Below are 43,106 nucleotides of genomic sequence, written 5' to 3' on the forward strand. Positions count from 1 at the left end.
TCATCCTTGAGACTCCCGCTGACGGGCTACTGGTTGCTCAACACACGGTCGAGATCGTCCAGCACCAACGGGCCGGGTAGTACTCACCTGTTACACGGGCATTGCGCGCGGATGCCAGGCCGCGCTTCAGAAACTCGGCCCGGGCGCGCTGTCGATCAATCTCGTGGCGAACGCCATCCTCGATAAAGGCCGACAGTGTCTCTCCTGCGCCAAGGATTTTCTCCACCTGGTCCCGAAAGGCATCGCTGATCCGAAAGGCGAGCGTAGCGAGTGATTGGTAGAGGAAGTCGGCGACCTCTGCGGGCGGGAACGAGCGCTCATGGCCGTGCCTGTCTTCTTTCTCCGTCAGCCCGTCATTGCGAGGCCTCGCAGAGGCCGCGGCAATCTCCCGGATCCGCCCGAGAGCTTGCCCGTCGCATTGGCGTTGCCGGATCGGATCGGAAAGGTGGGTGTCCCCTTCCTCCGCCGATCGGAATGGGCGGTCACGATGGCCCGGAAGACGCAATTGAACCGAACCTGAAGGATGTCTATAGTTGTACGGTACTTCCGTACGTTTGAGGTCGGGCATGGAAACAGTCAGCGTGAACCGGTTTCGCGAGAACCTGAAGGCCTTCGTGGAAGAGGCCGTCACTACGCACACGCCGCTCAAGGTCACGCGCCGAGCGGGTGAGGCCTTTGTGGTGATGAGTGCGGATGACTGGGAGCGGGAGCAGGAAACGCTCTACGTCCTGCAGAACTCCAGCCTGATGCAGCAAATCGCCGATTCGGCCGCTACCCATCGGAAGGGAGAAGGCTACCGTCCCACGGAAGGGGAGATGGATGAGATCACTGGTATTCGAGGGTAATACCTGGGCGGCGTACGAAACGCTCCGTGAGCGCGATCCAAAGCTGCATCGAGCCCTGCGCCGAATCCTCAAGGAAATGCTGCGTGATGACCCGGCCACGGGGACCGGCAAGCCGGAGCCCCTTCGGCATTCGCTCTCGGGCTTCTGGTCCCGACGTCTCTCCGCCAGGGACCGCCTGATCTACCGCTTCGACGATCAAGCCATCTACATCTTCGCCATCGGTGGCCATTACGACAGGCTCTGAACCTCTGACGTCCGCGGGACTTAAACGGGGACAGATTTATTTTCGGCCGCGAGGATGCGGCGGTGATGCAGGAGGAGAGGTATGCCAAGGATGGCGCGAGTGGTGTTGCCGCATATGCCGCACCATGTGGTGCAGCGCGGGCACAATCGGAAGGTCGTGTTTGCGGAGGACGAGGATTACGAGCGGTACCTGGAGGACCTGCGGGAGCTGAGTAGTGCGCTGGACATTCGGGTGTACGCGTACTGCCTGATGACCAACCACGTGCACCTGTTGCTGGGGCCAGGCGAAGAAGTGGCTGCAATGGGCCGCTTGATGAAGGCATTGGCGGCGCGTGCCACGCGGTATCGCAATCGACTGGAAGGGCGCTCCGGTACGTTGTGGGAAGGGCGCTACAAGTCCAGCCCGGTGCAGACAGAGACGTATCTTCTTGCTTGTACGCGCTACATCGAGTTGAACCCCGTACGAGCGCAAATGGCGCCGGCCGCCGGAGCGTACCCCTGGTCCAGCTACCGCCAGCGCATGGGCGAGGCGGAGTGCTGGATCGATCTCGACCCGGCGTATCGCGAGCTCGCGGATGACAACGCCGAACGACGTGTCCGCTATGCGCGGTTCGTGGAGCAGGGCGTCCCGGAGCAGGAGTTGTCGCTGATGCGCGAGGCGTTGCAGCGCGGCCAACTCACCGGCAACCAGCGTTTTGTGGATGAGGTGGAGCAGATCATCGGCTGTCGCGTTGAGCGGCGGCGTCCAGGCCGTCCGCCGTCACGTCAGACATGAGAAAATAAATCTGTCCCCTTTTTGCTGAAAGCGCTTCAGTAGCGACACCGCCTCACCGATGGCGGCTCCAGCATGGGCAGCGGCTGCCGGGTCGCGTTCCGCTAGGAAGGCGACAAGCCGCAGGAGGTCCTCGCGCGCTCGCGCCGTGAAGCGTACCGAGTAATTCATCCTTGAGACTCCCGCTGACGGGCTACTGGTTGCTCAACACACGGTCGAGATCGTCCAGCACCAACGGGCCGGGTAGTACTCACCTGTTACACGGGCATTGCGCGCGGATTCCAGGCCGCGCTCCAGAAACTCGGCCCGGGCGCGCCGTCGATGAAACGTGGGTGTCCTCTTGTTCGCTACCGTGGTCCGGCCCCGTTATGCCGGGATTCCATTACCGCCCTCCGACCCCGTCGCGCGTCCGTTACCGTGGTCCGACCCATCATGGATGACATTGTCTGGTCATCACGGAAACCGCGCAGCGGTTATCCGGGATCCACGCGGCTGGGGGTGTGATCGGTGCCCGAGTGTTTCCCGACCGGGGAGATCCCGGCTCTACGCTTCGCTACGGCCGGGATGACCGGGGTGGGGCGTGTAAACGTAGGCGTCCTCTTTGAGGCCTGATTCCCGAAGCGCCGTCATTGCGAGGCCTCGCAGAGGCCGCGGCAATCCGTCGGAGCGGCCCGAGACTCTACCGGTTGCCTTCGCGGTGCTGGAGCGGGGTCCGATCTCAGAGAAAGAACCCATTTATGGGCCAAAATGCGCCGTGTAAGGCCCTGAATCAGTCCTTCGGATCCGGAAAGTCGCGGTAATTCAGTATGTTGCGGTGGTCCGACCCCTTCCCTGTGGGACTTCCCTGTGGCCGGCAGTATTTCGGCCCGATCCCGAGCAATCCTATCTTCCGTGAAGGATGAACAAGGCCGTTAGAAGCATCACGTTCGCGGCGAGGGAGGCCCATAGGACGATCGCCTTCCAGTCTGGACTGGGTGGGGCTCCGGTTGTTGAGTGCGACGTCTGAGCGGGGCGAGTCCGGCGGGCTTCAGCACTAAATGTGGATGTTCCCCCGGTTCGATCACCCGTCGGTTTCTTGTTACGGGACGTTTTTTTCTCGTGGACATAGTCGCGATCGTAAAGCCCCATGTCTGTCTCCTTTTTTGTGCTACTCCGTTCCTACAACAGATTACGCTACGCGTCGTCAGGACCGGAAGGGGAAGGGAAGGCTGAGATAGCGTCATTGCGAGGCCTCGCAGAGGCCGCGGCAATCCGTCGGACGGGCCCGAGACCCTACCGATCCCCTTTGCGGTGCCGGAGCGGGATCCTCTCTCAGAGCAAGAGCCCATTTATGGGCCGGAATGGGCGGTTTAAAGCCCTGAATTAGCCATTCAAATTCGAAAAGCCTTTCCACGTCAGTCCGTTACCGTGGTCCGACCCCGTTATTGAAGGCTCTTCCGACCCCGGGCCGTCGCGTGGCTTGTTTACTGCAGCCACGGGCCGGCGCGCCACCAGACTTTCCTGTACTCGCCTTTGGTTAGCCAAGTAGCTAGAACTACAAGAGAGCAAATCCCCACCCAGATGAGGATGAAGGTTCGGTCGGTGAATGCTTCAAATCCATCTGGATTCATAGCGCCGTACCCAGTGCTGACAACGACTAGAAGCAGGACGTGGGCAACACCTGGCGCAATACGAAGCTTTCGCGCGATAAAAATGATCAGCCGATTAACTAAGCTATTTGACATTTCCAACCTTACTCAGTGTGTCGTCTTAACAGTGATTAGATTGCGCGCACCGATATTGGATGAAGGTACGCGCTCTACTGGGTCAGGCCTTGCTTTTTTTGCTTGCCCGAACAAAACACCCTCGATTTGATGCCGAACGTCCTGCATCCGACATTCTGGGGAGTCAGACCAGAGACAAGGTCTGACCCCGGTGCTTGTAGGAGTCAACTTCAAACGTCTAACCTTGGCCGGGACTAGCAAGCTGCTCGAATACCACCCACTCGTGGGGGCAGTCCTGGCAGGCGCTGGTGTAGGTTGGGCCGGATTTGGTCACTCGAACCTTGCGTGACTGGCAGGCGGGGCAGGGCACTTTCATTGAGGTGTTGGTGCCGCAAGAGTCGCAGTGCGCGTAGTAGCCGTACTTGCCATACATGCCTGTCAGCTTGTTTTGCTCGCCGCAGTTCTTGCAGGCCAGCGTGGATGCCTGGCTTGGTTTCGTCACCGGCGTGGGCGCGGCCTGGGCCGGTTGGGGCTCTGGCATGCGCGGTCGCTGTGCCTTGGGAGCTGGCTCGGGCGCAGCCGAAGCGGACGGCTCCTGTACCTGCGGGTCCGACTCGGCCACGGCTGACGCCTTTGCACCTTGTCCGAGGTGGCTTTGCAGCAGGAAGTCTCCGATCCCTTCGATCTCCTTCTGGCTGAAGCGCGGCTTGACGGTTACCAATCCCTTCGCCCGCGAGCCGACCAGTTCGCGCACCTTCTCCGCGACGAACTCGCTCTTCACCACTTGATTCGCGATCGGACGAGGCATGTCGTCGCGGTGGAGGATCGCGCTGCTGGATACGGCGCAAAGCGTTCTCCAGTCGCGCCCACCAATCTGCGTTTGGAGGCCCAGCAGTCGGCCGAGGAATTTCTCCACATTCGCTCGCAGGAGATCCTTCACCAGCGCCTCTTGCAGCTCCGCCTGCCGGACCGGCGACGGCATCCCGTACCAGTCGCCGCGGTAGCTGCGCGACCACTCCCCGTGGCCGTTCACCTTTACCTCGCCGTAGATGCTCTTCGACTCAATCACCACGAGCCCGTACGGGTGTATAACCAGGTGGTCGATCTGCGCGCGTTCGCCGTTATGCTCGATACGTAGGTCGTTGATGATCCGAACGGTCTCATCGTCGCCAAATTCGCGCCGCAGGTAGAACGCCACGTCCTGTTCTTGCTGGTGCCCGGCCTTTGAGCGTTCATCCTGACCGCTTGGCCCTTCCTTCTCCTTGAGAATCATCGAAGCTCCTGAACTGAATTGCTGGGACTACGCGACTTGGCGGCGCAGCCTACGTGGGCCAGTAGACGCGCGTCATCGGGACTAGGGCGCGGGTTTCGGAATCCGTATGATCGTAATGCTCCATAAGGGCCGTCACCAGGCCGTCGAGGTCCATCAGCATCAATGGGATCTTCGCGCGGTCGGCCTCGTAGCGGGCCTCCCTGCTGAAGCCACCCGTGCTCACGTACAGGCCCTTATCCTCCCCGTGCCGGCCGCCCAGGAAACTGCGGATCTCCTGAGCCCCCATGGCCGTGTGCGGCCGATGCTTCACTTCCACCACAATGCGGGGTGACTCAAAGCCGAAGCCGTCGGGTGACGCGATCACGTCCACCCCGCGATCCGGCCCGGGGGCGGATTCGCGCGTCTTGTAGCCCATCGCACGAAGCAGCCCTGCCACCAGGCTTTGCATCTCGTATGCGCCCAACCGGCTCACGCGGTCTTTTACGATCTCAACCGCTTCCTCGCGGTAGCGTCGCAACAGGGCGGATTCGTCCTCGCCTTCATCGTCCGTCGGCTCGGCACTCGGCCAAGGTGTCTGCCCCGCGACAAGCGCTTCCAGCTCATCGCGAACGGCGTCCGGCACGCGGAATAGGGTGAGTGTGGATCCCAGCGAATTGCGCGCCGATAAGGACAACCGGTCCCGGTCCAGCTCGGCTTCCCATTTAACAGGACGTACGTTCTCACAGGGCGGTAGAACGTCGGGGTCGTAGGCGTAATCACCGGTCAGCGTACCCAAGTGGTAGATACGCCGGCTGGAATCGTAGGTCAGCACACGATCTCCCACGCTCAGCTCGTCGCGGAACCGAATCAGCTGGCTCGCTGCCCCCTGAAGCCGGCCGTCCGACCAATCCGGAAACCCTTCCCGGTACGCCTCAACCAGCGCCGCCTTGTCCGGAAACTGGCGCAGGTCACCGCGGCTCTCCCAGCCGATCCCGACGAGTCCTTTCTCCAGAAACTCGTCCGCTTGCCGACCGCCGCGGCCCGCGCGGACCATCCACATCTGTTTTGTCATCTCGTGTGACTCGTTATTTCTCGTGTATCAAAAGGCGGCTACCAATTCCGAGTACGCAGGGCACTGGCATCGTCGGGGCAGCAGGTAAGGCCTGATCCCCAGCATCGTGCCCGCCGTTTCCCAGTTACGCCTTCGCGGGGACGGCACATACCTGAGCGACCCCAAGCGCCCGTTTCTGGACCGAAATGAGCAGTCTAAGGCCCTTAAACATCCCTTCATGTGAAGAAAGCCTTGTTAATACGGCTTGTTACCGTGGTCCGACCCAGTTATTGGCAAGTAAGATCTGACCTCCTAGGCACCCTGGATGTCTATCGGCTGCCATGAGGCAAAAGGTATGGTTCGACTCCTCTGGTTCTGTTTTATATGAGCCCAAAACGCGCGTTATAAGGCCTTGACTCAGTCCTCATGATTCTTAAATTGGCATTGACGCAGTCGGGTACCGTAGTCCGCCCCCTATGGTTATGGTCTAACACTAAACTTTATTATTGTCATACGGAACTTCAACAACGATCGGCCTTTCCGATTTCACTACGTTACCAAAAACAACCGCTTGAAGTTTCTTTAGGTTAGGGACCATTTCCGCGCAACTTGAACCAAACACATTTTTCAGAAAGCTAATGCTGGTATCGTCATAACATGCAAAGCTGACAATGGAATTACACTGAGTTAGTACCGTCTTGCTAACATTCGCTGTTCTTTGAGCCAAAATTAGAAGACCGACATTATACTTTCTTCCCTGTAGTGCAATCTGTGAAATTTTTGCAACTAGACTTTTGGAGGCAAAGTCTGACACACCCATTGTTGCCGGTTCAGGCATTATCGTATGCGCCTCTTCTACCGCGACCAGAACTTTCTTGGAGTTATCGCCAAAACCTTCCTTGGCAATGTTCAATAAACATGACATGTAAATTTCAGTGATAAAAATAGAAGCTTGCGAATTCGATATTTCGGGCAACTGAATTAACCCTAGGCTGTTATGGTCATCAGACATAAAGGCTCTAAGTTGAGAATCTACATCGATTCTTATCTGGTCGCTAAATGTTTTCAGTGCCTTTTTCTCATTTCCCGCACCATACTGCCCTGTTTCGACCTCAAAAAGCTTTTGACTTAAATCTACTGAAGTTTGCTCTTGAATTGAAAGATCAGTGGGGTTCAAGTCCGCTAATCGGCCTTTGTATTGTGAAGTAAGGTCAATGCAGATTACTTTGATTCCGCTAGCGACCGAATGCCTTATTATATCAAACGCAAACTCTGTTTTGCCTGAACCCGTTACACCTAAAACGGCGGTATGGAAATTGAAATTCCCAACAAAATCACCAACTACAGGGATATTTGATCTTGGAATGTTACCGAACTGGAAATCGTTAGCGTGTTTGGTTGCGTGATTTAAGTCAATACTGCCCTCAGCTAAGGAGAAAACTGGTGCGTTCATATTTGGAAGCCAGTCAAATTTTTTGAACGCTCCGTCTTTTAAAGTTCCTAACTGAGTTGCATAGGCAATTTGATAACCATGCTTGTCACCATCTAGGTTTTCCTCAATCGTTGTGCCAGCAGAAACCTGATAGTAAACCCTTTCACCATCGACTTTGCACCAGATAAGCATTCCATCTGCACATGAGCTGTCTGCTTGGACTTCAAGCCTAATCCGTCCAATTGATGAATCTTCTGCAACAAAACCAATTAGCTTGGCTTGAGTGGTTTCTCCCAAAAGATTCATTACGGCATCGTTATTTAACTCTTCCTCTGGCTCGTAAATGTGACCATCAGCTAACCCTTTCCTTAGATCTTCAACAGCGCCCAAAAGCATCGCTGTTCCTATTCTTCGTTCGTCATTAAGGTGCGAATATAATGGCAAGATCCATTGCTGGCTTTTATCCACTCTCTGATAGATTAGCGGCTTACCCATATCCCAATCAGTATTTTGATTTATAGCAAACCTAAAGATTCCGGGGTTATCCAGTCTGAGTAGCTTGCCAATCGGCTGAGTGGATTCTTGAGCTCTAAAGCTCATTGAGGATAGAAATTGAGGAATGTTTAGTGGCCATATGGCCATAAATACACCCCAAAATACTATTAGATAAACAGCTAGTTGGGATTGTATTGAATAAAATGAGTAGATTCCAAACAAAAATACTATGGAGAAAATCAGCCTAGACCGACCCAGAACAATGGCGGGTTTGTACAGTCGGCTATTTACGACCGAGGCAGTGTCGCCAGCACCCCGTCCTCCTGATGTTGCAACGCAAATAGTTGAGATTAAGAAAACGAACAAGCAATAAGAAAAGACAACCCACCATGCCGGTGTAGGTGATACATGATATACGCCAAACATTGTTATGCCGGCCATTAGCGAATTAATCATTGAATCAGCGGGTTTTGTAAAGAAATGCTCCAAGATGGCGGAGCCAAGAACAATTAACAAAAGAGCATTTTGGAAAACTATTGAGTACTGGGGGTCTTGCGGAAGAGGAGATCCAGTAAACTTCCATGAGATAAGCACTGCGCAGAGTAACCCGGCAAGCATGATAAAAACACGCACCATTGGTTTCGTATAATTATCTGTAATTTTCAAATCCATATGATTTTCCTCTAAAGGATGCCCGTAGGGCTTGCCTTTGGCTTATAGCTGTTGGTCGATGGTCATGTCAGGCGCCAATGGTTGTTATCGGTCTCGTGGTGGGCCTGGCCGAGGATTTGGAGGGCGGCGAGGACCTGGGTGATCGACTTTGTTGGTTTGCGCTTGAAGTGGCTGGCCAGGGCGTCTGGGGTTTGGGGGCCGATGGCGAGGAGGCGGCGGACGGCTTCGACCTGGTCGGGCATGGATTTGGGCCAGGTGGGCTTTTTGGCCGGTTCGGTCGTGGTCTCGGCGGCGGCCTCGGGTTTGGCTTCCAGCGTGGCGGTGGTCTGGGTGGCTTCGGGAGCCTGGTAGTCGGGGCGTAGCCAGCGGATGTGGCCTTGGGCTTCTTCGGCGGCGCGTGCGGTGTTGAGTGCGACGAGGCGGCCGAGGAGTTCTTCTTCGGCTTCGGCCTGGTCGGCGGGTTTGTCCGGCAGCGGGGTGGTGGCGCCGGGGCGGCCGACGAGGCGGTCGGCGAGGTCGTTCCAGCCGTAGGCCTCGAAGACGGCGCGGTCCAGGTCGTCGTGCAGTTCGCGCAGGAGGGAAACGAGGCCTTGTTCGTGGATGGTGCGTTCCTTGGCGGTCAGCGGTTCTTCGGCGCGCAGTTTTTCCAGCACGTTGTACATGCCGGTAAGGGTGAGGTCCGTGTGTTCGGCCTGGCGCGCCTTGCGGTGGGCGTCGATGCGTTCGGCGATGTCGCCGATGGTAGCGGCCTGCTGGTCGTCGAGTTCCGGGAAGGGGAAGGTCTCGAAGCAGCGGGTCTTGTTGTAGCGGGGATCATTACCTACGCCCAGCCGACCACCCGCCGCGAGAGACCATACGACGTGAACTCGACTCCCCAGAACCGCCAAAAGGGGCGGCGCATCGCTGGCAATGTTCACAAGCATGTGGTCAGGCAATATGGCAGCTTCAAGGAAGAAAAATAGTCGGTGTTTGGTAGTCTCGACAGTGCTGATGTAACGGGAGAGGCCAACACTGGCACCACGCCACGTAACGCGAGTTTCGCCAAACAACCACCACTTCTCTTTGAGCTTCTTTCTCCGGTTGTTGTCCCGCTCAGGCTTTACGCGCTCGTAAACCCACTGGTAGATTTCCGGAAAGTTTGTGCGTATGGCATCAAGGTCCCTACCATAAAGGTCGATCACAAAGACACCGCGAGGCCTTTGTGTGAGATCCCGCCCATTGCGATATTGCCGTATGACACTCTGAATTCCTGGTTTGTCTGGGTAACCGAGCATGGCGGCTTGCTCTGGCGTGACGATAAATCCGGAACCGGCAAGCATCACGCCATTTGAAGACACCCCTCCATTCGCAGTTAGCTTTCCAGAACCGGCGACGTTGGCGCCGACAGTAAGGTCGGGAAAAAGCTTGCCACGACGAGCGCTGAGCTCAACTGAGCGGCTGTCGTCTCCATCTCTTTGCTCCTTGACAGTTTTTCGTAGTAGTCCCGGTGCGTCACCTGCCATTCCGACAGTCATGGCGATGCGAACCGCCGCGCCATCATTGCTATCCACCCAAGGGTGATCCGGTATCGCAAAAGCGAGCGATAGTGGTTGCTTATTATCACCGAGGTGCGGTTCGATCACCCGCCGGTTGAAGGTCTGGCGCAGGCTGTTGGTGGTAATGAAGCCGAAGCTCTGTGCCTGACCCTTGCGGACGGTCTCGGCGGCGATGTGCCACCAGTACATGACGAAGTCTGTTGATTCTGGGAGTTCGCACCAAACGGCGCGTAGGGCGTCGACGTATCCATTGCCCAGGGCGCGACGCATGGCTTTGTCGCCAATAAACGGCGGGTTGCCGACGATGAAGTCGGCTGGGGGCCATTCGGCGCGGCGCGGGTTGCTGTAGTGGTAGACGGTGGTGCGGCCGCTTTCGTCGGGGATGAGTTCGCCGGTGACGGGGCTTTTCTTGTAGCTGATGCCGTCCCAGATGGTGACGGGTTCGCCGTGCTCGTCGCGCATGGGTTCGCGGGCGTCAAAGTCGATGAGCGCGTCGCGGTTCTCGATGTTGTGGAAGTCGCGCAGGATGGGTTCGGGCAGGTCGAGCCGGCCGTGGATGCGGTAGTGCCATTGCAGGTAGCCGATCCACAGGACGATTTCGGCGATGGCGGCGGCGCGCGGGTTGAGCTCCAGGCCGAGGAACTGGTGCGGGTCCACCGTGAGGCCTTCGGTGTCGAAGGCGGCCTGGCCGCTGCTGAGGTCGCGGATCAGGTTGAGCACTTCCCCTTCGAGGCGCTTCATGTGTTCCAGCGCGACGTAGAGGAAGTTGCCGGAGCCGCAGGCGGGGTCGAGTACGCGTTTTTTGCACAGTTGGTGGTGGAAGCCGTTGAGTTCGGCCAGGGCCTTGTCGCGCTTGCCCTGTTGCAGCCAGGCCTCGGCGGCGACCTGCACGGTGTTCCATTGGCGGCGCAGGGGCTCGATGAGCGTGGGCATGACCAGGCGTTCCACGTAGGCGCGCGGGGTGTAGTGGGCGCCGAGTTTGTGGCGTTCGCGCGGGTCCAGCGCGCGTTCCAGCAGGGTGCCGAAGATGGCGGGTTCGACGAAGCGCCAGTCGGCGCGGCCGGCGTCGATCAGGAGCTGGATCTGGTCGGCGTTGAGCGGGATCGGGTCGATGTCCTGGAACAGGCCGCCGTTGAAGCGTTGCAGCTTGTGCATCAGCTGGCCTTCGTAGCCGCCGGTGTTCATGGTCTCCCACAGGCTGCGCATGGAGTCCGGGAAGTGTTCCGGGTGTTCCTGCAGGCGTTCCAGCAGGTGGGTGAAGCTGGCCTTGGGCAGCAGCTCCACGTCTTCGCTGAACATGGTGAACAGGCAGCGCTTGAGGAAGTGGGCGACGCGTTCGACGGCGTAGCCATCCTGTTCCAGTGAGCGGGCGAGTTTGGCCAGGCGGTCGCTGACCTGGCGGGTGACGCGCGCGGCGTGCTTGCCGGGGTCCAGGGCATCCGGGCTTTGCCACAGGTGGAGCAGGCGGTGCTGGATGTGCGGCTGGCGCAGGTCTTCCAGGCGGATGCGGTGGTGGCCCGGGTCGGGGAACGGGACGTAGGTGCCGCCGGAGCGGGTGAACTCGGCATACAGCTCTATGGAGCGGCCGACATCGGTGACGATGATGAACGGCGGGCGGCCCTCGTCGCCCGGGAGGGCGCGCACGTACTGGTCGGCCTGGTTCTGCGCGGCGAGCATGGCGCGGTCCCAGCCGTCGGTATCCAGCGAGCGGCCGGTTTGCTTGGCCTCCAGGACGAAGCAACCGCGCTTGTAGAGGTCGATGTAGCCGCGGTTCTCGCTGCCGTCCGGGTTGCGGATGGTGACGCGGCGTTCGAAGACGTAGGCGTTGTCGCGGGTGTCGTCGCTGGCCGGGTCGGGGTGGGGAAGCTCCAGCAGCTTGCACAGCTCGGTGAGGAAGAGCTGGTAGTTGGCGCGCTCGGAGCCGCCGGTGTCGCGCCAGCGCTCGATGAACGCCTCGACCTGCTCGGGGGCGGCCAGGGGCGTTGGGGTTTCGTGATCAAAGAACGCGGCGTGGGCCGGGTTGCCCGGGGTGACTTCCATGTGACGAAGGTCCGTTTTCGTTTGGGGGCTACCTTACCGATGCGGGGCGGTGTTGTCGTGTGTGGCTTCGGTTGGAGATCGCCGCGGCCGCGTTGCGGCCTCGCGATGACGGGGTTTGTGGGGTTTGTGGGGTTTGGATGGTGCGGGTGGGGTGGCTTGCGTGGGAGATCCCGGCTCTTCGCTGCGCTGCGGCCGGGATGACGGGGTGGGGGCGATGGCCGGGAGGATATGGGTTGGGGTTTTGTCGGCGCCTGCCCGCGTCCGGCTTTGGCAGGGGCTTCGCGTGCAGGCACGCTCCCACAGGGGTGACCAAGGTTTGTGGCGGTCTGGAAGATGGTGTCATCCCGGAAACCGCAAAGCGGTGATCCGGGATCTCGGGCGTTTGGGGGTTGGGCTGGCGTGGGAGATCCCGGCTCTTCGCTGCGCTACGGCCGGGATGACGGGGTGTGGCGCTGCGGCCGGGATGACCGGGGTGTGGCGCTGCGGCCGGGATGACGGAGTTTGGCGTAGCGGCCGGGATGACGGGGTGGGGCGTTACGGCCGGGATGGCGGGGTTTAACGCTGTGTGGCCGGGATGACGGGGTGGGGCGCAGCGGTGGGGATGACGAGGGTCTGGGGGTGCGTGCTGTAGGAATTCAGCCGTTTGACGGATGGGGTGGTGGAGATGCCGCAATCGCCCGGAGGGCCGGGCTCCTGCAGGGGGTGTTTGGCGAGGCCGGGGAAGACGGTGGGGCGGTAGTCGTGTGGAAGCGGGGAGCGGTCGCGTTGCGGCCTCGCGATGATGGGTTGGGTGCGGGGGGCTACAGCCAGCCGCGGCGGCGGAAGAGGTAGAGCATGACGCCGACGACGGCGAGCATGATGCCGAGCAGGATGGGGTAGCCGTAGTAGGTGTAGAGCTCGGGCATGGACCAGGGGCTGTCGGGGTGTTCGAAGTTCATGCCGTAGATGCCGACGATGAAGGTGAGCGGGATGAAGATGGTGGCGATGATGGTGAGCACGCGCATGACGTCGTTGGAGCGCTGGTTGATGGCGGACATGTAGGCCTCGATCAGGGTGGCCGCCATTTCGCGGTAGGACTCCAGCAGGTCCATGATCTGGATGGTGTGGTCGTAGGCGTCGCGCAGGTACGGGAACAGCTCCGGGGTGAAGGGTTCGAGGTCGTCGCGCATCAGGCGGGCGACCACGTCGCGCGTGGGCCAGAGCTGGCGGCGCAGGACGAGGAGCTCGCGGCGCAGGATGTGGATCTCGTTGAGGGTGTGGCGGTCGGGCTGGTCGAGGACGGTCTCTTCCAGTGTTTCCAGGCGTTCGCTGATGTGTTCCAGCACCGGGAAGGCCTGGTCGATCACGCTATCCATCAGGGCGTAGGCGAGGTATGCGGCGCCTAGCCGGTTGAAGTTGCGGTTGGCGTTGCGCATCCGTTCGCGGACCGGTCCGAAGGGGTCGGCCGCGCCACTGTGGATGCTGATGACGAGGTGGGTGCCCACCACGAACAGGTTGAGCTGGTCGAGTTCGATGTTGCCGTTGTGATGGCGCGGCTGACGCAGGATGGCGACCATTTGCGCGTCGAAGAAGTCCACCTTGGGGCGCTGGCCCTGGTGGCGCACGTCTTCCAGCGCCAGCGGGTGCAGGTCGAAGGCCTCGCCCAGGTCGTGCAACTGGCGCGGGCTGGGGGCCCCCTGCAGGTGCAGCCAGACGAATCCGCCGTCGAGGGCCTGCACGCCTTCGCGCAGGGTGCGCTGTGGGTCGAGCTCGACGAGCTGCTCGCGATGGTAGTGCCAGGCGGAGACGGTGGCGTCCCCCGCGTGCGGGTGTTCGGTGGCGTGGGCGCCGTGACCGGGGGCGGCGCCGGGCTTGAGGTAGGTCTTTTCGAACAGGCGGGTCATCGCGATTCCTGTGCGGATTTTTTGCTCAGTATAGGGTGCTGAAAAGTGGTGCGCGCGGGGTGCAGGTCTGGCAGTCTGGGCGGCGACTGAACGGCTGCGGAAGCGGGCGAGTCCCACGGGGTGAGGAACAAGGAGCGCGGTATGGAACTGAAGACCATGTTGGTGCCGGTGGATGGTTCCGCCAACGCCTGGCGGGCGGTGGAAGTGGCCGCGGATCTGGCGTCCAAGTATCACGCCCGGGTGGTGCTGGTCAGCGTGCTGCTGCAGGGCGAGGTGCCGCCGCATATCCGCCAGCTCTCGGACCTGCCGGACCCGAACGACCCGCCGCTGGCAGCGGGCGGTGCGGCCGTGGGCGCCGCGGTGCCGCCGAAGGTGCTGCGGGATATCGCGAAGAAGCTGATCGAGCAGGCCCACGGATACTTCACCGATCTGGGCGTGACCGACATCGAGCACCACGTGGAAGACGGCTCCCCGGCCAAGGTGATCCTGCAGCAGGCGGAGTATCACGACGTGGACATGGTGGTGATGGGCTCGCGTGGGCTCGGGGGCCTGCAGGGGCTGCTCTCCGGCAGTGTCTCGCACAAGGTGCAGCAGCTGGCGCGCTGTATCGTGGTGACGGTGAACTGAGTCCCGCGCGGGGTTCGCGATGTCGCGGTTGTCGATCGATCTGCACGAGTGCTTCCGCAATGGCCGCCGGATCGACGCCGAGCTGAACGGCGTGATCGAGGCGGCCTGCGACAAGCGCATCAAGACGGTGGAGATCATCCACGGCAAGGGCAGCGGGCAGCTGAAAAAGCGCGTGCTGCGCTTTCTGCAGCAGCCGGAGGTCAAGGCGCGCTATCACCGCCTGGAGAAGGATTCGAAGAACCACGGGCGGCTGTTCGTGCACTTCAAGCACTGATCCGTGGATTCCTTTTTGTAGGAGGCCAGCCTCTGGCCGATTGGGCATGTCCAGCTCCGATCGGCCAGAGGCTGGCCTCCTACAGTTTGGGGTTCTGTCGGCGCCTGCCTGCGTCCGACTTTGGCAGGGGCTTCGCGTGCAAGCACGCTCCCACAGGGGGGCTTCCACAGGGGTGATGGATGTTTCTGGCGGCCGGGAAGCGGTTATCCGGGATCTCGGGCCTTTGGGGGTTGGGCTGGCGTTGGAGATCCCGGCTCTTCGCTGCGCTACGGCCGGGATGACGGGGGTGGCGGCGATGACCGGGAGGATATTGGGTGGGGTTTTGTAGGAGCGTGCTTGCACGCGAATGCCCTTGCCAGAGTCGGACGCGGGCAGGGGCTTCGCGTGCAAGCACGCTCCCACAGGGGGCTTCCACAGGGTGATGGATGTTTCTGGCGGCCGGGAAGGGGTTGTCATCCCGGAAACCGCGAAGCGGTTATCCGGGATCTCGGGCGTTGGGGTTGGGCTGGCGTTGGAGATCCCGGCTCTTCGCTGCGCTGCGGCCGGGATGACGGGGGTGGGGGCCATGGCCGGGAGGATATGGGGTGGGGTTCTGTAGGAGCGTGCTTGCGGGCGAATGCCCTTGCCAGAGTCGGACGCGGGCAGGGGCTTCGCGTGCCTGCACGCTCCCACAGGGGGGCTTCCACAGGGGTGATGGATGTTTCTGGCGGCCGGGAAGGGGCTGTCATCCCGGAAACCGCAAAGCGGTTATCCGGGATCTCGGGCGTTGGGGTTGGGCTGGCGTTGGAGATCCCGGCTCTTCGCTGCGCTACGGCCAGGATGACGGGGGTGGGGGCGATGGCCGGGAGGATATTGGGTGGGGTTCTGTAGGAGCGTGCTTGCGGGCGAATGCTCCTGCCAAAGTCGGACGCGGGCAGGGGCTTCGCGTGCAAGCACGCTCCCACAGTGATGTTCCCACCGGGGGGGGTTACGGCTTCTGGTGGCCTAGCTTGCGGTCGGCGAGTTCGTAGCCGAGGTCGATCATTTCGGCGGCGCGGTGGAAGTCGAATATGCCGCAGGCGTTGACCGGGACTTCGATCAGGTGCTCGGGGTTGTAGGCGGCGATGCGAAAGCGCGCGATCGTGCCCTGCATGGCCTCGATGGAGTGGGAGACGATGTCGATCATGCCCAGCGCGTGGGCTTCCTGCTCACGGCTCAGGCCGGGGTCGGTCTCGCCCAGGCCCAGCTTGTCCTGCCAGTCCTGCAGCCAGGTGCCGACGCGGTCGGGCAGGGCGTCTGTCAGGCGGTGGTTGAGGAACCCGCTGTCGGGTTCCTCCCGGTCCGGGTCGGGCGCCTTGGTGCGCTCGGGGCGGATCAGCTCTTCGCCGACGCGGCCGTTGAGGCTGACGGCCAGGGTGATGTCGGTGTCGTCGTTCAGGGTCGGGGCGATCGGGACCGGGTTCAGCAGGCCGCCGTCCACCAGCAGCCGCCCCTTGTGGCGCACCGGGGTGAACACGGTGGGGATGGCGATGGAAGCGCGGATCGCGTCGAACAGGGGGCCGCTGTTCAGCCAGACCTCGCGTTCGCGCTCGATGTCGGTGGCCACGGCGGTGAACGAGATCGGCAGGTCCTCGATGTCCATGTCGCCGAGCATGTCGCGCAGCTTCTCGATCAGGCGGTCACCACGGATCAGCCCCGCGCCACGGAAGGAGAAGTCCAGCAGCCGCCAGACGTCCTGGCGCCGCAGCGACTTGACCCATGCCTCGTAGGCATCCAGTTGCCCGGCGGCGTAGATGCCCCCGACCACCGCTCCCATGGATGCCCCGGCGATGGAGCGGATCTCGTAGTCCGAGTGTTCCTCCAGCCAGCGGATCACGCCGATCTGCGCCAGGCCGCGGGCGCCGCCGCTGCCGAGGACCAGGGAGATGGACTGGGGCTTTCGCGTCATGGTTGCCGGTGTGCCTGTATGGAGTGTTGGGAAATGGACGGGCGTGCGCTGCGGTTTTCCGTAGCACGCCCATCATCGATTCGCGGAGCTGCCGGATTCGGTTGGCTTCAAGGATATGTTGGGGGTGTGATCGGGTTTTTCCAGCCTGAAGGCCCGGTTCCAGCGAATGGGTCTCACGGTAGGAGCCTGCTTGCAGGCGAATGCCCCTGCCCGCGTCCGACTCTGGCGGGAGCTTCGCCTGCAAGCAGGCTCCTACCGGGGCGGATGGTATGCGGCGATGCGTGCTATTCGGGGGAACGGTTCGGGTTCAGGAGGTGGTCGTGCAGGGCCTGGGCGGACTCGCCGGCCGGCTCTTCCACCCGCAGCTGCCACACGGCGGCGGGGTGATCCGGCGACCATTCGCTGAAGACTACGAGGCCGGCGTACGGGCCGTGCCCGCGGATCGTGCCCAGCGTCAGGCGGCCGTCCGGGTCGCCGTACAAGTGCACTTCGAACTCGGGGGCGGGCGGCGGTAGCTTCCAGTAACCGTCGCGACCGGTCTCGCGGAAGGTGGCGTCGGAAGGCTCGGCGTCGCCGCCGAAGTGGCGCCGCAACAGCGGTACCGACAACCGGTGCGGCAGCCCCAGCACGGTCTCGATGCCGGCGCGGCCGCGGTCCACCGCCTGGGCGGCGGACTCCAGCGGATCCCGCCGGCCCAGCCATTTCTTCAGTAGCTTGCGCATGCGCGGATCATCCGTGTGCCGTCCGCGGTCTGCAAGCGCCGGCCTTCACGTGGTGGCTTGGAGGCTGGCGGTCGGCGGCGTTACCGTGCGGGTAGGTAATGGAAAGGAGTACGTCATGGGTTTTGCACTGTCCGAGATGCAGCTGTCGAGTTCCGCCTTTGGCCCCGGCCAGCCGATCCCCAAACGCCACAGCGGCGAGGGCGAGGACACCTCGCCGGCCTTGCGGTGGCAGGGCGTGCCGCAGGGTACCCGGTCCCTGGCGGTGATCTGCCACGACCCGGATGCGCCGCTGATCCAGCCGGGTACCTACGGCTTCGTGCACTGGGTGCTGTACAACCTGCCGCCGGACCTGGATGGCCTCCCCGAAGCGACCGATCTGGGCGCGACCGGCCAGACGGACTTCGGCCGCACCGGCTACGGTGGCCCGATGCCGCCCGAGGGGCATGGCAAGCATCACTATTTCTTCTGGCTGCTGGCGCTGGACGCCGACCTGCAGCTACCGCCCGGCCTGACCCTGTGGCAGTTCCTGGAACACGCCGAGCCCCACGTAATCGGCATGAATCGACTGGTGGGTACCTACCAGCGGGGCTGACACCTTGCAGGGATTTTTTGTGGGAGCCGGCTTGCCGGCGAAGCCCCTGCCAGAGTCGGACGCGGGCAGGGGCTTCGCGTGCAAGCACGCTCCCACAGGGATGCTCCCACAGGCGTGACTAGGGCTTGCGGCGGTCTGGAAGATGGTGTCATCCCGGAAACCGCAAAGCGGTTATCCGGGATCTCGGGCGTTTGGGGGTTGGGCTGGCGTTGGAGATCCCGGCTCTTCGCTGCGCTGCGGCCGGGATGACGGGGTATGGCGTTGCGGCTGGGGTGACGGGGGTGGGTGGCTGGCGCGGGCGGGGGCTTCGCGTGCAAGCACGCTCCCACAGGGATGCTCCCACAGGTGTGACTAGGGCTTGCGGCGGTTTGGAAGATGGTGTCATCCCGGAAACCGCAAAGCGGTTATCCGGGATCTCGGGCGTTGGGGGGTTGGGCTGGCGTTGGAGATCCCGGCTCTTCGCTTCGCTGCGGCCGGGATGACGGGGGTGGCTGGCGCGGGCAGGGGCTTCGCGTGCAGGCACGCTCCCACAGGGGTGCTTCCACAGGCGGGGTCAAGGTTTGTGGCGGTCTGGAAGATGGCGTCATCCCGGAAACCGCAACGCGGTTATCCGGGATCTCGGGCGTTGGGGGTTGGGCTGGCGTTGGAGATCCCGGCTCTTCGCTTCGCTACGGCCGGGATGACGGGGTATGGCGCTGCGGCTGGGATGACGGGGTATGGCGCTGCGGCTGGGATGACGGGGGTGGATGGCTGGCGCGGGCAGGGGCTTCGCGTGCAAGCACGCTCCCACAGGGGCCCCTTTCCCCGCTTCGGGCCGTTCGGTCTTGACCGGGTTGTGCGGCGGGCGCACGATATGTACCACTTTATGTACGTTTCGGGTGACTGGCGATGACGACGCTGACGGCTACCGAGGCCCGCAAGGGTCTGTTCGATCTGATCAAGGGCGTGAACGAACAGCACGCGATCTACCATATCCGGCATCGCAACGGCGATGCGGTGCTGATGTCGGAAGACGAGTACGCCAGCCTGATCGAGACCCTGGAGCTGCTCTCCGAGCCCGGCTTCCGGCAGGAATTCGAGCAGGGCCGCCGCGAGGCGGATGAAGGCGATACGCTGGGATTCGAGGAGGTGTTCGGGGAGAAGCAGTGACCTGGACCATTCGGTTTACCCGTCAAGCCGAGAAGGACTTACGGCGTCTGACGCCGAAGCTGCGTGACAAGGTGAAGCAGATCCTGCGCAACCGGGTGGCGGTCGACCCGTACTGTGGCAAGGCGCTGGTTGGTGATCTGCGCGGGTACTACTCCCTGCGGATCAGCTACAAGGACCGTCTGCTATACACGATTCGGGACGAGCAGTTGCTGGTGATCGTGATCCGGGCGCGTACGTATTACGGCGAATAGCCCTGTAGGAATGTCTTGTGGGAGCCGGCTTGGCGGCGAAGCCCCTGCCAGAGCCGGACGCGGGCAGGGGCTTCGCCGCCAAGCACGCGCCTACGCTGATGCCCCCACAGGGGGCCAAGGCTTGCGGCGGTCTGGAAGACGGCGTCATCCCGGAAACCGCGAAGCGGTTATCCGGGATCTCGGGCGCTGGGGGTGGGCCTGGCGTTGGAGATCCCGGCTCTTCGCTTCGCTACGGCCGGGATGACGGGGGGTGCGGTTGGTGCGGGCAGGGGGTGGCGGCGTTGTTGGCGCCATCCAGTCACAAAAAAGGCCCGGGCCGAGCGAACTCGGTCCGGGCCTTTTGCGTTCCCAGGCGGGTGCCCGGGGCGGCGGGGTGCTTAGTAGCGGTAGCCGAAGGCCTTTTCGAACTTGTCGGCGAACTCTTCGGCGGTGAAGTGGTGGTTCTGGGTGCCGGAGTGCGCGATCTTGATCGAGCCGATCAGCGAGGCGATGCGGCCGGTGGTCTCCCAGTCGTAGCCCTTTTCCAGGCCGAACAGGATGCCGGCGCGGTAGGAGTCGCCACAGCCGGTCGGGTCCTTGATCGCGGCCGGTTCGACCGACGGGATGGTGATCTTCTTGCCGCCGGTGTAGATGTCGGAGCCCTCGCCACCGCGGGTGACGATCATGGCGTCGACCATTTCGGCCAGCTGTTCCAGGCTCAGGCCGGTACGGTCGGCGGTCAGCTGCGCCTCGTAGTCGTTGAACGCGGCGTAGGTGGCGTTCTCCATGAAGCGCTTCAGGTCGTCGCCGTCGAACATCGGCAGGCCCTGGCCCGGGTCGAACATGAACGGGATGCCGGCGTCGGCGAACTGCTGGGCGTGCTCGATCATGCCGTCACGGCCGTCCGGGGAGACGATGCCGACCTTGATGCCGTTGGCGTCGGTGACCTTCTGCTGGTGCGAGAAGCCCATCGCGCCCGGGTGGAAGGCGGTGATCTGGTTGTCGTCCTGGTCGGTGGTGATGAAGGCCTGACCGGTGTAGGTGTCCTTCAGCTCCTTGACGAACGTGCGCGAGATGGCGTGCTTGTCCATCCAGTCGGCGTACGGGGTGAAGTCGCCGCCCACGGTGGCCATGACGGTCGGGTCCGCGCCCAGCAGCTTCATGTTGTAGGCGATGTTGCCGGCGCAGCCGCCGAACTCGCGGCGCATGTCCGGGACGAGGAAGGACACATTCAGCATGTGCACCTTGTCCGGGAGGATGTGGTTCTTGAAGCGATCGGGGAACACCATGATGGTGTCGTAGGCCATGGACCCACAGATCAGTGCGGACATTGTTGCTCCTTAGCGTTGGCTGAAATCGTTGTCGTGCGTGGCCTTGAAGGCAGCACAGGACGTCCCGTGGCGCGCGCTGAAAGCGTTGATTGCGCGCCGATGTCGGGTCGTGCGATGTGCATAGGGTAAGTATTTGGGCGCAAAACAACAAATCGGGGGTGTCGGGGGGTTGGGGTCTCGCGGCCATTTCATCGTCTGTCATCCCGGCCGAAGCGAAGCGTAGAGCCGGGATCTACGATGTCAGAGGTGCCGCCTTGGGAGATCCCGGATCACCGCTGCGCGGTGTCCGGGATGACGAGTAGTGGAGACGCTCCGGCCGGAACCAACGGACCCCCCTTCGGTGTCAGCCTTGGGAGATTGCCACGTCGCCTTCGGCTCCTCGCAATGACGAATTTCTTCCCGCGTGTTCGATCCCGTCATTGCGAGGAGCGTAGCGACGAAGCAATCTCCGAAAGCTGGCAATGCGTCCACGCTCCGGATGCGGTGGTTCCGGACGGAGATTACTCGCTTCGCTCTCCCTGCGGGCCGGCCTGCGGCCGTTCAATGGGCTGCGCGCTTTTGTGCCACGGCCCCTCACGGGGCCTCGCAATGACGGAGAAAGGGCCATCGTCATTGCAAGGCCCTGCAGGGGCCGCGGCAATCGGGTGAAGCGGGCGGTGCGGCGGGATCGGTGGTTCTGGGTGGAGATCGCCACGGCGCTGGGCGCCCCGCGATGACGGTGGTGGGGGTCACGTTGTGCCGGGGGCTTTGTGGCAGCATGGAGTCATTCCCGCGAGCGAGGGCGTGACTGATGAATCCGCGTGTATTGATCCCGATCCTGATCATCCTGCTGTTGTTGCTGAGTCTGTGGTCCATGAGCCTGGACGGTGACGGGGGCATCCTGCCCGGCGCGCCCGATACTGGCGCGGCGCCCGCGGTTGAACGCCTGGCCCATGGATCAGGATCGGCCGCGCCCCAACCGGCATGAATACAGCTGCGGCGCCGGCCCCTGATGCGGGGCGCGCCGGGCGCGAGGTGATTTTCCGCGCGGCCGGGGTGACCAAGGTCTACCGCATGGGCGAGGTGACGATCCACGCCCTGCGCGGGGTGGATCTGGAGCTCTACACCGGCGAGCTGGTGGTGATGCTGGGGGCCTCGGGTTCCGGCAAGTCGACCCTGCTGAACATCATGGGCGGACTGGATACCGCGTCCGAGGGCGAGGTGCGTTACCGCGACCAGGATCTGGCGCAGGCCTCCGAGCGCACGCTGACCGCCTTCCGCCGCGATCACGTTGGCTTCGTGTTCCAGTTCTACAACCTGATTGCCAGCCTGACCGCGCGCGAGAACGTGGCCATTGTCACCGAGATCTCGCGCGATCCGATGTCGCCGGAGGAGGCCCTGGCGCTGGTCGGGCTGGAGGACCGCATGGACCACTTTCCCTCGCAGCTCTCCGGCGGCGAGCAGCAGCGCGTGGCCATTGCCCGCGCGATCGCCAAGCAGCCGGCGGTGCTGCTGTGCGACGAGCCGACCGGCGCGCTGGACTCGAAGACCGGGATCCGCGTGCTGGAGGTGCTGCAGCACATCAACGAGCGCCTGGACACGACGGTCGCGATCATCACCCACAACGCGGTGATCGGCGAGATGGCCGATCGCGTGATCCACCTGAGCGACGGCCGCGTGAGCGAGATCCACGAGAACGCCACTCGCCAGCCGCCGTCCGCGTTGCACTGGTAGCGACGGCGGCCCCGCCCCATGCGCGCCCTGAACCGCAAGATCCTGCGCGATCTTGGCCACCTGAAGGGCCAGGCGGCGGCGATCGCGCTGGTCATTGCCAGCGGGGTGATGACGCTGGTGATCGCGGTCACCAGCCTCGACGCCCTGACGCTCACCAAGGAGCGCTTCTACTCCGAATACCAGTTCGCCGACGTATTCGCGGAGATCACGCGCGCGCCGGAGAGTGCGGTGGAGCGTTTCCGCGATGCGCCGGGCATCAACCAGATCGAGACCCGGGTGCAGGCCCCGGTGCGCCTGGAGGTGGCCGGCTTCGACGACCCGATCCGCGGCACCGTGCTCTCCCTGCCGGATGGTGGCGAGCCGCTGCTGAACCGGCTCTACCTGCGCGAGGGGCGCCTGCCGGAGCCCGGGCGCGAGCGCGAGGTGGTGGTCAGCGAGGCCTTCGCCGAGGCGCACGGGCTGGGGGCCGGCGATGCCCTGCGGGCGATCATCGACGGGCGCCTGACCGACCTGCAGATCAGTGGCATCGCCCTGTCACCGGAGTTCGTTTACCAGATCAGCCCCACCGACCTGCTGCCGGACTATCAGCGCTACGGCATCCTGTGGATGAACCGCCGCGCGCTGGCCGCCGCCTACGGGATGGAGGGGGCGTTCAACTCCGTGGCCGTGAGCCTGCAGGCGGGCGCCGACCCGGAGCCCGTGATCGAGGCCATGGACCGAGCGCTGGCCCGCTACGGCGGCCTGGGGGCCTACGGGCGCGAGGACCAGTTCTCGCACCGCTTTCTGTCCGAGGAGCTGACCCAGCTGCGCACGCAGGCGGCGATCCTGCCGACCATCTTCCTGGCGGTCGCGGCCTTCCTGCTGAATGTTGTGGTTGGACGCATCGTTCGCTCTCAGCGCGAGCCCATCGCGGTGCTCAAGGCCTTCGGCTATGGCAATGGTGCGATTGCCGTGCACTACGGCCTGCTGACCGGCGGCATTGTGCTGGTGGGCTGTGCACTGGGGCTCATGTTCGGGGCCTGGGCCGCACAGGGCCTGGCCGGGATCTACGCGGAGTACTTCCGCTTCCCGGAGATGAGCTTCCGCCTGCAGCCCTGGGTGATGGTGCTGGCGGTGGCCGTGGCGATGGGCGCGGCGATGCTCGGCACCTTCCGCGCGGTCTGGCAGGCGGTGCGGATGGCGCCGGCCGAGGCCATGCGCCCGCCGGCACCGGAGCATTTTCGCCGCGGCTGGCTGGAACGCACGGCGGCGTGGCGCGGGCTGGATCAGCCGACCCGCATCATCCTGCGCAACCTCGCGCGCCACCGGCTCAAGTCCGTCCTGTCGGTGATCGGGATCGGCCTGTCCGGTGGACTGTTGCTGATGGGCGCTTACCAGTTGAACGCGGTGGACCAGATGCTGGACACCCAGTACGGCCAGGTGCTGCAGATGGACATCGACCTGCAGTTCACCGACCCGGTGCCGGCGCGGGTGGCCGGGGAGTTGCGCCATGAGCCGGGCGTGCTGGCGGTGGAGACCTTCCGCGCGGTGCCGGTACGCCTGGTCGGGGTGAACCGCGAGGAGCGCGTGCGCCTGCTGGGCCTGGACGCGGAGCCGCGCCTGCGTCAGTTGCCGATGGCCGGCGGGCGCGGCCGGTTGCCGCAGGAGGGCATCCTGCTGACCGACTACCTGGCCGAGCAGCTGGGGCTGCGCGTCGGTGACCCGGTGGAGCTGGAGATCCTGGAGGGGCGCCGGCGCACGGTCTCGGTGCCACTGGCCGGTGTGGTCGAGGAACCCATCGGCGTCGGCGCCTATATGCATCGCCTGGCGCTGAACCGACTGATCGGCGAGGGGCCGGCCGTCACCGGGGCCTGGCTGCTGACCGACCGCGCGCAGGAGGACGCCCTGTTCGCGCGGCTGTCCGATCGCCCGCGCGTGGCCAGCGTGGGCCTGATCGCGGAGGCCGAACGCAACATCCGCGAATACATCGGCGAGACGATCATCGTGTTTGCCATGGTGTTCGTCGCGCTGGCCGTATCCATCGCCTTCGCCGTGACCTACAACAACGCGCGCATCACCTATGCCGAACGCGCCCGCGACCTGGCCACGCTGGAGGTGCTTGGCTACTCGCGCGGTCAGGTCAGCTGGATCCTGCTGGGAGAGATCGCCGTGCTGACGATCGCGGCGATCCCGGTCGCCTGGCTCACCGGCACCGGCTTCGCCTGGCTGCTGAACCAGGCCTTCGCGATGGACCTGTTGCGCGTGCCGTTCGTGATCACGCCCCAGGCCTACGGTTTCGCCGCGCTGGGCATCCTGGTCGCGGCCAGCCTGACCGCGTTCCTCGCCTGGCGCCGCCTGCAGCATCTCGACCGCGTGCAGGCCCTTAAGGCCGCGGAGTAATGGCCACCGCACCACCCAATCACCACGTAGGATGTGATGAGCGAAGCGAATCGCATCGTTTGGAAACCCCGGCGACCCACCGATGCAAGATGGCGGCGAAACCGTATATGCCGGCCATTTGCGCGGCTTTCCGGCGCCGTCTTGATGCGATTCGCTTCGCTCGTCGCATCCTACGTGTGTGGGTTGTATTGCTCGGGGATGACCCCGGGCGCGGGGCAGGAGCCGATGGGGCGTAGCCAACGCTGCAATCGCCGAGAGGGCTCGGATCCTACGAGATTGGGGCCTCCTGGCTGAAGGGGTGTTCGCGGGTCGGGGTGTTTGGGGCGGCGCAATGACCCCGGGCTCAGAGCAGCGACGTAGGATGTGATGAGCGGAGCGAATCGCATCATCTGGAAGCCACGGGAATCCACCGATGCAGGAATGTGGCGAAACCGTGGATACCGGCCATTTGCGCGGCTTTCCGGCGCCGTCTTGATGCGATTCGCTTCGCTCGTCGCATCCTGCGTGTGGGGGGGGCGTATTGCTCGGGGGTGGCCCCGGGCGCGTCGAGGCGGGATTTGCGAGACTGATGGCATGTTGATGAAAAAGCGGATCACGATCGGGCTCGTGGTGCTGGCGGGGGTGGCGGCGCTGGTGTGGGCGTTGCGGCCGCAGCCGGTGCCGGTGTCGCTGACCGAGGTGCAGGCCGGGGCGTTCGAGGAGACGGTGCGCGAGGAGGGTCGTACCCGGCTGCGCGAGACCTATACCGTGTCGGCTCCGATTGCGGGCTACCTGCATCGTGTGGCGCTGGAGGAGGGCGACGCGGTGGCGCTGGGCGACACGTTGTTCCGCCTGGAGCCGTTGCCGACCCCGGCGCTGGACGCGCGCTCGCGCGAGCAGGCACGCGAGAACCTGGCCGCTGCGCGTTCGCGGCTGCAAAGCGCGGAGGCGAACCTGGAGAACCTGCGGGCCGAGGCGCGGTTTGCCGAGTCCGAATATCGCCGCCACCAGGAGCTGTTCGACCGCGGGGCGGTCTCGGCGACCGAGCTGGAGCGTATGGAGACGATGCGCGACCGGGCGCGTTCGGCCGTGCGCGCGGGCGAGTCGGCGGTGGAGGTCGCGCGCAGCGAGATCGAGAGTGCCCGCGTGGTGCTGGATATCGCCAGCGGCCAGATGCCGGAATCCGAGGCGGATACCCTGTCCGTGCGTTCGCCCGCCGAGGGCGTGGTGCTGGAGCGCTACCGCTGCTGCGAGGGTACCATCGGCGCCGGCGAGCCGGTACTGGTCGTCGGCGATCTGGACGACCTGGAGGTGCAGGTGGACCTGCTGTCGATGGATGCGGTGCGCGTGGTGCCGGGCATGCGCGTACGTCTGACCGACTGGGGCCGCGATACGGAACTGGAGGCCACTGTCCGTCGAGTGCAGCCGTTTGGCTTTACCAAGATCTCTGCACTGGGCGTGGATGAGCAACGCGTGCCGGTGATCCTCGACCTGGACGCGGTGGAGGCGCGCATGGCTGGACTGGCGGTGGGCTACCGCGTGGAAGCCGAGTTCCTGCTGTGGGAGGGCGACGACGTGCTGCAGGTGCCGACCAGTGCCCTGTTCCGCGACCGTGGCGAGTGGTCGGTCTTCGTGGTCGCGGACGGGCGTGCCGAGCCGCGCCGGGTCGAGCTCGGCCGCCGCTCCGGATTCACCACCCAGATCCTGGCGGGCCTGGAGGCGGGCGAACGCGTCGTCACCCGCCCGGGCGACCGCGTGCAGGCCGGTACCCGCGTCGTCGAAAACTGACCTGTCCATGGCCGAAACCCCGAATGCCTCGCCCGAGGCACTAGATGACCTGCTGAGTCCGCTGGATGCCGCGCTGTCCGGGTGCGGTGCGGCCGTGCTGGTGGCCGAGCCGGGGGCCGGCAAGACCACGCGTGTGCCTTTGCACCTGGCCGATTCCGTGCCCGAGGGTCGGGTAATCGTGCTCCAGCCGCGCCGCTTGGCCGCGCGTATGGCGGCCACGTTCATGGCCGCGCAGCGCGGCGAGCCGGTTGGGCAGACGGTCGGCTATCGCGTGCGCGACGAGCAGAAGGTCTCGGAGAACACCCGTGTGGAGCTGGTCACCGATGGCCTGTTCCTGCGTCGCATCCAGGCCGACCCGCTGCTGGAGGACGTCGGCGCGGTGGTGTTCGACGAATTCCATCTGCGCCGCCCCGAGGCCGAACTGGCGCTGGCCTTCGCGCTGCAGGTGCGCCGGCTGTTGCGCCCGGAGCTGCGCATCCTGGTGATGTCCGCCACCCTCGATGACGAAGCCGTGGCGCGCCTGCTGGCGGGGCCAGACGCGGACCCCGTGCCGGTGCTGCGGGCCCGCGGGCGGCAATTCCCGGTGGACGTGCGCTACGCGCCACCCGGGAAGGATGCGCCGCTGGCGGATGCCGTGGCGCAGGCGGTGCGCGAGGTGCTGGAGGCGGAGCCGGGTTCGCTGCTGGTCTTTCTGCCCGGCGAGCGCGAGATCCGCGAGGTGGCCGCGCGCCTGGGCGAGAAGATGGACACACCGGTTGGGCCCGCGCGGGTAGCCCCGTTGTTCGGGCGGTTGTCGGCGGAGGAACAGAACCGTGCGGTGCGCCCGGCCCCGGCGGGCGAGCGCAAGGTGGTGCTGGCCACGGACATCGCCGAGACCAGCCTGACCATCGAGGGCGTGCGCGTGGTGATCGACGCGGGGCTGTCCCGCGAGCCGCGCTTCGATGCCGCGACCGGGCTTTCGCGGCTGGTCACGGTGCCGGCCTCGAAGGCCGCGGCCGAGCAGCGCGCTGGCCGCGGCGGGCGGACCGAGCCCGGTGTGGCCATCCGGCTGTGGTCCCGGGCCGACGAGGTGCAGCGCCCGGACTACGCGACGCCGGGGCTGCAACAGGTGGATCTGCTGCCGTTGGCCCTGGAACTGGCGGGCTGGGGCGAGGCCGTGGCCGAACTCGACTGGCTGGAGCCGCCGCCGGCGCACGGCATGGCGGCCGCGCAGGCGATCCTCGCGGAGCTGGGGGCGGTGGACGCGGCGGGCCGGATCACCGATCACGGCCGCGCCCTGCTGCGCCTGCCCACACATCCACGCCTGGCGCACATGCTGCTGCGGGCCCGCGAGCGGGGGCTCTCGCGCCTGGCCTGCGAGCTGGCGGTGGTGGTCGAGGAGCCGGGGATGGCCGGGCCGGTCGCGCCACTGGAACTGGGGGAGCGCCTGGCGCAGGCGCGGCGTACTGGCGGACGCGCCTGGAAGGCCGGACTGCGGCGGCTGGAGCAGGCGTTGACGCGGCTGGAAGCCCGCGCTGGTCAAACGGATTCCGCACCGGACGAGGCGACGGCACTGGGGGTGCTGGCCGCGCTGGCCTGGCCCGAACGCATTGCGCGGCAACGCGGCGGACAGGCCGGGCGTTTTGTAATGGGCAATGGGCGGGGCGCGCTGCTGCCGGAGCGCGAACGCCTGGCGCATGCCGACTACCTGGTCGCGGTGGACTGCACCGACGCCGAGCGCGAGGCGCGCATTCGCTGCGCGGTGGCGCTGGATCTGGCCGCCCTGGAACGCGAGGCGTCGGAGCTGTTCCACCGCGAGACGCGTTGCGACTGGGTGGAGGACGGCGCGCGACTGGAGAACGCGCGCATCCGCCGCATCGGCACGCTGGTGGTCGATCGGCAGATGGTCGCGCTGGACGACCCCGCGGCCACCATCCCGCGCTGGTGCGAGCGGCTGCGCCGCGAGGGGCTGGAGTTGCTGCCGTGGGATGATGCGGCGACTCAGCTGCGGACACGGATCCAACTATTGCATGAGGCGATGCCGGAGGCGGGCTTTCCGGACCTGCGCGATGCGGCGCTGCTGGTGGGCCTCGAGGATTGGCTGGGGCCGTACCTGGCCGGCATCACCCGCCGCCGGGATCTGGCGCGTCTGGACCTGGCGGCGATCCTGCGGGCGCGGCTGGACTGGGGGCATCAGCAACAGCTGGAACGCGAGGCGCCGACACGGATCGAGGTGCCCTCCGGGTCCGCCCACCGGGTCGACTACACCCAGAATCCCCCTGTTCTGGCGGTGAAGCTGCAGGAGCTGTTTGGCCTGGCGGTGACCCCGCGGGTGGCCGGCGGGCGGGTGGCCCTGGTGCTGCATCTGCTCTCGCCGGCGCGGCGCCCGGTGCAGGTGACGCAGGATCTGGAAAGCTTCTGGGAGAACGGCTACCCGGAGGTGCGGCGCGAGCTGAAGGGGCGCTATCCCAAGCATCCCTGGCCGGAGGACCCGTGGAGCGCGCCGGCGACGCGGCATGCGAAGCGGCGTTGAATCGGGCTGGGCCGAGGTATGGGGGATGGGGCGCATGCCGCCGGTCGGCTTTGGCGGGAGCTTCGCCTGCAAGCAGGCTCCCACAAGGGCCACTGCCTCAAGGGAGACACGATTGGTTTGGCCGATAACCGGTGTCTGTCAGACGGTGCGGCGCGCGGCGTTCTCCGGTAGTGTCGCGCTCAAGTCTATTTCGAGGCCCGTGCGAGGAAGCGAACCCCGATGCTGAAGTTCCTGACCGTGATCCTGATCCTGCTGTTCGTCTGGTGGCGGGTGTCGCGCTGGATGGATGTGCGCCGCCGCCGCGCGCGGGGGGAGGATGTGTCCTATCAGGTGGACGTGAAGGGGTTTCGCCCGATCACGGTACTCAGTGTCATCTTCCTGCTGCTGTACGGCGGCTACGTGATCTGGTTTGCCCTGAACGAGTGGTTCGAGCTGTTGTAGGCCGGAGTCCGGCTAGGGAGGCGCTGATTGAATCGCGCGTTCGCGCTCGAGTCGCTTTTGCGTGCGAACAAGGCGCGGTGACTGCCGTGCAGTCATTCTGCACAAGGGAGCCGCAACGCTGTGCGTGCGCCCGTTTTCGTCAACAACGGGCGGCCGAGCCCGCTCTTTCAATCACTTGTCGGGTTGGCGCCCCCTGTTCCCCGATCCTGCGTTGCGTCGCTTGCGGGTAGAACCACTACCCGCTGCACGACGCGCCTTGTCTCGGAGCCTTCTCATTGAAAGGGGGGGCACCAACGCGAACGTGCGATTCAATCAGCGTCTCCCTAGTCGATCCCGAGTTTCTTCAGGCGATAGCGCAACTGGCGAAAGCTGAGGCCGAGCAGGCGCGCGGCGGCCGTGCGGTTGCCGCCGGTCTGCTGCAGGGCGGTGGCGATGGCCTGGCGCTCCTGCGCGGCGAGCTGATCGTCCAGGGCGCTCTCCGCGCCGTCGACGCCGTTCTCGGGTTCGCCGTACTCCGTGCCCGGGGTGGGTTCGGTGCCCAGACCGTTCGCCGGCAGGTCGATGTTGCCGGCGCGGATCAGCGGCCCTTCGCACAACGTCGCGGCGCGCTCCAGGATGTTCTCCAGTTCGCGGACGTTGCCGGGGAAGCCGTGCCCCTGCAGGGCCGCGAGGGCGTCGGGTGCCAGCTCCAGGTCGCCGGTCTGCCACTGCTCGCCGATGCGCCGCAGGATGCGCGTGGCCAGGCGTTCGATGTCGCCGCGGCGCTCGCGCAGCGGCGGCACTTTCAGCTCGATCACGTTCAGGCGGTAGTAGAGGTCCTGGCGAAAGCGGCCCTCGCGCACGGCCTTTTCCAGATCGTGGTGGGTGGCGCTGAGGATGCGTACGTCGACCGGGATCTCGCGGGTGCCGCCGACCGGTTTGATGGCGCGTTCCTGGATGGCGCGCAGCAGCTTCACCTGCATCGGCAGCGGGAGATCGGCGACCTCGTCGAGGAACAGCGTGCCGCCGTCGGCGGACTGGAACAGGCCGGTGTGGTCCTGGGTGGCCCCGGTGAAGGCGCCCTTGCGGTGGCCGAAGAACTCGCTCTCCATCAGTTCGCCGGGGATGGCGCCGCAGTTGACCGGCACGAACGGGCGCTCGGCACGCGGGCCGAGGCGATGGATCTCGCGCGCGACCAGCTCCTTGCCGGACCCGGATTCGCCGGAGATGAACACCGGCGCCTGGCTGCGCGCCAGCTTGTGGATGGTGGCGCGCAGGCGCTGCATGGGCTCGGACTGGCCCAGCAGGGGACTGTCATCGGGGGTGGCCGGGGCCGTGTCGTCACCGGGCTCTTCCGCAGTCGGGGCGCCCGGCTCCAGGCGCAGGGCGGTATCGATCAGCTCGCGCAGCTGTTTCAGGTCCACCGGCTTGCTGACGAAGTCGAAGGCCCCGAGCTTCAGGGCGAGGACGGCGGTGTCTACGCTGCCGTGGGCGGTGATGACGGCCACGGGGAGCTCCGGACGTTCGCTCTGGATGTGGCGGACGAGGTCGAGTCCGTCGCCGTCCGGCAGGCGCATGTCGGTCAGGCACAGGTCAAAGTTGTGCTCGGCGATCAGGGCGCGGGCCGGCTCCAGGCGGTCGGCCGTGGTGGCCTCCAGGCCCATGCGCGCCAGGGTGATCTCGAGCAGTTCGCAGATGTCGGGCTCGTCGTCCACGACCAGCACGTGACGGATACTCATGCGCCTGTTTCCTTTGGCGAATCGTCTTTCTGGGGAACCTGGGGTACCAGCGCGAGTGTGGACATGAATCAGTGTTCCCCGAGGGGGGCGAACAGGATCCGGAAGCAGCCGCCGATGGGTGTGTGGACGTACTCCAGCGACGCCCCGTTGTTTTCGCACAGCATGCGCGAGATGTACAGGCCAAGGCCGGTGCCTCCGGCACGCCCGGAGACGAACGGTTCGAACAGGTCCTTCTCCTGTTCGGCAGAGATGCCCGGCCCGGCGTCGATCACGTCCAGACTGACGACCCGCGCCACCTGGCCGGCGCCACCGCGCAGCACGATGGGCGGGCTGTCGGGCTGATCGTGGCCACCATGGATGCGCGCGTTGCTGCACAGGTTCCACAGGATCTGGTTGAGCTGGGAGGGATCGAACTGGATCTCGGAATCGGCCGGTTCGATGCGGGCGTGCAGGGTCTCCCGCGGCAACTGCAGCGCGCCGCAAAACTCCTCGGCAAAGCGATCCAGGGTCTCCTGAAGGTTCAGCCGCTCACGCCCGCCGCCGTCCCTGCGTGACAGGCTGAGGACGTTGGAGATCAGTTCGTTAACCCGCTTGCTCTGGTTGTGGATGATGTCGAGCAGGCGCTGGTCGTGGGGCTTGAGATCCGGCGATTCGCCGAGCAGCTGCGCGCTGTGGCTGATGGCTCCCAGCGGGTTGCGGATCTCGTGGGCGATGCTGGCGGTCAGGCGGCCCAGGGCCTGCAGCTTGCCGGCCTGGGCCTGGCGCTGGAGTTCGGCGGCGTCCTCCAGGATCAGCAGGCTGCCCTGGTCGCCACGGTCGCCCAGCGGGGCCAGGCGGATGCGCAGGGCCGGCTGGTCGCGGTCACCCGGCAGCTGCTGGGTGGTCGTGGGCATGCCGTTGCGCCGCCAGTCGCGGATCACGCGTGCCACCGAGGGCGACAGGGACGACAGGTGGCGTCCCGGCCGTGGGGGGAGCAGGCGGCGCGCGGCCTCGTTGATGGAGCGGATGTACCCCTCCGGGTCGACCGCGATTACCCCGGCGCTCATGCGCGCGATGATCTGCGCGTTCAGTTCGGCCAGGTTGGCCAGGTCCGCCTCCTGGCGTTCCACCTGGGCGCGGGTCTCGCCGGCCCTGCGGGCGAATTGGCGGGCCAGCAGGCCGGCCGCAAACAGGGTGGCGCCCAGCAGGCCCGCCTGGGTGATGGCGGTATCGGCGGGGTGCAGGAACAGCGCGCTCACGCCTTCGGCCAGCAACAGGGCCAGGGTGGCGATCGCGGCCAGGGTCAGGGCGAAACGTGCGCTGGAGAGCAGCACGGCGGCCACCAGGGCCGGGACCAGCAGCAGGCCAATGCCGGTGCCGACCCCTCCGGAGACGATCAGCAGCGCGATCAGGCCGATGCCGTCGCCGGCGCCGCCGATCAACGCGATGCGGGTGAGGCTGGTGGTGTCCGGGTTTTGGGTGCAGCGCCAGGCGAAGGCGGCGGCGACTAGCGCAAACGCGAGATAGCCGGTGGCGATGACCGCGTAGAACTGGGGGGTGACGAGATGCAGTCCCAACGGGGTATCCGGGAACAGCCCGAGCAGCAGCAGGACCGCCGCGACAAAGACCCGGTAGAGCGCGAACAGCCAGGCGGAACGCCGGGTGTCGGCGTCGATCGGCGTGTTCCCCCCGGACTGGCTATCCATGGGCGAGGGTCAGTCGTCTTCGGTGCGGGAGTCGGCGTCCGAGCGGTTGCGGTCGACCTCGGCGTGCTGCGGCGAGCAGTAGAGGCGGTCGCCGTCACGGTAGGCCTCGGCCTCCGGCACGTGCACGCCGCAGAAGGCGCAGCGGATCACCGCGCCGCCTTCCTTCAGGCGTTCGGGGCGTTCATCCCGGGGGACCTGCTTGCGGTTGCTGGTGGAGCGCACGAGGGTGCGCACCGCGAGGAACACGGCAACGATGGCAACGATCAGTAGCAGCAGGCGCATGGCGTGATTCTAGCAGGATGACGATCGCGGACCACCGGTTCGGGCGGCCCGCGATTCAGGTGGTGTCAGCCGGTGTTGCGCATGCCCGCGGCGATCGCGTTGATCGAGCGCAGCAGGGGCGACAGCCACGGGTTTTCGGCGTCGTCGTCGGCCTCGGCGTCGAACTGGCGGGATTCGCGCAGCAGGTGAATCTGGATGCTGTTGAGCGGGTCCAGGTACGGGTTGCGCCGTTGCAGCGAGCGCGCCAGCAGGGGCGTCTCGTCCATCAGGGCATCCAGCTGTGCAACGCGCAGCACCTCGGTCACGGTGCGGCTGTGTTCCTCGCGCACCAGGACGTAGATGCGTTCGGCCAGTTCCGGGTCGCTGCACAGACGGGCGTACTCCGCCGCGGTGCGCATGTCGGCCTTGGTCAGGGCCATCTGGCAGTTGGACAGCAGCGAGCGGAAGAACGGCCACTCCTGGTACATGCGTTGCAATTGGGCCAGGCGTTCGGGGTCGTCGCCGCGCCACTGTTTCAGCGCGGTGCCGATGCCGTACCAGGCGGGCAGGGTGTGGCGCGCCTGGGCCCAGCCGAAGACCCAGGGGATCGCGCGGATCGAGCTCTTGGAACGGTCGGTCTTGCGCCGGTGCGACGGGCGTGAGCCGATATTCAGGAAGCCGATCTCCTGTACCGGGGTGATCTCGTAGAAGTAATCGAGCACGCGTTCCGTGCGGTCGATCAGCTCGCGGTAGGTATCCTCGCCGGTCTGTGCCAGCTCGTGCATGGTGGTGCGGTATTCGTCCCGGTCCTTGCGCGGCGGGCGGATCAGGCTGCGCGAGGCCAGCATTACGCCGGTCGCACCCATGCCCAGTTCGTACACCGCAGTCTCCACGTTGGAGTACTTATAGGACAGCACCTCGCCCTGCTCGGTGAACTTGATCCGGCCCTGCACGGTGGCCGGGGGCTGGGCGAGGATGGACTCGTGGGTCGGGCCGCCGCCGCGCCCGACGGTGCCGCCGCGGCCGTGGAACAGCTGGCAGCGCACGCCGAAGCGGTCGGTAATGCCGACGATCTTCTTCTGCGCCTCGTAGAGGTTCCAGCTGGAGGCGAGGATGCCGCCGTCCTTGCAGGAGTCGGAGTAGCCGAGCATCACGTCCTGGATGTTGCCGGAGGCGGCCAGCAGTCGCGCATACACCGGGTTGGACAGCAGGCCCTCGAGGACGTCCTCGACATGCAGCAGGTCCTCGATGGTCTCGAACAGCGGCGAGATGCGCAGGTTGCAGAACGGATTGCCTTCGTCATCGTTGCCCGCGAGACCGGCCAGGCGGCCCAGCAGCAGGACCTCCAGCACATGCGAGGCGGCGTGGGTCATGGAGATCACGTAGGTGCCGATGCCGTCCGGGCCGACCTCGCGGCGCATGCTCTGGATCACCTCGAACACACGCAGCGTCTCGCGGGTGCTCTCGCCCAGGGACTTGCGGTCCAGCTTGGGCAGACTCTCGACGGCGATCAGTTCGCTCAGCGTCTGCTGGCGGCCGGTCTCGTCCAGCGCGGCGTAGTCGGTATCCGGTGCCAGCTGGCCGAGCAGTTCCGCGATCGCCTCGGAGTGGACGGTGGATTCCTGGCGTACGTCGAGGTGGTGCAGGTGAAAGCCGAAGGTCTCGACCAGGCGGATCAGGTCGGTCAGCGCGCCGCTGGCAATGTTGCGATCGCCATGGCCAACCAGCGAATCGCGGATCAGCTTGAGGTCGTTCAGGAAGGCGTGGGCATCGGCATAGGCGCTGTTGGTCGGCAGCACGGCGGCCTCGCCGTGGACCCGGCGCACCACGGTGTCCAGGGTCTCGCGCAGGCGGTAGCGCATGATGTAGAGCTTGCGCCGATAGGGCTCGCTCTCGAAGCGGTCGGAGGCGCCCTGGAACACTGCGTTGGCGATGTTGGAGTCGGACTCCAGGCTGTCGAGGAACGCCTGCGACGGCTGGCACATGAAGGACGAATGGGTCAGCACGTTGCGCAGGTGGTTCACCCGCTTGAGGTACTCGCGCAGGACCTGTTCCATCGCCAGGCGGCAGGACAGCTCGGTGACCTCGGGGGTCACGTTCGGGTTGCCGTCGCGGTCACCGCCGATCCAGGAGCCAAAGTGCAGGAAGGCCGGGATGCGTACCGGCAGGCTGCCGTCCGGATTGACGCCGTAGATGCGGCGGATGGCCTTCTCGAGGAAGCGGTAGGACTGCGGGATGGCCTCGAACAGGCTCTCCTCGAAATAGAACAGGCCGTACTTGATCTCGTCCTGGACCTGCGGCTTTTTCACCCGCACCTCGTTGGTGCGCCAGAGGATCTGGATCTGGGTCTCCAGTTCCTCGGTGATCAGGCGGCGTTCCTCTTCGCCCAGCCCCGGCTGGTTCAGCCGGTCGGCGGTTTCGAACACGCGTCGCTGGTTCTCCATCGTGGTCCGGCGGCGGGCCTCGGTGGGGTGGGCGGTGAACACCGGCTGGTAGTGCAGCTCGTTGAGCAGCCGCTCCAGTTCCTCGGCGGTGACGCCTTCGCTATGCAGCTCGCGCAGGGTCTGGTCGAAGGAGCCGGTCCACAGAGGCTCGCCGCTGGAGACCTGGGCGCGGCGCCAGCGGTAGAACAGGTCTTCCTCGGCGATGTTGACCAGGCTGAAGTAGATGCTGAAGGCGCGGATCACGCGCTCGGTCAGCGAGGCGTCGAAGTGCGTGATGTCGGCCATCAGCTGGCGGCGCAGGTCCGTATCCTCGTCCTTGCGCAGGCTGACGAAGCCGCGGCGCAGCTTCTCCACTGCGTCGAACACGGCCTGGCCTTCCAGGTCGTGAATCACGTTGCCCAGGAGTTCCCCGAACAGGCGCACGCGGGCGCGCAGTTCCTTGTCCTTGGGGAGGAATCGGTCGTGTTGATCGCTTCGAGTCATATCGAGCCTGTGCGCGCAGGACGACGATCGCCGCTGCCTGGGCTTGCCGGTTGGGGTTCGGGAGGTCGCGAAAAGGACGCGATTATAGCGCAGATGCTGCCTTCGCACGCCGGCTGCGGCGCGGGAGCTGTTCGCGGTACAGGGCGAGATAGGCATCGGCGCTGGTGGTCCAGCCGAAGTCGCGCGCCATGCCGTTGTGCATCAGCTGTTCCCAGAGGCCGTTGCCGCGGGCAGCGTACAGCGCCAGGGCCCGCTCCAGGGCGGCACCGAGGGCGGCGACGCTGTCCGGGGTGAAGCTGAAACCGGTGGCGGTGCCGCCCTCCAGGTTCTCCGGCGTGGCATCCACGACGGTGTCGGCCAGACCGCCGGTGGCGTGGACCACCGGCGGGGTGCCGTAGCGCAGGCTGTAGAGTTGGTTGAGCCCGCAGGGCTCGAAGCGCGACGGCATCAGGAACAGGTCGGACCCGGCCTCGATTTGATGGGCCAGCGGCTCGTCGTAGCCGATGTGCACGCCGACCTGGCCGGGGTAGGCGCGCGCCAGGGCGCCGGTGGCGTGTTCCAGGTCCTTCTGGCCGGAGCCGACCAGGGCCAACTGGATGCGCCCGGCCTCCAGCAGCGGCGTGCAGGCGGCATGCAGCAGGTCCACACCCTTTTGGTCGACCATGCGGCCGACATGGCCCAGCAGCGGGATGTCCGGGTTGACCTCCAGGCCCATGCGGGTCTGCAGGGCGGCCTTGTTGGTCGCCTTGCCCGCGAGATCATCGGCGCTGTAGCGCGCGGCGATGTGGCGGTCGCGCGCCGGATCCCAGTCGCTGTAGTCGACCCCGTTGAGGATGCCGTGCAGGTCGGCGCTGCGGGCGCGCAATACGCCGTCCAGCCCCATGCCGTGGACCGGTTCCTGGATCTCGCGGGCGTAGGTCGGCGAGACGGTGGTGATCGCGTCGGCGAACACCAGGGCCGACTTCATGAACGAAAGCTGGTCGTGAAACTCGAGGGCCTCCGGGTGCCACAGATCCGCCGGCAGGTTCAGATCCTGCACGGTGCTCGCCGGGAACAGGCCCTGATAGGCCAGGTTATGGATGGTGAACACCGTCCGCGGGCGTTCGATGCCGGTGCGCTCCGGGTCCAGCAATAGCGGCACGAGACCGGTCTGCCAGTCGTTCAGGTGGACCAGCTCCGGCATCCAGTCCAGCCCGGCCTCGTCGCGCGCCAGCGCCACGATGGCGCGGGCGAAACCGGCAAAGCGCTGGGCGTTGTCCGGCCAGTCCAGGCCATTGCTGGCGCTGTAGGGGTTGCCGGCGCGCTGGAAGTATTCCGGCCAGTCGATCAGGTAGACCGGGAGCCGGGTCCCCGGCAGGCGGCCCTCGAGGATCTGCCAGGGGGCGCCGTCCGGGCCCGGGCGCGGGGTGGCGTCCACCAGGTTGCGGCAGGCCTCGGGATAGCCGGGCAGCACCAGGCGGGCATCCTGGCGCCGCCGGCGCAGGGCGGCGGGCAGGCTGGCGCTGACATCGGCGAGCCCCCCGGTCTTGACCAGACCGTAGGCCTCGCTGCTGGCGAACAGGATACGCATGCAAAAAAACCCCAAGTGCGGAACCGGCGACGCCGGATGGATTTCCAACGAGACGTCGAACGTCTCGACCATAATTGTAACGCAGGGGCCGGGACGGCACTCTGGGATAAGGACAACCGAGGAAACAGGATGACGGCAGGAGTGGGTGCGGTGATGGAGAGTGCCTTGCGGGTCGAGGCCCGCCGGCTGGAGGACGAGACGCTGCGCGAGCTGTTCGCGCGCGATCCGGATCGGATACAGCGGGATGTGCAGGAGGTCGCCGGGTTGCGTCTGGACTGGACGCGCCAGCGCCTGGACGGTCCGGCCTGGGATGCCCTGTTCGAGCGTGCCGCGGCCTGCGAGGTGTCGGAGGCGGTGCGCGCGCTGTTTGCCGGCGAGCGGGTCAATACCACCGAGGGGCGCGCGGCCCTGCACACGGCCCTGCGCCTGCCGCGCGATGCGCATTGCGAAGTGGATGGCACGGATGTCGTGCCGCAGGTGCATGCGCAGCTCGAGCGCGTCGAGGCGTTCGTGCGGCAGATCCACGACGGGACCCACCGCGGCTACAGCGGACGCCCGATCCGTCGGGTGGTGAATATCGGCATTGGCGGCTCCGACCTGGGGCCGCGCATGGTCTGCCGGGCGCTGGCGCCGCATGCACAGGCGACGGCTGACGGCGTGCCGCTGACCGTGCAGTTCGTCTCCAACGTGGACGGCGCGGCGCTCTCCGCCGTGCTGCGCGAGGCCGATCCGGAGACCACGCTATTCATTGTTGCGTCGAAGACCTTCGGCACCCAGGAGACCCTGACCAACGCGCGTGCGGCCCGCGCCTGGCTGCTGCGGCATGCCCCGGACGACACGGCCGTTGCGCGCCACTTCGTGGCGGTTTCCACCGCGCGCGATCGGGTCACGGAGTTCGGCATCGACCCGGACAACATGTTCGGCTTCTGGGACTGGGTCGGCGGGCGCTATTCGGTGTGGTCCACCATCGGGCTTCCGGTGGCGCTGCTCCTCGGCATGGACGGCTTCCGGGCCTTTCTTGGCGGGGCGCACGCTATGGACGAGCACGTCCGCCAGACACCGGTCGCCACCAATGCCGCGGTACGTATGGCGCTGGTGGACTTGTGGAACCAGAACCTGCTGGGGGCGCAGTCGCGCGCCGTGCTGCCCTACGACGAACGCCTGTCGCTGCTGCCGCCGTACCTGCAGCAGGCGGAGATGGAGAGCCTGGGCAAGCGCGTGGGGCTGGACGGGCAGGTCGTGACGGACGCAACCGGCGCGGTGGTCTGGGGTGCGGTGGGCACCGATGGCCAGCACGCCTTCTTCCAGTTGCTGCACCAGGGCACGCGCTTCATCCCGGCCGAGTTCATCGGCGTGGCCCGCCCCGAGCACGACCTGCCGGCGCAGCACCCGTTGCTGCTGGCCAACCTGGTGGCGCAGGCCGAGGCCCTGGCGATGGGCAAGGACGAGGCCGCGGTGCGCGCCGAGATGGCGGCCGCCGGGCAGGCGCCGGAGGCGATCGACGCGCTGGCGCCGCACCGGACCTTCCCCGGCAATCGGCCGAGCACGCTGATCCTGCTGGAACGCCTGGATCCGGCTACGCTGGGCGCCCTGATCGCGCTGTTCGAGCACAAGATCTACGTGCTGGCCACGCTGTGGGGGATCAACGCCTTCGATCAGTGGGGGGTGGAGCTGGGCAAGCAGCTGGCCGGTCAGGTGCTCGAGGATCTGGCGCCCGGCGCGACCGCCGCCGAGCACGATCCGGCCACCGTCGCCACGCTCGACTGGCTGCGCCCGCGGCTCCCGCCGCGGGACTGACCCGCGTCCGATCCGGCCCGGCCCGGCTCAGACGGTCAGGGCGTCGTCGGACTCCTCGATGTCGGGGACGTCGGTGGGCAGCGTGATGCGGCGGGTCTCGCCATCCAGCCAGTAGCGGATCTCGGCCTCCTCGCCCTCCGGTGTCGCGGAGATCGCCTCGAGGAAGTCCATCGGGGTGGCGGGCGTGCGCCCGTTCACTTCGAGGATCAGGGCGCCGTGGGTCAGGCCCGCGGCGGCGGCGTGGCCCGCCGCACGGCTGACCAGCACGCCGGATTCGTCCGGCAGTTGCAGGGCTTCGCGCAGGTCGTCGCGGGCCTCCACGACGGTGATGCCCAAGGCGGTAACGACCTCGTCGTTGCCCGGCGGGGTGTAGTCGAAGGGCACCGCGGCCTCGAGGATCTCCGGGGCGACATGGATGGCGGCCCCGCTGCGCACGGCCAGGGCGAGCCCGTCGCTGGGGCGGGTGTCGATCAGCCGGGGTTCGGCCTCGCCGGCGATCCGCACCTCCAGCCAGCCGAGATAGGTACCGTTCTCCAGGCCGTCAATGATCACCCGTTCCAGGCGCGCATCCATCTGCTCCAGCAGGTCGATCATCAGGTCGTGGGTCTGCGGGCGCGACAGTGTTATGTCGTGCATTGCCAGCAGGATCGCGCGGGCCTGGTCGGTCCCGATCACGATGGGGACGACCTCGCCGGATGCCGGGTGTCGCAACAGGGCGATGGGGGTGCCGGAGTTGGCATCCACCCCGACGGTGGCCAGTTCGACCGGCAGCAGGCGTTCCGGGTCGGTCGCCATGTCGCGAGCCAGGGCCTCGCCGCCGAGGGCCAGCAACAGGACGAGCAGGGCGGGCAGGAACAACCGGGAGCGGGGTGTCATCAGGGCAGCCTGGAAAAATAGGGTGTGTCCCGATCATGGCAGTGCGGTTGCGGGGCGTCCAGAATACCGCCTTGTCCCCCGTGAACGGATCGCTGCGATGACCTCCGACAAGCCCTATGCCCCGGCCGCGGAACAGAACCGCACGCCCATCCTGGCCCAGCTGCGCGAGCAGTTCCTTGCGTATGGACGGGTGCTGGAGATCGGTGCCGGCACCGGGCAGCACGCGGCGCATTTTGCTGCGGCGTTGCCGCACCTCGATTGGCACCCCAGTGACGTCGTGGAGAACCTGCCGGGCGTGGAGGCCTGGCGCCGCGACGCCGCCCTGCCCAATCTGCGGCCCCCGTTGCAACTGGACGTGCTGCGGGATGCCTGGCCGGAGGGACCGTTCGAGTACGTCTACAGCGCGAATACCGTGCACATCATGCACTGGCCGGCGGTGGAGGCACTGTTTGCCGGCGTGGCCCGGGTACTGGCGCCGGGTGGGCTGTTCGCGCTGTACGGCCCGTTTGCCCATGACGGCGTGCATACCGCGGATTCCAACGCCCGCTTCGATCGCGCCCTGCGCGCGCAGGACCCCGGCATGGGCGTGCGCGATCGCGCCGATCTGGATGCGCTCGCCGCCACCCACGGCCTGCAGCCCGAGGCCGTCATCGACCTCCCGGCCAACAACCAGATCCTCCTCTGGCGCAGGACGTAGATCTATAGGGCGTGACTACCACGAAGCGCACGAAGGAGGGTTGGTTAATCTGAAACAAATCGCGAACCGCGATCAGGACCGCCATCTCGCTCCGAATCCTTTTGCCTTCTCCGTGGCCTCTGTGCGCTTCGTGGTGGATAACGAACGACTAGCAGTCGCCGATGCGTTTGCCGCGCATTTCCATGCGCACGTTCATCGGGCCCATCGGGGTATCCATCTCGCTGGTCATTTCGCCCTCGGTGCGATCGCCCATGAAGCGCATGCTGCCTTCCATCTGCATGCGTCCGCCCTGTGGATCGGTGCAGCTCATGGTGTAGTCCATGCGGTCGGTGCTCATGTCGACGTGGTCCAGGCTGCAGCCTTCCGGTGCCTCGATGATGTTCTCGCCGCGGTCGAGGTCTTCCTGGGTGACGCACTCGGTGCTGGTCTCGGTCTGGTTCGGCATGTTGCCCATGCCTTCCATGATCATGGTGGTCTGGTTTTCCCAGAGACCGGGCTGGATGTTCGGGGTCTCGGCCTGGACGGCAAGCGGCAGGGCAACGAGCGGCAGGGCGAGAAGAAGGGTGCGCAGCATGGCAATCTCCTGAAAGGGGCGTAAGTGCGTCTTCGCCAATGGTGCCTGGCCCGCCATGACGGGGCAAACGCTGGTTTCTGCGGCCGCAGACTGGCACCTTGAGAGTCCAATCGGAGGGAGCGCAATGGGAATACCGTGGTGGCTGGTCGGCGGCGTCGGGGCGCTCGCGCTGGGTGGCGTGTTGTGGTCGGAAGGGCAGATGCCGGGCGGATCCGTGGGGCACTCGGCCGCGCCGCGCTGCGAGGTGCCGATCACCTTGCATCTGGAGGCGGTGGATGCGCGCTTTCGGCTGGAGCGGGACGCGGTGCAGGCGGCCCTGGATGCGGCCGTGACGATGTGGGATGGGCAGACGCCGGACGAGCTCTTTCGCCAGCGTGACGGCGAGGGCATGCCGGTTCGGCTGGTCTTTGATCAGCGCCAGGCCGGTGCCGAAACGCGAGACCGGGCCCGCGAGGAACTGGATCGGCTCAAGGCCCGGATCGCCGAGCACGAGGAACGCCTGGATCATCGCCACGCGGCGCTGGCGGCGGATTCCGCCGGCTATCAGCGGCGCCTGGAGGACTACCAGGCGCGCCAGCGTGAATACGAGCAGGCGGTGGCGGCCTGGAACGCCGGGCGCATGGAACACAGCGCGCGGAACCGCGAGCGGCTGGAGCAGCAGCGCCGAGCGCTGGACTCGGCGCGGGACGATCTGGACCAGCGCCGTCGCACCCTGGAGCGGCGCCGCGACGAGCTCAATCGCGAGATCCGCGCACTGGAGACCGAGATCGATGCCTTCAACGACCAGGTGGCGGAGCTCAATCGCGAGGTGAGTGCGACCGGTGCCTTTGATATGGCGGTGTACGAACAGCAGGGCGCGCGACGGTCCATCACCGTGTTCAAGGCCAGCGATGTCGACGAGCTGCGCCTGACACTGGCGCATGAGCTGGGGCACGCCCTCGGGATCGATCATGTGGCCGATCCGGCGGCGGTGATGCATGCGGTTCTGGGGGAGGAGAATGCTGGGCGTAGTGAGTTGAGCGAAACGGATCGCCGCGCACTGGCGGAGGCCTGCGAGGTGGATCTGGCGCCGTAAGCACGGGGGCGGGGGTGCCCTGCCCCGTGCTTGCGGGCTACATCTTCTGTGTTTCCCTAGTGTCCATTAACAAAAGTTCGCATTATTATTGAGGCGATCGCTTACACGGGCGATGGACGCGATGATCTGGTCGGCTGTTTTGCGCCAGATGAACGGTCGGGGTTCATCGTTGTACGTCTCCAGGTATTCGCGGATGGAATCCTCGAGTTCCCGCGTGCTGCGATGCGAACCGCGTTTGATCCAGCGTTCCGAGATGAGCGCGAAGAAGCGTTCGACCAGGTTGATCCAGGACGCCGAGGTGGGCGTGAAGTGCACATGGTAACGCGGCCGCGCAGCGAA

33 protein-coding genes and 2 pseudogenes are annotated in these 43,106 nt (G+C 65.5%); 17 read left to right on the forward strand and 18 right to left on the reverse strand.

Going from position 1 to position 43,106, the window contains the following annotated elements:
* Positions 1–26: 26 nt before the first annotated feature.
* A pseudogene (locus D578_RS15035) lies at positions 27–250 on the reverse strand (hypothetical protein).
* A gap of 316 nt (positions 251–566) precedes the next feature.
* Here D578_RS15035 and D578_RS0114135 point away from each other — a divergent pair.
* The 3 genes from D578_RS0114135 (at position 567) to D578_RS0114145 (ending at position 1,863) form a co-directional block, all read left to right on the forward strand.
* Complete coding sequence (locus D578_RS0114135; RefSeq protein ID WP_018864398.1) at positions 567–845, forward strand: type II toxin-antitoxin system Phd/YefM family antitoxin; 279 nt, start codon at positions 567–569, stop codon at positions 843–845.
* A complete protein-coding gene (locus D578_RS15745; protein ID WP_081617387.1) occupies positions 820–1,089 on the forward strand; it encodes a Txe/YoeB family addiction module toxin in 270 nt (89 codons plus the stop codon). The genes D578_RS0114135 and D578_RS15745 overlap by 26 nt, the downstream gene beginning before the upstream one ends.
* A gap of 81 nt (positions 1,090–1,170) precedes the next feature.
* Positions 1,171–1,863 carry a transposase gene (locus D578_RS0114145; RefSeq protein ID WP_026289369.1) on the forward strand — a complete coding sequence of 231 codons (693 nt, stop codon included), beginning with the start codon at positions 1,171–1,173 and terminating at the stop codon, positions 1,861–1,863.
* Here the strand turns inward: D578_RS0114145 and D578_RS15750 are convergent.
* The 6 genes from D578_RS15750 to corA all read right to left on the reverse strand — a co-directional run bounded on the left by D578_RS15750 (position 1,849) and on the right by corA (position 13,923).
* The gene (locus D578_RS15750; protein ID WP_081617388.1) at positions 1,849–2,031 is read right to left on the reverse strand and encodes a type II toxin-antitoxin system RelE/ParE family toxin; all 183 of its coding nucleotides are present in this window, start codon (positions 2,029–2,031) and stop codon (positions 1,849–1,851) included. The genes D578_RS0114145 and D578_RS15750 overlap by 15 nt on opposite strands.
* A 1,770-nt stretch (positions 2,032–3,801) precedes the next feature.
* Positions 3,802–4,836, reverse strand: coding sequence for a nuclease-related domain-containing protein (locus tag D578_RS0114150; RefSeq protein WP_018950585.1), 1,035 nt, complete (start codon positions 4,834–4,836; stop codon positions 3,802–3,804).
* A gap of 49 nt (positions 4,837–4,885) precedes the next feature.
* Positions 4,886–5,875, reverse strand: coding sequence for a restriction endonuclease (locus tag D578_RS0114155; RefSeq protein ID WP_026289370.1), 990 nt, complete (start codon positions 5,873–5,875; stop codon positions 4,886–4,888).
* Positions 5,876–6,359: 484 nt separating this feature from the next.
* On the reverse strand, positions 6,360–8,465 hold the full coding sequence (locus D578_RS15755; RefSeq protein WP_081617389.1) for an ATP-binding protein: 2,106 nt from the start codon (positions 8,463–8,465) through the stop codon (positions 6,360–6,362).
* 62 nt (positions 8,466–8,527) lie between these two features.
* Positions 8,528–12,040, reverse strand: a complete 3,513-nt coding sequence (locus D578_RS0114160) for a DNA methyltransferase (RefSeq protein WP_018950587.1) — start codon at positions 12,038–12,040, stop codon at positions 8,528–8,530.
* A gap of 800 nt (positions 12,041–12,840) precedes the next feature.
* Entirely contained in the window at positions 12,841–13,923 is a 1,083-nt protein-coding gene (gene corA / locus D578_RS0114165; protein ID WP_018950588.1) for a magnesium/cobalt transporter CorA, read from the reverse strand.
* A gap of 141 nt (positions 13,924–14,064) precedes the next feature.
* Between corA and D578_RS0114170 the strand changes: the two genes are divergently transcribed.
* Together D578_RS0114170 and D578_RS0114175 are read left to right on the forward strand one after the other, a co-directional pair.
* Positions 14,065–14,550 carry a universal stress protein gene (locus D578_RS0114170; protein WP_018146349.1) on the forward strand — a complete coding sequence of 162 codons (486 nt, stop codon included), beginning with the start codon at positions 14,065–14,067 and terminating at the stop codon, positions 14,548–14,550.
* A 19-nt stretch (positions 14,551–14,569) separates the two neighbouring features.
* Positions 14,570–14,824: a Smr/MutS family protein gene (locus D578_RS0114175; RefSeq protein WP_018176544.1), complete on the forward strand. Its 255-nt coding sequence runs from the start codon at positions 14,570–14,572 to the stop codon at positions 14,822–14,824.
* Positions 14,825–15,791: 967 nt separating this feature from the next.
* On the opposite strand, the gene D578_RS0114195 is transcribed toward D578_RS0114175, so the two are convergent.
* Both D578_RS0114195 and D578_RS0114200 read right to left on the reverse strand, forming a co-directional pair.
* Positions 15,792–16,751 (reverse strand): patatin-like phospholipase family protein, encoded by a 960-nt coding sequence (locus D578_RS0114195; RefSeq protein WP_018950592.1) that lies wholly within the window; start codon positions 16,749–16,751, stop codon positions 15,792–15,794.
* A gap of 284 nt (positions 16,752–17,035) precedes the next feature.
* Positions 17,036–17,473 (reverse strand): hypothetical protein, encoded by a 438-nt coding sequence (locus D578_RS0114200; protein WP_018950593.1) that lies wholly within the window; start codon positions 17,471–17,473, stop codon positions 17,036–17,038.
* A gap of 115 nt (positions 17,474–17,588) precedes the next feature.
* Between D578_RS0114200 and D578_RS0114205 the strand changes: the two genes are divergently transcribed.
* From D578_RS0114205 to D578_RS0114220, 3 genes are all read left to right on the forward strand, one after another.
* Positions 17,589–18,065 carry a YbhB/YbcL family Raf kinase inhibitor-like protein gene (locus D578_RS0114205; protein ID WP_018950594.1) on the forward strand — a complete coding sequence of 159 codons (477 nt, stop codon included), beginning with the start codon at positions 17,589–17,591 and terminating at the stop codon, positions 18,063–18,065.
* Between the two features lie 888 nt (positions 18,066–18,953).
* Entirely contained in the window at positions 18,954–19,214 is a 261-nt protein-coding gene (locus D578_RS0114215) for a type II toxin-antitoxin system Phd/YefM family antitoxin (protein ID WP_018146344.1), read from the forward strand.
* Positions 19,211–19,465 carry a type II toxin-antitoxin system RelE/ParE family toxin gene (locus D578_RS0114220; protein WP_018950596.1) on the forward strand — a complete coding sequence of 85 codons (255 nt, stop codon included), beginning with the start codon at positions 19,211–19,213 and terminating at the stop codon, positions 19,463–19,465. Before D578_RS0114215 ends, D578_RS0114220 begins: the two co-directional genes overlap by 4 nt.
* Before the next feature lie 377 nt (positions 19,466–19,842).
* Here the strand turns inward: D578_RS0114220 and D578_RS0114225 are convergent, their stop codons facing one another.
* Positions 19,843–20,775: a carbohydrate kinase family protein gene (locus tag D578_RS0114225; protein ID WP_018950597.1), complete on the reverse strand. Its 933-nt coding sequence runs from the start codon at positions 20,773–20,775 to the stop codon at positions 19,843–19,845.
* Positions 20,776–21,565: 790 nt separating this feature from the next.
* Here D578_RS0114225 and D578_RS16095 point away from each other — a divergent pair.
* The 6 genes from D578_RS16095 to D578_RS0114255 all read left to right on the forward strand — a co-directional run bounded on the left by D578_RS16095 (position 21,566) and on the right by D578_RS0114255 (position 29,587).
* Positions 21,566–21,742, forward strand: a complete 177-nt coding sequence (locus D578_RS16095) for a hypothetical protein (RefSeq protein WP_018950598.1) — start codon at positions 21,566–21,568, stop codon at positions 21,740–21,742.
* Entirely contained in the window at positions 21,739–22,488 is a 750-nt protein-coding gene (locus tag D578_RS0114235; protein WP_018950599.1) for an ABC transporter ATP-binding protein, read from the forward strand. Before D578_RS16095 ends, D578_RS0114235 begins: the two co-directional genes overlap by 4 nt.
* A gap of 18 nt (positions 22,489–22,506) precedes the next feature.
* Positions 22,507–24,867: an ABC transporter permease gene (locus D578_RS0114240; protein ID WP_018950600.1), complete on the forward strand. Its 2,361-nt coding sequence runs from the start codon at positions 22,507–22,509 to the stop codon at positions 24,865–24,867.
* Positions 24,868–25,440: 573 nt separating this feature from the next.
* On the forward strand, positions 25,441–26,634 hold the full coding sequence (locus D578_RS0114245) for an efflux RND transporter periplasmic adaptor subunit (protein ID WP_018950601.1): 1,194 nt from the start codon (positions 25,441–25,443) through the stop codon (positions 26,632–26,634).
* 7 nt (positions 26,635–26,641) lie between these two features.
* Positions 26,642–29,146 carry an ATP-dependent helicase HrpB gene (gene hrpB / locus D578_RS0114250; protein WP_018950602.1) on the forward strand — a complete coding sequence of 835 codons (2,505 nt, stop codon included), beginning with the start codon at positions 26,642–26,644 and terminating at the stop codon, positions 29,144–29,146.
* Between the two features lie 219 nt (positions 29,147–29,365).
* Entirely contained in the window at positions 29,366–29,587 is a 222-nt protein-coding gene (locus D578_RS0114255; protein WP_018950603.1) for a hypothetical protein, read from the forward strand.
* A gap of 323 nt (positions 29,588–29,910) precedes the next feature.
* On the opposite strand, the gene D578_RS0114260 is transcribed toward D578_RS0114255, so the two are convergent.
* From D578_RS0114260 to glgA, 5 genes are all read right to left on the reverse strand, one after another.
* Complete coding sequence (locus tag D578_RS0114260) at positions 29,911–31,305, reverse strand: sigma-54 dependent transcriptional regulator (protein WP_018950604.1); 1,395 nt, start codon at positions 31,303–31,305, stop codon at positions 29,911–29,913.
* Positions 31,306–31,373: 68 nt separating this feature from the next.
* Positions 31,374–32,990, reverse strand: a complete 1,617-nt coding sequence (locus D578_RS0114265) for a PAS domain-containing sensor histidine kinase (RefSeq protein ID WP_018950605.1) — start codon at positions 32,988–32,990, stop codon at positions 31,374–31,376.
* Positions 32,991–32,999: 9 nt separating this feature from the next.
* Positions 33,000–33,272, reverse strand: a complete 273-nt coding sequence (locus tag D578_RS0114270) for a PP0621 family protein (RefSeq protein ID WP_018950606.1) — start codon at positions 33,270–33,272, stop codon at positions 33,000–33,002.
* Between the two features lie 65 nt (positions 33,273–33,337).
* Positions 33,338–36,178, reverse strand: coding sequence for a phosphoenolpyruvate carboxylase (gene ppc / locus D578_RS0114275; RefSeq protein ID WP_018950607.1), 2,841 nt, complete (start codon positions 36,176–36,178; stop codon positions 33,338–33,340).
* Between the two features lie 82 nt (positions 36,179–36,260).
* Complete coding sequence (gene glgA / locus D578_RS0114280; protein ID WP_026289371.1) at positions 36,261–37,748, reverse strand: glycogen synthase GlgA; 1,488 nt, start codon at positions 37,746–37,748, stop codon at positions 36,261–36,263.
* Between the two features lie 153 nt (positions 37,749–37,901).
* Between glgA and pgi the strand changes: the two genes are divergently transcribed.
* Positions 37,902–39,545: a glucose-6-phosphate isomerase gene (gene pgi, locus D578_RS0114285; protein WP_018950609.1), complete on the forward strand. Its 1,644-nt coding sequence runs from the start codon at positions 37,902–37,904 to the stop codon at positions 39,543–39,545.
* A 27-nt stretch (positions 39,546–39,572) separates the two neighbouring features.
* Here the strand turns inward: pgi and D578_RS0114290 are convergent, their stop codons facing one another.
* Entirely contained in the window at positions 39,573–40,421 is an 849-nt protein-coding gene (locus D578_RS0114290; RefSeq protein ID WP_018950610.1) for a bifunctional nuclease domain-containing protein, read from the reverse strand.
* A 97-nt stretch (positions 40,422–40,518) separates the two neighbouring features.
* On the opposite strand from D578_RS0114290, the gene D578_RS0114295 reads away from it, so the two are divergent.
* Positions 40,519–41,118, forward strand: coding sequence for a DUF938 domain-containing protein (locus tag D578_RS0114295; protein WP_018950611.1), 600 nt, complete (start codon positions 40,519–40,521; stop codon positions 41,116–41,118).
* Positions 41,119–41,266: 148 nt separating this feature from the next.
* Here the strand turns inward: D578_RS0114295 and D578_RS0114300 are convergent, their stop codons facing one another.
* Positions 41,267–41,692 (reverse strand): DUF3617 family protein, encoded by a 426-nt coding sequence (locus D578_RS0114300; protein WP_018950612.1) that lies wholly within the window; start codon positions 41,690–41,692, stop codon positions 41,267–41,269.
* Positions 41,693–41,816: 124 nt separating this feature from the next.
* Between D578_RS0114300 and D578_RS0114305 the strand changes: the two genes are divergently transcribed.
* Positions 41,817–42,767: a matrixin family metalloprotease gene (locus D578_RS0114305; protein WP_018950613.1), complete on the forward strand. Its 951-nt coding sequence runs from the start codon at positions 41,817–41,819 to the stop codon at positions 42,765–42,767.
* Between the two features lie 66 nt (positions 42,768–42,833).
* Here the strand turns inward: D578_RS0114305 and D578_RS15055 are convergent.
* Positions 42,834–43,106 (reverse strand): annotated as a pseudogene (locus D578_RS15055) (IS630 family transposase); the annotation flags it as partial.

The organism is Thioalkalivibrio sp. ALMg11, from assembly GCF_000377905.1.
Classification (GTDB): Bacteria; Pseudomonadota; Gammaproteobacteria; order Ectothiorhodospirales; family Ectothiorhodospiraceae; genus Thioalkalivibrio.

Coding starts and splice junctions, on each gene's coding strand:
- D578_RS15750 (WP_081617388.1), bottom strand. CDS start 2,031: ATGAATTACTCGGTACGCTTCACGGCGCGAGCGCGCGAGGACCTCCTG.
- D578_RS0114150 (WP_018950585.1), bottom strand. CDS start 4,836: ATGATTCTCAAGGAGAAGGAAGGGCCAAGCGGTCAGGATGAACGCTCA.
- D578_RS0114235 (WP_018950599.1), top strand. CDS start 21,739: ATGAATACAGCTGCGGCGCCGGCCCCTGATGCGGGGCGCGCCGGGCGC.
- D578_RS0114160 (WP_018950587.1), bottom strand. CDS start 12,040: ATGGAAGTCACCCCGGGCAACCCGGCCCACGCCGCGTTCTTTGATCAC.
- D578_RS0114290 (WP_018950610.1), bottom strand. CDS start 40,421: ATGACACCCCGCTCCCGGTTGTTCCTGCCCGCCCTGCTCGTCCTGTTG.
- D578_RS0114270 (WP_018950606.1), bottom strand. CDS start 33,272: ATGCGCCTGCTGCTACTGATCGTTGCCATCGTTGCCGTGTTCCTCGCG.
- pgi (WP_018950609.1), top strand. CDS start 37,902: ATGGAGAGTGCCTTGCGGGTCGAGGCCCGCCGGCTGGAGGACGAGACG.
- D578_RS15745 (WP_081617387.1), top strand. CDS start 820: ATGAGATCACTGGTATTCGAGGGTAATACCTGGGCGGCGTACGAAACG.
- D578_RS0114255 (WP_018950603.1), top strand. CDS start 29,366: ATGCTGAAGTTCCTGACCGTGATCCTGATCCTGCTGTTCGTCTGGTGG.
- D578_RS0114215 (WP_018146344.1), top strand. CDS start 18,954: ATGACGACGCTGACGGCTACCGAGGCCCGCAAGGGTCTGTTCGATCTG.
- D578_RS0114170 (WP_018146349.1), top strand. CDS start 14,065: ATGGAACTGAAGACCATGTTGGTGCCGGTGGATGGTTCCGCCAACGCC.
- D578_RS0114175 (WP_018176544.1), top strand. CDS start 14,570: ATGTCGCGGTTGTCGATCGATCTGCACGAGTGCTTCCGCAATGGCCGC.
- hrpB (WP_018950602.1), top strand. CDS start 26,642: ATGGCCGAAACCCCGAATGCCTCGCCCGAGGCACTAGATGACCTGCTG.
- corA (WP_018950588.1), bottom strand. CDS start 13,923: ATGACCCGCCTGTTCGAAAAGACCTACCTCAAGCCCGGCGCCGCCCCC.
- D578_RS15755 (WP_081617389.1), bottom strand. CDS start 8,465: ATGGATTTGAAAATTACAGATAATTATACGAAACCAATGGTGCGTGTT.
- D578_RS0114155 (WP_026289370.1), bottom strand. CDS start 5,875: ATGTGGATGGTCCGCGCGGGCCGCGGCGGTCGGCAAGCGGACGAGTTT.
- D578_RS0114295 (WP_018950611.1), top strand. CDS start 40,519: ATGACCTCCGACAAGCCCTATGCCCCGGCCGCGGAACAGAACCGCACG.
- D578_RS0114245 (WP_018950601.1), top strand. CDS start 25,441: ATGTTGATGAAAAAGCGGATCACGATCGGGCTCGTGGTGCTGGCGGGG.
- glgA (WP_026289371.1), bottom strand. CDS start 37,748: ATGCGTATCCTGTTCGCCAGCAGCGAGGCCTACGGTCTGGTCAAGACC.
- D578_RS0114135 (WP_018864398.1), top strand. CDS start 567: ATGGAAACAGTCAGCGTGAACCGGTTTCGCGAGAACCTGAAGGCCTTC.
- D578_RS0114305 (WP_018950613.1), top strand. CDS start 41,817: ATGGGAATACCGTGGTGGCTGGTCGGCGGCGTCGGGGCGCTCGCGCTG.
- D578_RS0114145 (WP_026289369.1), top strand. CDS start 1,171: ATGCCAAGGATGGCGCGAGTGGTGTTGCCGCATATGCCGCACCATGTG.
- D578_RS0114265 (WP_018950605.1), bottom strand. CDS start 32,990: ATGGATAGCCAGTCCGGGGGGAACACGCCGATCGACGCCGACACCCGG.
- D578_RS0114225 (WP_018950597.1), bottom strand. CDS start 20,775: ATGTCCGCACTGATCTGTGGGTCCATGGCCTACGACACCATCATGGTG.
- D578_RS0114260 (WP_018950604.1), bottom strand. CDS start 31,305: ATGAGTATCCGTCACGTGCTGGTCGTGGACGACGAGCCCGACATCTGC.
- D578_RS16095 (WP_018950598.1), top strand. CDS start 21,566: ATGAATCCGCGTGTATTGATCCCGATCCTGATCATCCTGCTGTTGTTG.
- ppc (WP_018950607.1), bottom strand. CDS start 36,178: ATGACTCGAAGCGATCAACACGACCGATTCCTCCCCAAGGACAAGGAA.
- D578_RS0114195 (WP_018950592.1), bottom strand. CDS start 16,751: ATGACGCGAAAGCCCCAGTCCATCTCCCTGGTCCTCGGCAGCGGCGGC.
- D578_RS0114300 (WP_018950612.1), bottom strand. CDS start 41,692: ATGCTGCGCACCCTTCTTCTCGCCCTGCCGCTCGTTGCCCTGCCGCTT.
- D578_RS0114200 (WP_018950593.1), bottom strand. CDS start 17,473: ATGCGCAAGCTACTGAAGAAATGGCTGGGCCGGCGGGATCCGCTGGAG.
- D578_RS0114205 (WP_018950594.1), top strand. CDS start 17,589: ATGGGTTTTGCACTGTCCGAGATGCAGCTGTCGAGTTCCGCCTTTGGC.
- D578_RS0114240 (WP_018950600.1), top strand. CDS start 22,507: ATGCGCGCCCTGAACCGCAAGATCCTGCGCGATCTTGGCCACCTGAAG.